The organism is Flavobacterium sp. ZT3R18, assembly GCF_007097385.1.
Classification (GTDB): Bacteria; Bacteroidota; Bacteroidia; order Flavobacteriales; family Flavobacteriaceae; genus Flavobacterium.
The window spans coordinates 288,357-346,027 of sequence record NZ_VJZS01000001.1 but is presented as its reverse complement, the minus strand read 5'-3'; the positions used below and the strand labels follow the sequence as shown (position 1 = coordinate 346,027).

Annotated in this window: 50 protein-coding genes, 2 tRNA genes and 1 pseudogene (2 of these 53 cut by a window edge); 28 read left to right on the top strand and 25 right to left on the bottom strand. The window is 35.0% G+C overall.

What is annotated here, in order from left to right; all coding sequences use genetic code 11:
- Both FNW52_RS01475 and gpmI read left to right on the top strand, forming a co-directional pair.
- Positions 1-453, top strand: partial view of a DUF5916 domain-containing protein gene (locus FNW52_RS01475; protein WP_143375652.1) — the final stretch only. 1,974 nt of this gene lie to the left of the window's left edge; 453 of the gene's 2,427 nt are visible here — the last part of the coding sequence; its start codon lies off the left edge, out of view; it ends in the stop codon at positions 451-453.
- Between the two features lie 117 nt (positions 454-570).
- On the top strand, positions 571-2,088 hold the full coding sequence (gene gpmI / locus FNW52_RS01470) for a 2,3-bisphosphoglycerate-independent phosphoglycerate mutase (RefSeq protein WP_143375651.1): 1,518 nt from the start codon (positions 571-573) through the stop codon (positions 2,086-2,088).
- 68 nt (positions 2,089-2,156) lie between these two features.
- On the opposite strand, the gene FNW52_RS01465 is transcribed toward gpmI, so the two are convergent.
- On the bottom strand, positions 2,157-3,413 hold the full coding sequence (locus FNW52_RS01465; protein ID WP_143375650.1) for a DUF445 domain-containing protein: 1,257 nt from the start codon (positions 3,411-3,413) through the stop codon (positions 2,157-2,159).
- A 179-nt stretch (positions 3,414-3,592) separates the two neighbouring features.
- On the opposite strand from FNW52_RS01465, the gene FNW52_RS01460 reads away from it, so the two are divergent.
- The 9 genes from FNW52_RS01460 (at position 3,593) to pruA (ending at position 13,598) form a co-directional block, all read left to right on the top strand.
- Positions 3,593-3,826, top strand: a complete 234-nt coding sequence (locus tag FNW52_RS01460) for a hypothetical protein (RefSeq protein WP_143375649.1) — start codon at positions 3,593-3,595, stop codon at positions 3,824-3,826.
- Positions 3,816-4,130 carry a type II toxin-antitoxin system RelE/ParE family toxin gene (locus FNW52_RS01455; protein WP_143375648.1) on the top strand — a complete coding sequence of 105 codons (315 nt, stop codon included), beginning with the start codon at positions 3,816-3,818 and terminating at the stop codon, positions 4,128-4,130. The genes FNW52_RS01460 and FNW52_RS01455 overlap by 11 nt, the downstream gene beginning before the upstream one ends.
- A gap of 80 nt (positions 4,131-4,210) precedes the next feature.
- Positions 4,211-5,029, top strand: coding sequence for a type I methionyl aminopeptidase (map, locus tag FNW52_RS01450; protein ID WP_143375647.1), 819 nt, complete (start codon positions 4,211-4,213; stop codon positions 5,027-5,029).
- Between the two features lie 132 nt (positions 5,030-5,161).
- Positions 5,162-5,536 carry a GxxExxY protein gene (locus FNW52_RS01445; protein ID WP_143375646.1) on the top strand — a complete coding sequence of 125 codons (375 nt, stop codon included), beginning with the start codon at positions 5,162-5,164 and terminating at the stop codon, positions 5,534-5,536.
- A gap of 79 nt (positions 5,537-5,615) precedes the next feature.
- Positions 5,616-6,380: a class I SAM-dependent methyltransferase gene (locus FNW52_RS01440; protein ID WP_143375645.1), complete on the top strand. Its 765-nt coding sequence runs from the start codon at positions 5,616-5,618 to the stop codon at positions 6,378-6,380.
- Between the two features lie 240 nt (positions 6,381-6,620).
- Positions 6,621-9,527, top strand: coding sequence for a DEAD/DEAH box helicase (locus tag FNW52_RS01435; RefSeq protein ID WP_143375644.1), 2,907 nt, complete (start codon positions 6,621-6,623; stop codon positions 9,525-9,527).
- Between the two features lie 243 nt (positions 9,528-9,770).
- Positions 9,771-11,018: a DUF5103 domain-containing protein gene (locus tag FNW52_RS01430; RefSeq protein WP_143375643.1), complete on the top strand. Its 1,248-nt coding sequence runs from the start codon at positions 9,771-9,773 to the stop codon at positions 11,016-11,018.
- Between the two features lie 289 nt (positions 11,019-11,307).
- Positions 11,308-11,694 (top strand): Co2+/Mg2+ efflux protein ApaG, encoded by a 387-nt coding sequence (gene apaG, locus FNW52_RS01425; RefSeq protein ID WP_143375642.1) that lies wholly within the window; start codon positions 11,308-11,310, stop codon positions 11,692-11,694.
- Positions 11,695-11,969: 275 nt separating this feature from the next.
- Positions 11,970-13,598 (top strand): L-glutamate gamma-semialdehyde dehydrogenase, encoded by a 1,629-nt coding sequence (pruA, locus tag FNW52_RS01420; protein ID WP_143375641.1) that lies wholly within the window; start codon positions 11,970-11,972, stop codon positions 13,596-13,598.
- Between the two features lie 75 nt (positions 13,599-13,673).
- Here pruA and FNW52_RS01415 read toward each other — a convergent pair whose 3' ends face one another.
- The 7 genes from FNW52_RS01415 to FNW52_RS01385 all read right to left on the bottom strand — a co-directional run bounded on the left by FNW52_RS01415 (position 13,674) and on the right by FNW52_RS01385 (position 22,863).
- A complete protein-coding gene (locus FNW52_RS01415; RefSeq protein ID WP_143375640.1) occupies positions 13,674-15,416 on the bottom strand; it encodes a CocE/NonD family hydrolase in 1,743 nt (580 codons plus the stop codon).
- 603 nt (positions 15,417-16,019) lie between these two features.
- The gene (locus tag FNW52_RS01410; protein ID WP_143375639.1) at positions 16,020-16,739 is read right to left on the bottom strand and encodes a LytTR family DNA-binding domain-containing protein; all 720 of its coding nucleotides are present in this window, start codon (positions 16,737-16,739) and stop codon (positions 16,020-16,022) included.
- A complete protein-coding gene (locus FNW52_RS01405) occupies positions 16,736-17,791 on the bottom strand; it encodes a sensor histidine kinase (protein ID WP_143375638.1) in 1,056 nt (351 codons plus the stop codon). Before FNW52_RS01405 ends, FNW52_RS01410 begins: the two co-directional genes overlap by 4 nt.
- A gap of 403 nt (positions 17,792-18,194) precedes the next feature.
- A complete protein-coding gene (locus FNW52_RS01400) occupies positions 18,195-18,647 on the bottom strand; it encodes a nuclear transport factor 2 family protein (protein ID WP_143375637.1) in 453 nt (150 codons plus the stop codon).
- Between the two features lie 161 nt (positions 18,648-18,808).
- Positions 18,809-19,252 carry a nuclear transport factor 2 family protein gene (locus tag FNW52_RS01395; RefSeq protein WP_143375636.1) on the bottom strand — a complete coding sequence of 148 codons (444 nt, stop codon included), beginning with the start codon at positions 19,250-19,252 and terminating at the stop codon, positions 18,809-18,811.
- A gap of 100 nt (positions 19,253-19,352) precedes the next feature.
- Positions 19,353-20,435 carry a hypothetical protein gene (locus FNW52_RS01390; RefSeq protein ID WP_143375635.1) on the bottom strand — a complete coding sequence of 361 codons (1,083 nt, stop codon included), beginning with the start codon at positions 20,433-20,435 and terminating at the stop codon, positions 19,353-19,355.
- A gap of 34 nt (positions 20,436-20,469) precedes the next feature.
- Positions 20,470-22,863, bottom strand: a complete 2,394-nt coding sequence (locus FNW52_RS01385) for a TonB-dependent receptor (protein ID WP_143375634.1) — start codon at positions 22,861-22,863, stop codon at positions 20,470-20,472.
- 214 nt (positions 22,864-23,077) lie between these two features.
- On the opposite strand from FNW52_RS01385, the gene FNW52_RS01380 reads away from it, so the two are divergent.
- The 3 genes from FNW52_RS01380 to FNW52_RS01370 are packed head-to-tail and all read left to right on the top strand — an operon-like array spanning position 23,078 to position 26,095.
- On the top strand, positions 23,078-24,133 hold the full coding sequence (locus tag FNW52_RS01380) for a sensor histidine kinase (protein WP_143375633.1): 1,056 nt from the start codon (positions 23,078-23,080) through the stop codon (positions 24,131-24,133).
- A gap of 49 nt (positions 24,134-24,182) precedes the next feature.
- On the top strand, positions 24,183-25,358 hold the full coding sequence (locus FNW52_RS01375) for an alpha/beta fold hydrolase (protein ID WP_143375632.1): 1,176 nt from the start codon (positions 24,183-24,185) through the stop codon (positions 25,356-25,358).
- 38 nt (positions 25,359-25,396) lie between these two features.
- Complete coding sequence (locus tag FNW52_RS01370; protein ID WP_143375631.1) at positions 25,397-26,095, top strand: LytTR family DNA-binding domain-containing protein; 699 nt, start codon at positions 25,397-25,399, stop codon at positions 26,093-26,095.
- A gap of 97 nt (positions 26,096-26,192) precedes the next feature.
- On the opposite strand, the gene FNW52_RS20625 is transcribed toward FNW52_RS01370, so the two are convergent.
- Together FNW52_RS20625 and rsmG are read right to left on the bottom strand one after the other, a co-directional pair.
- Positions 26,193-26,333, bottom strand: a complete 141-nt coding sequence (locus FNW52_RS20625) for a hypothetical protein (RefSeq protein WP_185965890.1) — start codon at positions 26,331-26,333, stop codon at positions 26,193-26,195.
- Positions 26,334-26,410: 77 nt separating this feature from the next.
- Positions 26,411-27,040 (bottom strand): 16S rRNA (guanine(527)-N(7))-methyltransferase RsmG, encoded by a 630-nt coding sequence (gene rsmG, locus FNW52_RS01365; RefSeq protein WP_143375630.1) that lies wholly within the window; start codon positions 27,038-27,040, stop codon positions 26,411-26,413.
- Between the two features lie 106 nt (positions 27,041-27,146).
- Here rsmG and FNW52_RS01360 point away from each other — a divergent pair, with 106 nt between their 5' ends.
- The 3 genes and pseudogenes from FNW52_RS01360 to purT all read left to right on the top strand — a co-directional run.
- Complete coding sequence (locus FNW52_RS01360) at positions 27,147-28,238, top strand: acyl-CoA desaturase (protein ID WP_143375628.1); 1,092 nt, start codon at positions 27,147-27,149, stop codon at positions 28,236-28,238.
- A 37-nt stretch (positions 28,239-28,275) separates the two neighbouring features.
- The gene (locus tag FNW52_RS01355) at positions 28,276-29,481 is read left to right on the top strand and encodes a pyridoxal phosphate-dependent aminotransferase (RefSeq protein ID WP_143375626.1); all 1,206 of its coding nucleotides are present in this window, start codon (positions 28,276-28,278) and stop codon (positions 29,479-29,481) included.
- A 386-nt stretch (positions 29,482-29,867) separates the two neighbouring features.
- Positions 29,868-31,052, top strand: a pseudogene (gene purT, locus FNW52_RS01350) (formate-dependent phosphoribosylglycinamide formyltransferase); the annotation flags it as partial.
- 3 nt (positions 31,053-31,055) lie between these two features.
- Here purT and FNW52_RS01345 read toward each other — a convergent pair.
- Positions 31,056-31,916 carry an AraC family transcriptional regulator gene (locus FNW52_RS01345; protein ID WP_143375623.1) on the bottom strand — a complete coding sequence of 287 codons (861 nt, stop codon included), beginning with the start codon at positions 31,914-31,916 and terminating at the stop codon, positions 31,056-31,058.
- Positions 31,917-32,007: 91 nt separating this feature from the next.
- Here FNW52_RS01345 and FNW52_RS01340 point away from each other — a divergent pair, with 91 nt between their 5' ends.
- From FNW52_RS01340 to FNW52_RS01325, 4 genes are all read left to right on the top strand, one after another.
- A complete protein-coding gene (locus tag FNW52_RS01340) occupies positions 32,008-32,370 on the top strand; it encodes a DUF983 domain-containing protein (RefSeq protein WP_143375621.1) in 363 nt (120 codons plus the stop codon).
- 50 nt (positions 32,371-32,420) lie between these two features.
- A complete protein-coding gene (locus FNW52_RS01335) occupies positions 32,421-32,741 on the top strand; it encodes a DUF6370 family protein (protein ID WP_143375619.1) in 321 nt (106 codons plus the stop codon).
- Positions 32,742-33,317, top strand: coding sequence for a Crp/Fnr family transcriptional regulator (locus FNW52_RS01330; protein WP_143375617.1), 576 nt, complete (start codon positions 32,742-32,744; stop codon positions 33,315-33,317).
- A gap of 329 nt (positions 33,318-33,646) precedes the next feature.
- On the top strand, positions 33,647-34,363 hold the full coding sequence (locus tag FNW52_RS01325) for a pirin family protein (protein WP_143375615.1): 717 nt from the start codon (positions 33,647-33,649) through the stop codon (positions 34,361-34,363).
- A 172-nt stretch (positions 34,364-34,535) separates the two neighbouring features.
- On the opposite strand, the gene FNW52_RS01320 is transcribed toward FNW52_RS01325, so the two are convergent.
- Together FNW52_RS01320 and FNW52_RS01315 are read right to left on the bottom strand one after the other, a co-directional pair.
- Positions 34,536-35,555: a YhcG family protein gene (locus FNW52_RS01320; protein WP_143375613.1), complete on the bottom strand. Its 1,020-nt coding sequence runs from the start codon at positions 35,553-35,555 to the stop codon at positions 34,536-34,538.
- Between the two features lie 155 nt (positions 35,556-35,710).
- The gene (locus FNW52_RS01315; protein WP_143375611.1) at positions 35,711-36,271 is read right to left on the bottom strand and encodes a sugar O-acetyltransferase; all 561 of its coding nucleotides are present in this window, start codon (positions 36,269-36,271) and stop codon (positions 35,711-35,713) included.
- A 179-nt stretch (positions 36,272-36,450) separates the two neighbouring features.
- On the opposite strand from FNW52_RS01315, the gene fabD reads away from it, so the two are divergent.
- Positions 36,451-37,323, top strand: coding sequence for an ACP S-malonyltransferase (gene fabD / locus FNW52_RS01310; RefSeq protein ID WP_143375609.1), 873 nt, complete (start codon positions 36,451-36,453; stop codon positions 37,321-37,323).
- Positions 37,324-37,454: 131 nt separating this feature from the next.
- On the opposite strand, the gene FNW52_RS01305 is transcribed toward fabD, so the two are convergent.
- The 5 genes from FNW52_RS01305 to FNW52_RS01285 form a co-directional block, all read right to left on the bottom strand.
- Positions 37,455-37,733, bottom strand: a complete 279-nt coding sequence (locus FNW52_RS01305; RefSeq protein ID WP_143375608.1) for a hypothetical protein — start codon at positions 37,731-37,733, stop codon at positions 37,455-37,457.
- Positions 37,721-37,918 (bottom strand): hypothetical protein, encoded by a 198-nt coding sequence (locus FNW52_RS01300; RefSeq protein ID WP_143375606.1) that lies wholly within the window; start codon positions 37,916-37,918, stop codon positions 37,721-37,723. The genes FNW52_RS01305 and FNW52_RS01300 overlap by 13 nt, the downstream gene beginning before the upstream one ends.
- Positions 37,919-38,047: 129 nt before the next feature.
- The gene (locus tag FNW52_RS01295; RefSeq protein WP_255515436.1) at positions 38,048-39,250 is read right to left on the bottom strand and encodes a glycerophosphodiester phosphodiesterase; all 1,203 of its coding nucleotides are present in this window, start codon (positions 39,248-39,250) and stop codon (positions 38,048-38,050) included.
- Positions 39,251-39,408: 158 nt separating this feature from the next.
- Entirely contained in the window at positions 39,409-40,422 is a 1,014-nt protein-coding gene (gene galE, locus FNW52_RS01290) for a UDP-glucose 4-epimerase GalE (RefSeq protein ID WP_143375605.1), read from the bottom strand.
- Positions 40,423-40,546: 124 nt separating this feature from the next.
- Positions 40,547-41,677, bottom strand: a complete 1,131-nt coding sequence (locus FNW52_RS01285; protein ID WP_143375603.1) for a DegT/DnrJ/EryC1/StrS aminotransferase family protein — start codon at positions 41,675-41,677, stop codon at positions 40,547-40,549.
- A gap of 267 nt (positions 41,678-41,944) precedes the next feature.
- Between FNW52_RS01285 and FNW52_RS01280 the strand changes: the two genes are divergently transcribed.
- Positions 41,945-43,183 carry a 3-deoxy-D-manno-octulosonic acid transferase gene (locus FNW52_RS01280; protein WP_143375602.1) on the top strand — a complete coding sequence of 413 codons (1,239 nt, stop codon included), beginning with the start codon at positions 41,945-41,947 and terminating at the stop codon, positions 43,181-43,183.
- 147 nt (positions 43,184-43,330) lie between these two features.
- Positions 43,331-43,546 (top strand): hypothetical protein, encoded by a 216-nt coding sequence (locus FNW52_RS01275; protein WP_143375600.1) that lies wholly within the window; start codon positions 43,331-43,333, stop codon positions 43,544-43,546.
- A gap of 159 nt (positions 43,547-43,705) precedes the next feature.
- Here FNW52_RS01275 and FNW52_RS01270 read toward each other — a convergent pair whose 3' ends face one another.
- From FNW52_RS01270 to mutS, 5 genes are all read right to left on the bottom strand, one after another.
- Positions 43,706-44,053: a DUF1508 domain-containing protein gene (locus FNW52_RS01270; protein WP_143375598.1), complete on the bottom strand. Its 348-nt coding sequence runs from the start codon at positions 44,051-44,053 to the stop codon at positions 43,706-43,708.
- 116 nt (positions 44,054-44,169) lie between these two features.
- Positions 44,170-45,891: a hypothetical protein gene (locus tag FNW52_RS01265; RefSeq protein ID WP_143375596.1), complete on the bottom strand. Its 1,722-nt coding sequence runs from the start codon at positions 45,889-45,891 to the stop codon at positions 44,170-44,172.
- Positions 45,892-46,033: 142 nt separating this feature from the next.
- A tRNA-Leu gene (locus FNW52_RS01260) sits at positions 46,034-46,119 on the bottom strand.
- A gap of 12 nt (positions 46,120-46,131) precedes the next feature.
- Positions 46,132-46,207, bottom strand: a tRNA-Gly gene (locus FNW52_RS01255).
- Between the two features lie 487 nt (positions 46,208-46,694).
- Positions 46,695-49,301 (bottom strand): DNA mismatch repair protein MutS, encoded by a 2,607-nt coding sequence (gene mutS, locus FNW52_RS01250; RefSeq protein ID WP_185965889.1) that lies wholly within the window; start codon positions 49,299-49,301, stop codon positions 46,695-46,697.
- Positions 49,302-49,560: 259 nt separating this feature from the next.
- Between mutS and FNW52_RS01245 the strand changes: the two genes are divergently transcribed.
- On the top strand, positions 49,561-50,025 hold the full coding sequence (locus FNW52_RS01245; RefSeq protein WP_143375594.1) for a DUF1573 domain-containing protein: 465 nt from the start codon (positions 49,561-49,563) through the stop codon (positions 50,023-50,025).
- A gap of 78 nt (positions 50,026-50,103) precedes the next feature.
- Entirely contained in the window at positions 50,104-50,634 is a 531-nt protein-coding gene (locus FNW52_RS01240; RefSeq protein ID WP_143375593.1) for an RNA methyltransferase, read from the top strand.
- 151 nt (positions 50,635-50,785) lie between these two features.
- On the opposite strand, the gene folK is transcribed toward FNW52_RS01240, so the two are convergent.
- On the bottom strand, positions 50,786-51,922 hold the full coding sequence (gene folK / locus FNW52_RS01235) for a 2-amino-4-hydroxy-6-hydroxymethyldihydropteridine diphosphokinase (RefSeq protein WP_143375591.1): 1,137 nt from the start codon (positions 51,920-51,922) through the stop codon (positions 50,786-50,788).
- A 127-nt stretch (positions 51,923-52,049) separates the two neighbouring features.
- Here folK and sppA point away from each other — a divergent pair, with 127 nt between their 5' ends.
- Both sppA and FNW52_RS01225 read left to right on the top strand, forming a co-directional pair.
- Positions 52,050-53,807 (top strand): signal peptide peptidase SppA, encoded by a 1,758-nt coding sequence (sppA, locus tag FNW52_RS01230; RefSeq protein ID WP_143375589.1) that lies wholly within the window; start codon positions 52,050-52,052, stop codon positions 53,805-53,807.
- A 131-nt stretch (positions 53,808-53,938) separates the two neighbouring features.
- On the top strand, positions 53,939-56,521 hold the full coding sequence (locus tag FNW52_RS01225) for an AsmA-like C-terminal region-containing protein (RefSeq protein ID WP_143375588.1): 2,583 nt from the start codon (positions 53,939-53,941) through the stop codon (positions 56,519-56,521).
- A 72-nt stretch (positions 56,522-56,593) separates the two neighbouring features.
- On the opposite strand, the gene FNW52_RS01220 is transcribed toward FNW52_RS01225, so the two are convergent.
- Positions 56,594-57,671: the 3' portion of an alpha,alpha-trehalase gene (locus tag FNW52_RS01220; protein ID WP_143375587.1), read on the bottom strand. 791 nt of this gene lie beyond the right edge of the window; 1,078 of the gene's 1,869 nt are visible here — the last part of the coding sequence; its start codon lies beyond the right edge, outside the window; its stop codon occupies positions 56,594-56,596.

Below are 57,671 nucleotides of genomic sequence, written 5' to 3'. Positions count from 1 at the left end.
AAAAACAAAACGTTGCCCGATAACACTATAATCTATGCCAACAGAAATGCGATCAACTACACTAACAGCCTCAACGGAAAATACTCCTTGAACAGCAAAATGAATTTTGATCTTTCTGCCCGCTATTATTGGTCCTACACCGAAAATAAAAACTTCTATAAACTAGAAAACAACGGAAGACTTACTCCTTATGAAGGCTATACCGAAAACAAAAATCAAAATCTAATAACATGGAATCTGGACATGTCCTACAATTGGTGGTTTGCACCAGGGAGTCAATTGACCCTTTTATACAGAAGCAATGCCTCTAAATATGACAATTTAATCAACAAAGACTTTGGAAATAACTACACGAACCTACTTAACAATCACGATTTAAGTCATGTTTTATCCCTAAGTGTGAAGTATTTTATAGACTACAATCAGGTTAAAAATGTATTTTTAAAATCATAAACTTATAAACAATAACGTTTTCATTTGACCAAACCTCACTTTTTGAATCCATAATTATCATATTGAAAGGAGTATACATTTTTTGAAATACTTTATCTTTGCGAAAAATAAAATGCCATGAACAAAAAAGTAATTCTAATGATATTAGACGGTTGGGGGAAATCTCCTGACCCAAAAGTTTCTGCAATTGACAATGCCAATGTTCCGTTTATAAATAGTCTTTACACAAAATACCCTAGCGCACAACTTAGAACTGATGGTTTACATGTTGGTCTTCCTGAAGGGCAAATGGGAAATAGCGAAGTAGGACACATGAACCTAGGAGCTGGAAGAATTGTTTACCAAGATTTGGCCAAAATCAATCTTGCTGTTGAACACAAAACCTTGGTAAAAGAACAAGTGCTTATCGACGCTTTTGAGTATGCCAAACAAAACAACAAAAAAGTACACTTTTTAGGATTACTTTCTGATGGAGGTGTACACTCCCATACCTCACACTTACGTGGATTAATTGATGCTACTCAAGATTACGGCTTGCAAAATGTATTTGTACACGCTTTTACGGATGGTCGTGACGTAGATCCTAAATCGGGTAAAAAATACGTACACGATCTAGAAAACTACATTGCAAACACTACCGTAAAACTAGCTTCTGTTGTAGGTCGTTATTATGCAATGGATAGAGATAAACGTTGGGAAAGAGTAAAACTGGCTTACGATTTATTGGTAAACGGAACCGGAGTACATTCTAAAAACGCCTACGAAACCATAAAAGAAAGCTACAAAAACCACGTGACCGATGAATTCATCGCTCCTATGGTTATGGTTGATGAAAACGACAAACCACTTGCTACCATTGAAGAAGACGATGTTGTTATCTTCTTCAATTTCAGAACAGACAGAGGACGTGAGTTGACCGAAGCGCTTTCGCAAAAAGATTTTCACGAGCAAAACATGCACAAATTACAGTTGTATTATGTTACGCTAACCAATTATGACGAAACCTACGAAAATGTAAAAGTGGTGTACAACAAAGACAACATCACAGAAACACTGGGAGAAGTTCTGGAAAAAGCCAACAAAAAACAAATTCGTATTGCCGAAACAGAGAAATATCCTCACGTAACATTCTTCTTTTCTGGCGGAAGAGAATTGCCTTTTGAAGGAGAAACTAGACTTTTAAGAAACTCTCCAAAAGTAGCCACTTACGATTTACAGCCCGAGATGAGTGCTTTCGAATTAAAAGATGCTTTGATTCCAGAATTGAATAAAGGCGAAGTTGATTTTGTATGTCTAAATTTTGCCAATGGCGATATGGTTGGACACACTGGTGTTATGAGTGCCGCCATAAAAGCTTGCGAAGCAGTTGATGCTTGCGTAAAAGAAGTTATTGAAGCGGCTCTAGCCAATGATTATACCACCATCGTAATTGCCGATCACGGGAACTGCGAAACAATGATTAATCCTGATGGTTCTCCAAATACAGCGCACACAACAAATCCTGTGCCTATTATTTTGGTAGACAAAGACTTAAAAAATATACAAGATGGAGTTTTAGGAGACATCGCCCCTACTATTCTTGAATTGATGGGAATCGAACAACCAGCGGCAATGACTTGTCATTCGTTGTTATAAAAGCATCAAATTATAAAACCACAAAAAGAGACCGATTTTCGAAATCGGTCTCTTTTTTTTATTAAAAATCACGACACAAAACTATGCAATAGAATCTCGACAGCATAAATCAAAAGCCCTACCAAACCACCCACTAATGTCCCATTGATACGTATGTATTGAAGATCACTTCCTATTTCTAGTTCTAATTTTTCGGCAACCTCATCCGTATCCCAGCTTTTGACCGTTGAAGAAATCAAATCGCCAATCATTTTTTTATTATTGATAAGCACCGACAACACATCATTTTTGATAAAATTATTAATCTTATCCATCATCAACTGATCTGCCTGAATCCCTTTACCAAAACTCTGAATCAAATTAGTAATACTTTTTTTGATAGTCGATTCCTCTTTAAGTCCTAAATCATTAGCAATTGCCGTTTTGATTTCTAGCCAAATGCCGCTGATGTAATCTTGCACCTCTTTTTTATTGGCAAAGCCAAGAACCAAATCATTGACTTTTTGTTGCATTTCGGGAGAATCTCTCAACTCTATTATAAAATGCACTACATAGTCATTTACTTTTTTGCGAATAGCGCTATTTTGATGACTTGCTTGTTCCAGAAAATCGTACAACCCATTAAAAACACCCTCGGCTATTTTTTTATCGGCCAAACCAAAAGAAAGAAATGGAGTCGAACTTTTCACTTTTTCTTCAATCACGTGCTTATTGTTTTGCAATTCAACGATAAGCGTTTTCAGAACATTGGTTACCAATTCTTCTTGTTTTTCGCTTTTGGCTAATGATTCTAAACCAACAGCCATCCATTCTCCAAAGTTTACTTTACTTAATTTATCGGTAAATTGTGCTTGTATAAAATACTGTACTTCGGTATCATCTATGGTTTTCAAAACTCCCGGAATTACATTTTCTACTATTAGATTGGCTACTGTATCTGCATTTTTTCTATCGATCAACCAATTCGAAGCTTTTGTAGCAACATTAAACTGCTCAATTTTCACTTCTAATTTTTCGCGAGTCAAAAACTCATCCGAAACAAAATTCCCCAGATTCACTCCAATTTTGTCTTTATTGTTTGGAATTAAAGCCGTGTGCGGAATAGGAATTCCCAGCGGATGTCTGAATAAAGCTACTACCGCAAACCAATCGGCAATACCCCCCACCATCGCTGCTTCGCTAAAAGCCTTTAACCAATCAATATCATAAAAAACAGCAACCACAAAAAGCATCACCGCAAATCCCAGAAGAATTAAGGCATTCCTTTTCATTTTACTCAAATCCTGTTCTTTTTGGCTGTTTTCTTGGTCTGCTATTGCGTTCATAATGTAACGAATTGATTTCTTAGCTAATTTAAGCTTTTAATACCGTTTTAGAGTAAATAATCGCACTGTAATCCCTGAAAATTGAGGATTATAGAAACTAAAACAACATTCAAAAATAACTGTAAAAAATATTTTTTTCAAGTTATAAATGGTAAATTTGATTTATAAAATGATTTGTTATGACAACGACAACGCTTCAAAAAAAATTGATTCAAAAAATTTCTGAAACGAATAATCTTTCGATTTTAAAATCGATTGAAAATTTACTTAAGGACGATACTACGATTGTGCCTGTGAAATTGTCTAAAGTTCAAAAGAAAATAATAGCACTATCTGAAATAGACATCCAAAATGGAGATGTCGTAGAGCATACTGTTGCCATGAAGCAAATAGCCAGCAAATATGGTTGGTAAAACCGTAAATTGGACTAGAGTTGCACTGCTGACATTATTCGAAACACTTGATTATTTTATCCAAAGAAACGGCAATGACCGTTACAGCAAAAAGCTTTATGCCGAAATTGCCAAAAACGAAACTCGATTGATAAACAATCCGTTTTTAGGAATAGAGGTTGAAGAGACCAATTACAGAAAATTAATTTTTGACGATTATTCGCTTTACTACAAAATTATAAAATCCAAAATTACAATAGTCCTTTTTTGGGACAATCGCAGAGATTCCAAATTATTAGAAAGTGAACTTTTAAAAATCAAATAATTAAAAGCGGTCTTGTTTTAAAAAACGAGACCGCTTTTTTTTATAAATAAAATTGTATTTTTGCCACTTATTTTACAAAAATGATTATCCAAAAAACAAGAGAAGAAATAGAATTGATGCGCGAAAGTGCATTGATCGTATCAAAAACATTAGGAATGATTGCTTCTGAAATCAAAGAAGGAGTTACTACTTTATATCTAGACAAAAGAGCCGAAGAATTCATTCGGGATCATGGTGCAGTCCCTAGTTTTCTAGGACTTTATGGTTTTCCAAATTCATTATGTATGAGTCCGAACTCCCAAGTGGTACACGGAATCCCGAACGACAAACCCTTAGAAAGTGGCGATGTGATTTCGGTAGATTGTGGTGCTTATAAAAATGGTTACCACGGAGACCACGCCTACTCTTTTGAAATTGGAGAAGTAGCCGAAGAAACTAAAAAATTACTGCGCATAACCAAAGAATCTTTGTACGTAGGAATCCGTGAGTTACGAGTTGGAAACCGTGTTGAAGATGTTGGAAATGCCATTCAAAAATATACCGAAGCACACGGTTATGGTGTGGTTCGAGAATTGGTAGGTCACGGTGTAGGACAAAAAATGCACGAAGACCCCGAAATGCCCAACTACGGAAAAAGAGGTCGCGGAAAACTTTTTATAGAAGGAATGGTGGTAGCTATTGAGCCGATGATTAACATGGGAACCAAAAACATCAAACAGCACAAAGACGGTTGGACAATTACCACCGCCGACGGGAAACCAAGCGCCCATTTCGAACACGATGTGGCTATCATAGACGGAAAACCTGAGATTTTATCGACGTTTGCTTATGTGTATAAAGCCTTAGGAATTGTGAGCAATGAAGAAGATGAGTTCAGGAAAGTGCCTTTTGTGATTTAAACACGAATTTCACGAATTGGCACGAATTCTAAATCCATAAAAATTGCACTAAATAAATAGGCAAAATAGACACGAATTACACGAATTAACACGAATTCTAGCCCCTCAAAATTTCACGAATAATAGATTAATATGGATGATATTTATTTAAAAGAAGAGTCATATAAAATTATTGGTCTTTGTATGGAGGTACATAAAATTCTTGGCAAAGGTCATAGCGAAGTTGTTTACAAAGATGCTTTAGAATATGAACTCAAAATCAATTCAATCCCTTTTGAAAGAGAGAAAATTTATGAGATTGAATACAAAGACATTGTTTTACCTCGAAAATACGTAGCCGCCTTTGTGGTTTATAATGAAATAATATTTGAAGTAAAAGCAATTTCACAATTAACAAATAGTGACATCAAACAAACATTAAATTATTTAGCATCATCCAAAAACAAATTAGGCTTATTAGCCAATTTTGGAGAAGACAGTCTAAAATACAAAAGAATAATTTTATAATCCCAAATTAGTGAAATTCTAATTTTCACACAATACAATTCGTGTGAATTAGTGAAATTCGTGTTTAAATTTTTATCCCATGAAATCCGTGTTTAAACTTATACTCAATACAATCCCACGTCCCATTCTTATTCGTTTGAGTTATGTGGCACGCCCAATTATCGCTTTTACTTTAAAAGGAACTAATTTCACCGATCCTATCGACGGGAAAAGTTTCAGGTCAATGTTGCCTTATGGGTACGAAACACAACGCAACAATGTGCTTTCGCCAAGTACACTTTCGTTAGAGAGACACCGTTTGCTTTGGCTATACCTAAACGAGCAAACCGATTTTTTTACCGCTCCAAAGAAAGTATTGCATTTTGCTCCAGAACAGGCTTTTTATAAATTGTTTCGCAAGCAAAAAAATCTAGAATACACTACAACCGATTTATTTTCGCCATTGGCAGATGTAAAAGCAGATATTTGTGATTTGCCTTTTGAGGACAATCAATACGATGTCATTCTTTGCAATCACGTATTGGAACACATACCAGATGACACCAAAGCCATGCAGGAATTGTATCGCGTTTTGAAACCTGGCGGAATGGCGATTCTTCAAATCCCTCAAGATTTGAATAGAGCCGTAACTTTTGCTGACGATACGATTACCGACCAAAAAGAGCGTGCCAAAATATTTGGACAATACGACCACGTACGTATTTATGGGCGTGATTATTTTGACAAACTAAGAAGCATCGGCTTTACCGTTGTCGAAGAAGATTACACCAATAAAATAGCTCCTGAATTGGTAGAAAAATATTGTTTGGCAAAAGGTGAAATCATTCCTGTTTGTTTTAAATAAATAGCATTTCTTATAGTTTTATTACCTTCAGCTATAGCTAAATGTCATAAAGTTTTAAAAAAAAACGAAAAGAAATTAACACCTAACAGGTTAAAAAAAACCTGTTAGGATTAGCGTTTCCTAACAGGTTTATTTTAACCTGTTAGGCATTACAAATCTTAACCTAATGGCATTGAGCTATAGGTGAAAGCAATTAAAAAAATTGGCCATTTACGATTTACAATCCTAATAGAAATCACTTTGAAAACCGAGAATTCCTTTCAGTTCTGCTTTGATATTAGTTTTGAAAAAAAGCTAAACACCTATATTCCGACTGCTTATATTCTAGAACATTCCGAGGCTATAACTTATTTAGACAAGAAAGCGAGTTCCGAGGTACTTCAAAGTTTCGGGGTTATTTTTGAAAATTTAGATACAACCACCAAAAAAATATTGACCATTTGTGAGGATTTAAAACCCGAAAAAGTTTTTAGAAAATTCAGCAAAAACAGCAAGTCTGCCAAAACTATTGATGATTTACTCAAAGACTCTAAACTAGCCTTTGGCATTCGCCAATTTACAAAAACCAACCTAGATCAGTTTTACAGTTTAGTCAAGCAAGAGGGTTTTCCGTTGTCTATGAATTTAGACCTTGAGAAAGATTTTAGAAACAGTCGGGTTACTACGAATCATTCCCCCCTTGAAACGCAACTCCATTTTGACAAACACCAAAATGGAATTACCTATACCCTAGCTTTAAAAGACAACGAAACTGTTTTTTATCCATTTGATGCTACAATCGAATTACTTTTGGACGATCCGAGTTGGCTCATTGTTGACAGAAAACTTTTCTATTTGCAACACATCAATTCTAAAAAAATCACTCCTTTTTTGACGAAAAAATCCATTGAGATTCCGTCCAAATTGGTGCCTGACTATTTTGAGAAGTTTATCAAGGATATTGCAAAAAAGGCAAACATCACAGCAACTGGTTTTGAAATTGAAACCAGAAACAATATCGTTTCTTGTGCCGTTCAACCCGTACTTGATTTTTTCAAAAACAGCTATTACCTCAACCTTATATTCGATTATAACGGATATGCATTTGATGCCAATTCGACAAAAAAAACTAATTCGGCCATTGATTTAAGTGATTTAGACAACATTAAACTTATACAGTACAAACGCTCTGAAGCAGAATCTTCATTTGCAGATCAATTACTGGAAATAGGTCTGTCAAAAACCGAAAATGGTTTGTTTGGGCTTTCGCCAAAGGAAGAAAAGCAAAACCCTTACGCCACCATACAATGGGCTATAGAAAACCAAGAAATTCTTAAGTCTTTGAACTTTTCTATTCAAAATCTGAAAATCGACAGCAAGAAAATTGATACTCACAAAGTGGAAATCCAATTTTCGAATGAAATAAAGAGCGATTGGTTTGACATCAAAATGACGGTGGTTTGCGAGGCATTTGAATTTAGTTTCAGTGAAATAGTTTCGAATATAAAAAACCGAAACCGACTTTTTCTTTTGCCTAATGGCAATTACTTTTTGATTCCGATTGAATGGATGACGCTTTACGCCCCTATGGTGAAATTGGCAAGAATTCAAAACGGTAATTTTATGTTGCCTAAAAGTAATTTTGCTATTCTAGAAGGTATTACAGAGCTGAAAAATTCAACAAATTTACAAACAGTCATAGAATACCAGCCTTCACCTTTGGTAAAAGCGACACTGAGACCCTACCAAATAGAAGGAGTTAAATGGTTATTGGAACATTACAACAATGGTTTAGGCGCATGCTTGGCCGACGATATGGGATTGGGAAAAACATTGCAAACCTTGACCACACTGGTTGCCATACAAGAACAATTGGAATTTAAAAAAGCCGAAGACGTTCAACTGGATTTATTTGGAAACGAAATTCCAATACCAAAAGAATACTTAAAAGCTCTGATTGTCTTACCATCCTCATTGGTTTTTAACTGGTATAACGAAGCTCGAAAATTCACACCGCATTTTCGAAGAGTGCAATATATTGGCAACGACCGAAAACTGCTTTCTAAAAAATTAGAAAAATACGATTTGATTTTTACCAGTTATGCAGTCGTTTCCAGAGATATTTCAATTTTGGAAAAATACAATTTCAGGTATTTGATTTTGGACGAAAGTCAATACATCAAAAACAAGAATTCCAAAATTTTCAAGGCTATCAATCAGATAAAAGCCAGCCATAAAATATCATTGAGCGGAACTCCAATAGAAAACTCCCTCGATGATTTATGGTCACAAATGCAATTTATCAATCCAAATATCTTGGGGAGTTATTCGTTTTTTGCCGAAAATTACAAACTCCCAATAGAGAAAAAGCAAGACGAGAATAGCTTATTGGAACTAAAAAACATCATTAGTCCATTTATTTTAAGGCGTACCAAAGAGCAAGTTTTAAAAGATTTACCAGAACTGTCTGAACAGATTTTCTATTGCGAAATGGAACCCGAACAAGAAAAGTTATACGAAGAAGAAAAATCGAAGGCCAGAAACTTCCTTTTGAAAGCTGAAGGCCCGAGTACAGACAAAATTAGTATTATCAACACGTTAATGCGTTTGAGACAATTGAGTAATCACCCCAAAATGATTGACTCCAAATCGGAAATGGATTCGGGGAAATACATTGCTGCGACTCGCTATTTAGAGACTTTGGTACAATCCAACCAAAAAACAATTGTTTTCAGTTCGTTTGTATCCAATTTGAATTTTTATAAAACTTGGTGCCAAGAAAATAAAATAGATTTTTGCGAACTTACAGGAGAAACGCCTTTGAAAGAAAGAGAATTTCAAGTCAATCGTTTTCAAGAGCAGGAAAAACCATTGTTATTTTTCATCTCTTTGAAAGCGGGTGGAGTTGGACTCAATATTACCAAAGCTTCTTATGTTATTTTTCTGGATCCTTGGTGGAATCCCTTTTCTGAAAAACAAGGAATTGGTCGTGCGCATCGAATTGGGCAGATGAATAAAGTAAATGTGATTCGGTTTATCTCCAAAAACACTGTTGAAGAAAAAATCATTCGTTTGCAGGAAAGTAAAAAACTCTTGGCCGATTCGCTTTTGGATGAAAATTATATGAGTGCTGAAATTGAGGAGAATTTGGATTTTATATTGGAGTAAACCATTGAGTCTATAGTCTCTCATTATAGGACAACCCAAATATTCATCAATAACAATCCAATGTCATTTAGTCAAGGCTTATTTGTCATTTCGACCAAAGGGAGAAATCACATAAAGAAAATAACTAATGTGATTTCTCCTTCGTCGAAATGACACAACAGAAGTGTATTTTCCTACACTAAACAACATTGAATAACAATGGTATAATTCGTATATTTACCACTCATGAACGACAAGTGACCAATGAAAATAATTACTGTTTTACTACTTTCTTTATTTTGCCTAACTCTTACTGCACAAGTAGAGACTGAGGTACCGCCACCTTTTAATATCAAAACGGCTTCTTTTATTCAGAACAGTAAAAACACCATTCCAATATTTAAACTTGGGGACGGATTTGATTTTCAATTTGACGACTTATTTGGTAATGAAGCTGACTATTATTATGAAATCACCCATTGTGATTACAATTGGATTCCTTCGGACATTCCAAAAAGTGATTATTTACAAGGTTTTGACAGTCAAAAAATTCTAGACTATGCCAACTCCTTTAATACGCTACAAACCTATTCCCATTACAACCTCACGATTCCAAATCAGTACACTCGATTGCTTCTCAGTGGCAATTACGTTCTTACGATTTTAAATTCGGACAAAGAAGTGGTTTTAAAAAGGCATTTTATTCTGTATGAAGATCTTGTAAAAGTACCATTAAAAATAAAAAAGGCTCGAACAGTAAGCAATCTCTACACTAAACACAACTTAGAATTTGAAATAATAGGCGAAAATTTTCTTTTTCAAAATCCGACACAAAACTTGAAAGTGGTATTACTTCAAAATGGAAAATTCAATAGTGCTCTAAAAAACATTCCGTCACAATATGTTATTGGAAACACTTTTGTCTATAAATACGATAAAGAAACCCAGTTTTGGGCGGGAAACGAATTTTTAAACTTTGATTCCAAAGACATTCGATACGCCAATAATTACATCAGTTACGTGAATTCCGACAATGATATTTACAATACGCATTTGTACACAAACGAAGATCGAACCAACTTACCTTATACCAACTTGACCGATATTAACGGTAACTTTAAGGAACAAATTGTAAATGGTCAAAATCCCAAAATTGAAGCCGATTATTCTTGGGTTTACTTTACACTTTCGGCCCCTTCTTTTATGCTAAATAAAAATGTTTATGTTGGTGGAATGTTTAATAATTATAGTACCTCCCCCGAATACAAAATGGATTATAATGCAAAAACTGCTCTTTATGAAAAAGCCATTTTAATTAAACAGGGATTCGTAAACTACCAATACCATATTGCAGACAATAAAGGCATCATGGATCAGGAAAACGGTATTGATGGAAACTTTTATCAAACCGTAAATGACTATTCCGTTTTGGTTTATTACAAAGGAAACGGAGACCGATACGAAAAAGTCATCGGCTATGGAACGGCAAATTCATTACAGCTAACAAATTAAAAAACGTAACTTCTCAGTGATTAGCGAATAGCCTTTAGTGATTAGCTTGGAATAGTAGATTCTAGCCTAAATACATTCAAAATTTATGCAAAAGGAATAAGCCAAATAGCTTTTTAATGATCTATACTCCTTTTTTTGTGTACCCAAAAGCTAATCACTCTTCACTCCCGATAGCTATCGGGACTCAGGGCTAAAGAGCTACAAAAAAACATTCCAAAAAAAATTTTAGATTCACTATATTTTTTTTGTAATTTTGTCAAAATGAAGTAACTATTTATAGCTCTTTACCATGGTTTCACAAATAACAAGAGGCATTAAAATATCAGTATTGACTAGTTTTGAAGGAACGTACTTCAAAAACTACAAGATTCATTTTGCCTTTAGTTATGAGATTACAATAGAAAACCACAGTAAAGATTCTGTTCAATTGACTTCACGTCATTGGGAAATCTACGATTCCTTAAACGACTTAGAATTTGTGGACGGTGAAGGTGTTATTGGTAAAAAACCAGTTTTAAAACCAGGCGAACAGCACACGTATAGTTCAGGTTGTTTACTATCCTCCCCATACGGAGCTATGAAAGGTCATTTTGATATGATTAATTTTACTTCTACAAAATCCTTCAAAGTTATTGTACCTACCTTTAGAATGTGTGCCCCTTTTGCTTTAAATTAAAACCGTTAGATTTTTGATTAACGATTTTTGATTTAAGAATTATCAGTCAACTTGAGTATTTTTAAGATTTTTTAGATTACGTACAAAATTTCGATTATACAGAAATCTGCAATCAAAAATCGTTAATCAAAAATCTTAAATCTTAATTTCCTAATTTTATAACCTCCCAATTGACATATTAATCAATTAACCTTTGTACTTTTGCGTGAAATTATCTAATTCATAAAATTTGAATTGTTTAATTATCTAATTGTCTAATATTAAATTTAAGGAATATGCTAAAAGGTTTTTTTAATGTACCGAAAGCGGTTAACGAACCCGTAAAAGGATACGCTCCAAACTCACCAGAAAAAGCAGCCGTTCAAGCAGCTTATACAAAAATGTGGAATTCTACAATCGATGTACCTTTATATATTGGTAGCGAAGAAATTAGAACCGGAAACACTAAAAACATGACTGCTCCACACGACCACCAACATGTCGTAGGAACCTATCATCTTGCCGAAAAAACACATATAGAAAAAGCTATTGCCAATGCTCTAGAATCTAGAACAGCTTGGGCAAATATGGCATGGGAACAACGCGCCGCTATTTTCCTTAAAGCAGCTGAACTTATTGCAGGGCCATACAGAGCAAGAATCAATGCTGCAACAATGATTGCGCAATCTAAAAATATACACCAAGCAGAAATTGATGCTTCTTGTGAATTGATCGACTTTTTACGTTTCAACGTAGAATTTATGACTCAAATTTACGCAGATCAACCAGCATCTACTTCAGATATGTGGAATCGTTTAGAATACAGACCTCTAGAAGGTTTTGTATATGCGATTACACCTTTTAACTTTACTGCCATTGCTGCAAACCTTCCAGCAAGTGCTGCTATGATGGGGAATGTGGTTATCTGGAAACCAAGTGATAGTCAAGTATTTTCGGCTCAAATCATTATTGAAATATTCAAAGAAGCGGGAGTTCCTGATGGAGTTATCAACGTAGTTTTTGGAGATGCATTGATGATTACCGATACTGTTTTGGCAAGTCGTGATTTTGCTGGAATTCACTTTACAGGTTCAACTCATGTATTCAAAGATATTTGGTCAAAAATTGGAACTAACATCCACCACTACAAAACCTACCCAAGAATTGTAGGTGAAACTGGAGGTAAAGATTTTATCATCGCTCATCCAAGTGCCAATGCAAAACAAGTAGCAACAGGAATTGTTCGTGGTGCTTTTGAATTTCAAGGTCAAAAATGTTCAGCTGCTTCAAGAGCTTATGTTCCGCAAAGCTTATGGCCAGCCATAAAAGAACAATTGATTACCGATACCAAATCAATGAAAATGGGTTCTCCAGAAGATTTTGGTAACTTTATCACTGCAGTAATTCACGAAGGATCTTTTGATAAATTAGCTAGTTTTATTGACCAAGCTAAAAAAGATGCCGATGCCGAAATTATCGTTGGTGGAAACTACGATAAATCAGTAGGTTATTTTATTGAACCAACTATCATCGTAACAACAAACCCTCATTACACCACTATGGAAACCGAATTATTCGGACCTGTAATGACGATTTTTGTTTATGAAGACGCTAAATGGTCTGAAACATTGAAATTGGTAGATTCTACATCTGAGTACGCTTTAACAGGAGCTGTTTTCAGTCAAGACCGTTATGCAATCGAAGAAGCTACAACCGCTTTACAAAATGCTGCCGGAAACTTCTACATCAATGATAAACCAACAGGAGCTGTTGTAGGAATGCAACCTTTTGGTGGTGCAAGAGCATCAGGAACTAACGACAAAGCGGGTTCAGCATTGAACTTATTGCGTTGGGCTTCGCCAAGAACGATCAAAGAAACATTTGTTACTCCAGTAGATTATAGATACCCGTTTTTAGGAGAATAGTCTAATTTTAGATTTATAAAAAAGCCGCAAATTTCAAATGAAATTTGCGGCTTTTATTTTTGTTGATTCGACCCTTTATTTCCAAACTGGAATTTTTATAAAACTGTCATTATACCATTTTATTTTTAAAGGTTCTTTCGCATCTTCAATGGTTTCATCGCTAACCTCTTTGCCTGTTCCATAATTTAATTGAGAAAATGGATTTTTATTTACATTGATAGCCACAAGCAAACGACTGCCTTTACTCAATTGCTTACTGACCAAATGTGTATTCGAAAAAGGGATAGATTCTATTTCATTAGGTTTCAGTAAATTTCTTTTTGTAGTGTCTTTGGCGTAACTGGCACGACCTAAAAAATAAGACAAATGAAAATAGTCTCCATTTGGCATTACTTCATATAAAGTAACCCCTATATCCATATCTTTTTTGTTGATACTCGCTTTTATCTCCCCAAAAAAAGAACCATTAATTAACATCGATTCTTTCAAGGGTTCACTTATAAAAATAAATCCATTGCTAGTATCTATCTCTTTTCTAATAATTGGATCTGGGTAGTAATCATTATTTTCCGTTTGTCTGTCAGCAAAATTAACTTCTTGGTACAGATACTTTTTTTGAATTGGTTTTTTGTCATTTAAAGCATAAAACTTTCCTGATTTGCTATCTGTCAAATACATTTTGAGAAAACCATTGGCCATTTTATCAATAGAAGAGGTACTTCGCCACTCATTTGCTCCCATTACCTGATAGTTAATTTTGTCTTTCAGTATTTCTGGTTTAGTGCTGTTTCTTAGAATATAATCAAACCATTGGTACGTTATTTTTTTTATATTGATTATGGCTATTGAATCAACCTTGTAGTCATACAAATTAAGTTCGCCTCCAATTTGAGTACCAAAGTGACCGTACGGCCCAATAATTACATAAACCGGAGTTTGTGGATTATATTTCTGAAGTTCTCTTACATAATACAAACTTGAATTTTGAGAATCGTTGTAATATCCGTCAAAAGCCAGCACAGGAATATTTATTTGTGCAAATTCTTTTCCGTACGGCGCCATTTTCTGCCAATATTCGTCAAATGAAGAATGGCTTATCCATCGTTGAAACAGCCTATTGGGACTGCCGTCAATACTGTCCATTTTTTTATAGGCCACGCCTGTTTTCCACCATTTGTCCTGCATTGTTCTAAATCGCTGTCTGTCATTGCCTGCAATAGTATCTAGGTACTTGTTATTGCCAACATAAAACGACCATTCGTAATTGGGGTTTACAGAAATGTTATTTTCCATTGGAAGTCCCATTCCTGGTCTGTTAGCAACATAAGGCACAATTGTTTTAAGTGCAGGATGCATTTTTTTACAAGCTGCCCATTGCGTAAATCCATTATAACTACCGCCATACATCCCTACACCTCCGTTGCACCATTCTTGTTTACTGATCCAATCAATAACATCATAAGCATCATTGCCATCATTCTCATAAGGGAATATTTCACTTGGACTAAACCGCTTACCTCTTGTATAGGCAATAACGCCTACGTAACCGTTGTCCGCAGCTTCTTTTAATGTTTTAATATCTCTTCCTTTGTCCCTAACATAAATAGTATATTGAAAGATGACAGGTTTTGGAGTAGTGATTCCTTTTTTTCGCACCACCATTGCTGATATAAATGCGCCATCACGTGTTTTAATCATCACACTGTCTTGAATATCATAAGCACTTTTTAAATCTTCTGATTTTGTTACACTTGTCTGCTGTGAGAACGCATTTGACAGTATTAAAATAAGAAATACAAAATTTAAAATTGGTTTCATTTATTAGTTTTATTTAGGTAGTTTTATTTAAATCTAAAATTTTGAAATGGCTTGAAAACAATCAATAACGGCGCATTTAGCATTAGACTTCATGCAGAAGACAAATTATAATCAGTATCCTTACAATCCTGAAACTTTTGGGATTATTAGATTAGCGAATACAATTGGTATAACTCATCCAAACCCCGAAAGGGGTGTAATGATTATAGAAAATATATAACGCGTCGGTGAGCAAACCCTGAAGGGGGGTGAAATTATTTAACCTTTTTTATTAAAAAACCTCCATCTTAATAATCAATACATTCAGATGTAAAAAAGCCACCCCTTTGGGGTTTTCGTACGATGGAATTACTTATTTCTATAATCATTTCACCCTTTCAGGGTTTTCAACAGGTATCGAAGATTGCATTTGGCACGTAACAATCAAAAAGACCAATTATTTCTAATGTGGAATCTGGGTTTCAGTTTTACTTTTTTTCGTTTTTTCTCCAAATCTATGCCGTCTGTAGCACTATAGATTTCACGAAATCTGAAAACAGTGTAGGTTTTTCTAGTTTATACGTTTCTATATAAACATTTTAAAAAAAAATTACCATTCATTTATTAAATCCCATTTAGATTTTTGAATTTAACCGATTGGCGGTTTGAGACTTCTAATAGTTCTCCAGTTTTTAGTTTCACTTCCAACCTGCCGCCGATTGTCCTATTTACTTCTTGGATATATTTAATATTTACAATTTCGGTTCTGTTAATTCTGAAAAAAATATTTTCATCCAGTATCTCTTCCCATTGGCGGAGAGAACGCCTTTGCAGCGCTTTTTTTTCTTGAAAAAAAAGTCTGGTGTAATTTTCAAGCGATTCAATTAAATAAATTTCATTCAATTGGATAAAGAATCGTTTCTCCCCATCCTTAATGAAAATTTTTCGGTCTTTTGTTTCAGCATTATTAAAAGAGGATTTCATGCTTATAGTATTCCTTATTTTTTCAATTGCTTTTGCAAAACGTTCCTCTCGTATGGGTTTCATTAGATAGTCTAAGGCATTTACTTCAAATGCTTGAACAGCATATTGGTTATACGCTGTAGTAAATAGTACTGCTGGCACACTATCTAAGGACTCCAATAAATCGAAGCCGGATTTCTCAGGCATTTGAATATCCAAAAAAATTAAATCAGGCATTTTCGTTTCAATCAAATCCTTAGCTACATCGGCATTTTCGGCCTCGCCTATAAGAACAAAGTCTTCATACACCTTTAATGCTCTTTTCAGTTCTTCGCGTGACAAACGTTCATCATCAACTATTATAACTTTTATTTTTTTCATTCGGATGGAAGTAAAATAGTTGCCAAAACCGTTTCGTCTTTCATCTCTTTAATTTCAAAAGAGGAATTTCCGTTATATTGTAATAATAGCCTCTCTCTCAGGTTATTTAACCCAATACCTGAATCTTTACTCTCTTTACTTAACTTGCCCGAGTTTTGAACGCTGATTTTTATAAAATTGTTCTCCATTTCAACTTTTACAGTAATAAATCCACCACTTTTCCTTTTTTCAATTCCATGCTTTATGGCATTCTCAACCAGCGACTGAATACTCAAAGGCAGAATAAAATGTTTTGACAAGTCTACACTTGCTTCAATTTTCGTTTGCAAACGTTCCTCAAATCGTATTTTTTCTAATTCCAGATAATCTTTGACAAGGTTAATTTCGTCATTTAAGGATACTAATCTCCCAATATTACTGTTTAAGGAATTCCTTAGCAACTCTGATAAAAGATCAATTGCTCTCCTAGCCGAATAGGGGTTTTCTAATACCAAAAATTTTATATTATTCAGCGAGTTAAAAAAGAAATGCGGGTTAAGCTGTGCGCTCAGGTTATTGAGTTGTGCCTCTTTTATTACAATCGACAATCGGGCATTTTCCTTTACAGTTTCTATTTCAAGTCTTGAATAATGATAAAGATGGTACGCCAATACCCAAATAGACATTAATCTAGTTCCTGTGATAAAAACCTGTAATTGTGTAGATTTGAAAAATTCAAAAAATGAAACGGGTGCACTTTTTAAAATAAACAAACGTACCAGATAAAGTTTACCAACAATCAAAAACATATACAATACCGAAAGTGCCAAAACACCAAGTGCAATTTTTGGGATTAACATTTTCAGATTTAATTTATTCCATCCCTTTTTTAAAGCAAAATTTCTGTAAATATGTGTCAGTGTAATACCAATCGACACATCCAGTATTAGATCTGCTATGCCCATTTCCCAGATAAAATCACCGTTAAAAAAAGCCAAAAATCCCCAATACAAAGAAGTAGTAATCCATCCGATGAGCTGAATTTTCCAATAGGACGATATTCTTGTAATCATTTTCAATGCAAAAGTTTTTAGTGCCGTAGTAAAGGTATTCCTCTAATACAGATTGAGCAAATAAAAGTACATGAACGGAAAATAATAGAGGATGAATGGAGTCCGTTCGTTAATTATACTACTCCAACACATAAAGATTTATGATTATAGATTAACGATTTGCGATTTATGATTTAAACCCCACAAGAATTCAGATTGTTTTGAAATCTTGTGGGGTTTGTTTATAATGGTATAATGGCTTTAACAAATCTAGAACTGTAGTTTTACGAAATTGCCTGTTGTTCTTTTCTTTTTTGACAGTAGTTTGCCAAGGCAATACTTATTACATTTAATTTTTGAACCAAAGAATAAAGAAAAACAAATTCTAAATTGTTGAATCCATACTGAGGTTAGAGTTTTAATCCTATTGGTGTTCTGACACATTATTATACTGCCAAAGGACGTTAATAATTTTCCACTCTCCATTAATCTTCACTATGTGCATGTAGTCAAACCATTCGTCAGCAATTAGTTTAACCGATGCAGTCAATGGAGACACATCGAGTAATTTAAGTTCTTTCTTGGGATTTTTCGGAAACTTATCCCCACTGGCATTATAGGTTTCTGCAAGAATAATCAAGTTTTCCGCTGAAAATTCAGAGATAAAATCTTTTTTCGCCTTTTTACTTTTGAAGACTGACCTTTTTACCACTCGAGGATGCAAAGCATCTTGCATTTGCTTGGGATTTGGATTATGTTGTGACTCAATGTAAGCAAGTGCCACTCTCTTCACATCAAGCGTGTCCTTAGCTGTCTGACCTTGCACTTTAAAAGTGGTAATAACTAGGAATAGAATAAAAAAAGAAATTAATTTCATAATATAGATTTTAATTAGGATTTATCTGGTGATTAGTAATTTATCAATTCTTTTTATATTTATCAATAACTATCTTTTTACGCTACTACGTCCTAGCCTATTTATAAATGACGGGACAGAAAAAACTAAATCGATTGTTATGCGTTGTTTTTTATTCTTTGTTATCGAGGTATTCTATAATATGCTTTTGAAACAATCCTCCAACCTTCGGAAAATTTGTAAAGCATCATATGATCCGTAAAAATTTTCTTTTTATTTTTAAATAAGTTCAAAACCACTGTCGCAGCATTTCCTGACGTAGTTATGCTTAAATACTCACATTCTGCCTTTATTGTTGGGTTTCCTGCATTTTGTTTTCGTCCGTTTTCAATTCTTATTATCCAATCCTCTAATGAAAGTGAAGAAATATCATTATTCTCTAGACTTAGCATTTTAAATGTAGGATGAAAACCTTTTCTTATTTCTTCAATTGATCCACCATTATGTATTCCGCTTACATAAGCGCTTTCAATAACAGCTTTAATTGCATCATCTTCCGTTTTAGTTTGTCCAAAAGTTAGCGTATTGATTAGAAGTAAAAGAAGCATTAGTGTTGTCTTTATCATAATTGATTTGTTTTTATTGTTATCTGATTTACTTAATATTATTCAAAATTAAACTATTACTCAACGAGATGTAAGGTATTTTATTACATTATTATACAATTTAAAGCTGAAATGCTGAAATTGTATGAAAATTATCTATTTCTGTATTCTTCGATCCTTTAAAAGTATCGTAGTTTACCACAAGTAATTTACCCTTATAAATGATGGTTTCACAAGGATTATCCAATTGCCCGTCGGCACCATCATTGTTGCCGTTTTCCCAAATTAATGAGATCGTATTGGTATTTAAATCCAGTTGATGAACACTATTGTTGTCATAATTGGCTATGAAAATAGAATTCCTTTTCTCATCGTAAAAAAAGCCGTCACAGCATTTTAATTTATCGGAATCGAAAACTACTTTTTTAGATTTTACTTTGCCTTCTTTGGTGAATTCAAATTTTGTAATCACGCCATCGCCAAAGTTTCCGGCATACAAATTTCCTTTTTTGTCGAATGCAATCCCATCAATTCCAATTGAATTCCCTTTAATTTCGGGTTTCAAAGTAAATAGACTTACTAAATATTTTTCCTTTGTTGATGCATCTAGAATTATTTTACCACTATTTAATTCTTCTAATGAAAAGCTATAAATACTGCTTTCTCTTTTCTTATCTCCCAAAGCATCCGTTATATAAACTCTATTTTTAGACCATCTAATGGCTTCTCCAAAGTTGAAACCTTCTGCCAGAATTTCTGCGTATTTAGGATTCCCTTTTTCGACAATAATTCTAATCAATCTGGAGAAATTTTCTTTCCCAGCGAAACATTGGTTATCCATCAAATACAAGTTTCCGTCAGGGCCAAATTCCATTCCCATTGGATGCACTCGTTTTGTGATCGGATGAAGTGGCAATTGATCAAACCAAGTTACAGGATTGTCATTTTTATCGAAAGTTAAAATTTTAGACCCATTTTTTTCAAACGAAGTAGGGTTTAATACAGATAAATAGAGATTCCCTTTTTTATCCAAAGCCATTCCATCTGGCGTTGTACAGGTCTCCCCTAAATCGGCAAACAAAGTTGGCTTTATTGATCTGGAAGTTTCATTAATAGTGATCTCTTGTTTTGCTTCCTGCGAAAATAAGTTTAGAGAGCAAACTACCATTGTGATCGTGATTGTGTTTTTTAAAATTGGTTTCATATTGATTGTGATTTTAAATTGCTATTGAAATTTATTAACTCCCCGTCCTGCTTCGTTCCTCTTCATTACCTGTTACTCTTTGTGTTGGGGCACTCTTTTTATTTCCAAATTTATAAGAAACTGAAAGCTGAAAGGATTGATTATCATAGTAATTCTTACCTTCGTGATAAACACCATTAACGATAGAGCTTCTATTTATTTTTTCAGTTTTAAATATATCAGTCCCTCTTAAGGAAATTTTCAAATCTTTATTCCACAAAAGATATTGAAACGCCAGAGAAAAGGAACTCATTTCCTTATTAGTAAAAATACCGTCTATGCCTGGAAAACTATACCAATAACCCACATTAAAAAGTAATGTTTTATCGATATTCAAATTAAAATCATTATTGGTTGATATCCTGGAATTGAATCCTTTTTGTTCACTTCGTGCAACGGTTAAACTAGATTTAGATATGGCATAATTGAAATCGACCGCATTATTGCTTGTCCACCATTTAAGTCTATCGAAAACATAATTCTCCGAAATTCCGTAACGTTGTGTATCTATATAATTTTCGCTTGTATGTAGAATTTCATTTGAATTAGGGTCGGCGATTGTAACCTCCGAAATTAAATTGTTCTCATAACTAAAATAAAACTTACTCTCCATTTTTTTATAAGTATAGGTTAGCTCTGTATTATCAATAAATGCAGGTTGTAAAAACGGATTACCATTAAAAGATTGAAAAGGGTTCCAAAAATGTGTATTAGGATTCAAATCCCTAAATTGAGGTCTTTCAATTCTTTTGCTATAACTAAAGCTAAAAGTCGAATTAGCATTTGCAATATAAGTCAAATAGGCTGTTGGGAAAAATTTAATGTAATCCTTATTAATCGGTTGGCTTAAGCTTCCAGCAAAAATCTTGGTTTGGGTAGTTTCCATTCTTAATCCAAATTGAGAGTCCCAGTGCTCATTTATTTTTTTGCTTCCCGAAAAATAAACCGCTTGTATGTTCTCGGTATAGTCAAACTCGCTTTGTTTCAAAGGCAATTCTAAAACTGGTTTATCTACTAAGCCACTATTGAAGGCTGAAATGTGATTATTTGATTTTGAATTCGAAACTTTACCGCCAAAACTCAAAGTCGCCCATTTTGTGGGGTAATCAAAATCTAATTTCCCCGATAAGTTCGTTATGCCTTGTATATTGCTATTTATTCCCGCAAAATATTTTTGTGAGTACGGATTTTCGACAACCGAAATACCATTATAAGTTCTACTATCTTTTGTTTTATAGTTAAAATAATCCAGATTTAAAGTGATTTTTTTTCCTAAAGAATCAATTTTATATTCATTGTAAAAGTTTAATGAACTAATAGCTACTTTTAGTGTCGCTACTCCTCCATTTGACTTTAAATAACTCGTGATTTTACCATTGGCATTATCATAAATACCTGTAAAAGGACTATCCGTGAATAAAGGTTGGGAATTGTTAAATAAAGTTTGACCTCCCAGAGTCCATTTTGCAGTTATTTGATAATCAACACCTAATTTACCATATATTCTGGTATTCACACTTTTATACGAGGAATTAGTATGCCATGTCTCCGTTGGGAAATAAGTATAATCATCCTGAATATTGTATCTTCTGCCAGACAAATAATTTAAAGACGATGTAATACCCAATCTGTTTTTATTATAATTAAAATTACCCATTACAGCACCCTGACTATAAAACCTTTGAAGATAAGTAGATCCTACCAAGGCATTCCAAGAATCTTTTTTTGCTTTTTTTAATTTGATATTGACCAAACCACTTTTACCTTCAGCCTCATATTTAGCTGGTGGTGTTGTAATTACTTCTATACTTTTAATATTATCGGATGGAATTGATTTTAGATAATTAGCCAAATCTTCCTCAGAAAGTTGGATAATTTTATCATCAATCATAACCGATAAATTGCTTTTCCCAATAATAGTTATATTGTCATTCTGCACTTTTATCCCCGGAGTGACTCTAAGTGCTTCCAAAGCATCTCCTCCTGTGGCAATAATCGAATTTTCGACATTAAAAACCAAACGATCTACTTTTCTTTCGATCAGTTGCTTTTTCCCTCCAACTACAACCCACTCTAACTGAATTGCGTTATCAATTGTTATAACCCCCAAATCTAAAGCGGCCGTTAATGATATGTTTTTTGTTAACAAAAGCTCGTTTACTTGTCGAATTTCCAATGTGTATTTTCCTTGTTTTACCTCTAAGACAAAGTCCCCTTTATCGTTTGTAAGTTCGATTTTTCTATTATTTGCGTCTTCGCCTATTAGAATAACTTCGGCAAAAGAGACAGGATTGTTATCTTTAGTAGTTGCTTTCCCAGTAATTTTAAACTGGGCAGACATTGATGTACAAGAGAATACCAAAAAGACAATAATGTATTTTAATTTCATAGTTTACTTTTTTTGGGCTAAAGTAATCCTGTAATTTTAATCTTAATTTAGGTGCAAATAAAAAGACAGCTTTAGCATACAAAGAATACATTTTCCAATAATAACGCATTCATGGGCTGGAATACCGTTTTCATAAGCTAAAGACCATTATTTGTCTCATGCAATAAACCAAGCATAGATAATTTAGTAACTTGGCTGCTTATAAAAGCATAGTATGAATTTTCTAAAAAACATAAACCTAAAAAGAATGCTAAGCCACAGTTTGTTTTGGTTTGGTTTTTTGATAATACATTTTGTCACAAAAAGTTTTGACTATAAAAAATACGATGACCTAGTTTATATCTTTCTTTCTGAAACAATCATTCAAGCTATTGGAGCGTATATCTTGATTTACGTTTTGATCCCGAATCTTCTCATTCCAAAGAAATACTTTCTTTTTATTGTCCTTTTTGCTATTTGGTTATACCTTGTTTTTGCAATGCTTACTGCCCTCAAATATTTCTATCTTGAACCCAAGTTTCCTCAGTATTATTCAGAATGGGATAAATGTCCCAACACATTAATTCAAAGATTAACTAGTTTTAGACTGTTCTTTGGAAAAATCATCTGGTTGTTTTTCCCTGCTTCAGTTATTGGATTGATTCGTTTTTACAAAAATCAACAACACCTTTCCAAAATAGAAGAAGAGAAAAAATCAATGGAACTCAAAGCTCTAAAAAATCAACTGAATCCTCATTTTTTATTCAACACCCTAAATAACCTCTATGCTTTGACACTCAAAAAAGACGACAAAGCACCCGAGATTATTGCTAAATTATCCGAAATATTAGATTTTGTCCTGTACCGTTGCAATGATGATTTTGTATGCATAAAAAAGGAAATCAACTTATTGGAAAACTACATTTCATTAGAAAAATTACGGTATAATGAAAACAGATTAGACATTTCGTTTACCAAAGACATTCACGAAGACAGCAAAATTTCACCGCTAATTCTGTTGACTTTTGTCGAGAATGCTTTTAAACACGGCGTAATCAATGAAACCGAGAAAGCAGTAATTCACATGAATTTAGAAACTAAAAGAAAGCAAATTATTTTTAGCATCGAAAATACAAAACCCCAAAACGAAACGGCAAGAAGATCGGACAAATCACAAATCGGGCTCGAAAACGTTCGGAAACAATTGGATTTATTATATCAAAAAAACCATCAGTTGGATATAGACGAAACGCAGACAAAATTTACCGTTAAACTTTGCCTTAATCTTTAGCATTTTACACCCATTTACTTTCAAAAAAAATCAATTATCAAACGAACATATGAAACACAAATTTTTAATTAGCATTTTATTTTTCAGCACTTTCATCACGGCGAATAGCCAATCTAAAGCCATTGACACTTTAGTAGATGTTGGAAACCACAAAATCCATTTCAAGATTGTAAAAGGAAAAGGGATACCGATACTTTTTGATGCAGGTGGAGGAAATAGTGGTGCCGTTTGGAATTCATTATTAGACCAAACTTCTAAAATAACAAATGCCACTCTGATTACGTATGACCGAGCAGGCTTTGGCACAAGTACGATTGACACATTACAAACTGATGATTCAAAACACGGCATTATCAGTAGTATCGAAGATTTAGAAATTGGATTAAAAAAATTGGGTTACGACAAAGAAATCATGCTCGTTTCACATTCTTACGGTGGATATCTCTCGACTCTTTACGCTGCAAGACATCCTAAATTGGTTAAATCGGTTGTGTTAATTGACGTTAATCATAACTATTATGAAGATGGCTACATTGAAAAAATAGTTGCTACACAAGATAAATTGATCCCTGAATGGAAGAAAAACAACAAAGGCGTTTATTATATGTCGGCTACAATTCTTGAAACCGTGAAAATAATGAGCAAAATTTCTATTCCGCAAAACATTCCTGTTGTGGATTTTGTCAACGGAATTCCTTACTTAAAAATACCTGAAGAAATAGAACGTTGGAAAGAATGTCATAGAAAATATGTAGCCAATAATCCGAATGTTACCGGCATTACAGCAAATGGTTGTGGTCATGGTATTTGGATCGACAATCCACCTTTAGTAATTAATTCAATTGCAAAATTGTATGCAAGCAGTTCTAAACAAAAAGCTGAAATTCAAGAGCGTGCGTTACAATATTCTATAACGGCTTGCAATGAAGAAAAAGCTCAGGATTTGGCTTTTTATCATTCTGATGATGATTTAAATACTTGGGGTTATGAATTATTAAGTAAAAATGAGAACCAAAAGGCAGCAGAAATTTTCAGACTTAATATGATACTTAATCCATCAAATGCCAATACATACGACAGCTATGGTGAAGCTCTCTTAAAAACAGACCAGAAAGAAGAAGCCATTAAAATGTATAAAAAATCTATTGAGCTAAACCCTGAAAATAAAAATGGTAAAGAAGTTTTGGAAAAAATAACAAAAGACAACTCAAAACCGCTAAATTAGATTTTTAGAAATTTAGAAAATCCTTATTCTTTTTTTGAATGAAATACAAATGTATCATCGTTGACGACGAACCCTTGGCAAGAGAATTAATTGCTTCTCATTTAGCCCATTTCGATAATTTTGAATTGGTGGCTTCTTTTGAAAATGCACTAAAAGCTTATGCCTTTTTAGAATCAAACACAATAGATTTGATGTTTTTGGATATTGAAATGCCACTCCTTAAAGGAAATGATTTTCTGAAAAAACTAAAGAATCCGCCTAAAGTAATTTTCACAACTGCATACAGAGAATATGCCATAGAAGGCTACGAACTCAATGTGATTGATTACCTCTTGAAACCCATTACATTTGATCGTTTTTTTGTTTCTATAGAAAAATTCAAACAATTACAAATTCCGAAAGCAACTGAAAATTCAACTAACGAGGATCACATTTTTGTGTCTTCCGGCAGTAAAAACATCAAGATCGTTTTCGACTCCATTTTATTCATCGAAAGTCTCAAAGATTACATTACCATTCATCTCGAAAACGGGAAATCACACCATCTTAAGCAGAACATTTCCGCTTTCGAGAAAGTATTGGATTCAAATTTTGTCCGAATCCATCGTTCCTATATTATTCAAACAAAAAAACTAACTGCCTACTCCAAAAACGAAGTGGAAATAAACGCAATAGAAATCCCAATTGGAAGTAGTTATAAACAAACCTGGCTGGATTATTTGAGAGATCAGAAATAAAAAACCCCACAAGAATCAAATTATTTTGAGTTCTTGTGGGGTTTGCTTTTTTGTCAAGTCACTAATTTCCTTTTAAGCACGAGGCGAAACGACAATCTTATATACCATACTTTCTTTTTAGCTGACTAATCGATTCTTCTACAGTAATATAATCGCTTTCATCCTCCATTAATCTCTCATCCAAGATATCCTTTATTTCTTGGGTAAGTTCAGAATCCAAATGATAAGTAGTGTACATAGCTTCTTAATTTAAAACGAATATTTCGTTATAATACTTTTACAAAATTACAAAAAAAGTCTTCAAAATCGTATTTCCTAAACCACAAACTTCAATGGCAAATGCACCACTTTCTTGGTTTCAAAAAACTCGTCCTCAAAGAAATCGGAAATATTATATTCGGTGGCTTTCGGAAAATCTTTCAACTCCTCGGTTAAGTCTCCACCCTTTAGATAAAGAATACCATTTTTCAGTTCGTGTTTACTTTGCTTCTTGATTTTGGTTTTTACCCAAGAAACAAAATCAGGCATGTTGGTTACCGCACGACTAACAATAAAATCAAAATCTCCTTTTACGTTTTCGGCACGGAGTTGCTCGGCTTTTACGTTTTTTAGTTCTAAAGCTTCGGCAACAGCTTGAACCACTTTTATTTTTTTGGCAATAATATCAATCAAATAAAAACGGGTTTCCGGAAAAAGAATCGCCAATGGAATCCCAGGAAATCCACCTCCAGTTCCCACATCCAAGACATAAGTTCCGGGTTCGAACTTATTTACTTTGGCTATAGCCAGAGAATGCAATATATGTTTAGTGTACAAAGAATCAATGTCTTTACGGGAAATTACATTGATTTTTTCATTCCAATCGTGGTATAAAAAATCCAATTTTTGAAACTGTTCTATCTGATTATCAGATAGGTTAGGAAAATACTTTAGAATCTCGTCCATCTTAAAAATTTTTAACAAAAGTACTGCTTTTAGCTTATAAATATTTAACTCAATATTGTATGTTGAAAATTTATATTAGTTACCTTTGCAAATATTCAAAAAACATATGAACAATACCGCACCTACATTTGCAAAACAAGACAACCTAAAGTTTTTTAGAACGCTTAACTCTCGAGTAAACAGCTATTTCAAAGAAAACAATATAGAAAAAACCGGAAACTGGAAAATCCATTTAAAGACTATAATTCTTTTTACCGTTTTTCTTGTTCCTTACTTCTTAATATTAACTTTAGACATGCCTTTTTGGGCTCACCTTCTATTGACCATTGTCATGGGAATTGGGATGGCCGGAATTGGGATGAATGTTATGCACGACGCCAATCACGGATCTTATTCTACCAAAAGTTGGGTTAATAAATTCATGGGAGGCACCATTTACGTTTTGGCCGGAAACGTACACAACTGGCAAGTGCAACACAATGTATTACACCATACTTATACCAACATTATTGGTCATGATGAAGATCTGGAAGCTGGAAGAATCATGCGTTTCTCCAAAGAAGCCGAATGGCATAAGTTCCATAAATTTCAACAATATTATGCGTTTTTTCTATATGGTTTATTGACTTTCAACTGGGCCATTACAACCGATTTTAAGCAAATGAGCAGTTATCTAAAAAGAAAATTATCCTATGGCGAACCAAAAAGCCCAAAAACGCTTTGGACCACATTAATTATCACAAAAGTCATTTATTTATCTATTTGGATCGTATTGCCAATGGTTATCGGAATCACTTGGTGGAAAGTACTTCTTGGATTTTTTATCATGCACTACACTGCCGGATTAATCTTAAGTATTGTATTTCAATTGGCACACGTAGTAGATGAAGCTGCCAATCCACAACCAAATGAAGCTGGTGAAATGGAAAACACCTGGGCAATTCATCAATTGTTTACCACTGTTAATTTTGCTCCAAAAAACAAAATTGTAAACTGGTACACCGGAGGATTAAACCACCAAATTGAGCACCATATTTTTCCACATATTAGCCATGTTCATTATGGTAAAATCGCAAAAATCGTAAAAGAAACGGCAAAGGAATGTCAATTGCCTTACCATGAATACAAAACAATGACCAGTGCCGTAATTGCACATTTCAAGCACTTAAAAACCTTAGGATTAAATCCTGCATTATAATTATCTAAAAAAGAATAAACCAAAAAATTACATTTTAATGAGCAATCCACTTTCAGACAGAATTAACAATCTAGCTACATCACAAACATTAGCGATGGCTGCATTGGCAAGAGAATTAAAAGCACAAGGAAAAGACATTATCAGTTTAAGTTTAGGAGAACCCGACTTTAATACTCCAGATTTCATCAAAGAAGCCGCAAAAAAAGCGATTGACGAAAACTACAGTACCTATTCTCCAGTAGAAGGTTATGTAGAATTGAAAGAAGCAATTTGCAGAAAATTCAAAAGAGACAACAATTTAGAGTACAAGCCATCACAAATCGTGGTTTCAACAGGAGCCAAACAATCTTTATACAACATTGCACAAGTAATGCTTAATGACGGTGACGAGGTAATTTTGCCAGCACCTTACTGGGTAAGTTATTTTGAAATTGTAAAATTATCAGGAGGAGTTCCTGTAGAAGTTCCAACTTCTGTAGACACTGATTTCAAAATCACACCAGAACAATTAGAAGCAGCCATCACACCAAAAACAAAAATGATGTGGTTCAGCTCTCCTTGTAACCCAAGTGGATCGGTTTACAACAGAGAAGAATTAACTGCTCTTGCTAAAGTTTTAGAAAAATACCCACACGTATATGTAGTATCCGATGAAATTTATGAGCACATCAATTTCTCAGGAACTTTCTGCAGCATCGCTTCTATTCCGGGAATGCTAGAAAGAACAATTACTGTAAATGGAGTTGCCAAAGCATTTGCTATGACAGGATGGAGAATTGGATACATTGGTGCACCAGAATTCATCGCAAAAGCCTGTATCAAAATTCAAGGTCAAGTAACCAGCGGAGCCAACAGTATTGCACAACGCGCGACTATTACTGCCGTAGATGCTGACCCATCTGTATTGAAACACATGGTTGACGCTTTCCAAAGCCGTAGAGATTTGGTTGTTGGTCTGTTAAAAGAAATTCCAGGAGTAAAAATCAACGTTCCTGAAGGAGCTTTTTATGTATTCCCAGACGTTTCTTCTTTCTTCGGAAAAACATTGAGAGGAACTTTCATCAAAGACGCCAATGATTTCTCCATGTATCTTTTGGGCGAAGCCAATGTAGCAACCGTAACAGGAGACGCTTTTGGCAACCCAGATTGCATCCGTTTCTCTTACGCAACCAGCGAAGATTTATTAAAAGAAGCTTTACGCAGAATCAAAGAAGCAGTTTCGCTTACTGAAGTTCTAGCATAACATAAAAGCTTATTTAAAGTTTAAAATAGTTTAAGGTTTAAAGTTTTATCACTTTATACTTTAAACTATTTTTGTTTTAGAGAACATTTGGACGTGCAATGTCATTAAGTTAATCGTTATTGTTTCTCGCAAAGACGCGAAGGCGCAAAGTTTAGAACTGTTTTCTTTGCGTCTTCGCGTCTTTGCGAGAACTAGATTTAGAAAAATCATAGCAAAAAATTCTTAACCTTAATGACATTACCCTCACGCGGGCAAACGACTAAATAAGCAATTAAATATTTCCAAAAGAATCAACCATCCATAAAAGAATTACACACAAAAATGTATTTTTGTTATAATTATAAAAAACAAACTAAACTCATAAATCTCATAACCCTTCTAAACTTCTTTCAATGAAAATACTACTTCTAGGCTCAGGCGAATTAGGAAAAGAATTTGTAATCGCAGCACAACGTATCGGACAAACCGTAATCGCTGTTGACAGTTATGAAAATGCTCCCGCGATGCAAGTAGCACATGGTTTTGAAGTCATCAATATGCTCGATGGAGACGCTTTAGACAAAATCGTAGCCAAACACCAACCCGATTTCATCGTTCCCGAAATAGAAGCCATTAGAACCGAACGTTTTTATGATTACGAAAAACAAGGCATTACCGTAGTCCCTTCTGCAAAAGCGGCCAACTTTACCATGAACAGAAAAGCCATTCGGGATTTGGCTGCCAAAGAACTTGGATTACGCACCGCCAATTATCGCTACGCCACTTCAGCCGAAGAACTACACAAAGGTGTTGAAGCCGTTGGAATGCCCTGCGTGGTAAAACCCTTAATGTCTTCTTCCGGAAAAGGGCAATCCACCATAAAAGGCGACACTTCGGCAGAGCTCAGTGCAAGCATTGACAAAGCGTGGCAATACGCTGTTGAAGGTTCCCGCGGTGATGTTGTGGAAGTCATAGTTGAAGCTTTTGTAAAATTCAATTCGGAGATCACTTTATTGACCGTGGTTCAAAACGACAACCCTACTTTATTTTGTGCTCCAATCGGACACAGACAGGAACGCGGCGATTATCAAGAAAGCTGGCAACCCGCAAAAGTATCCGACAAAGACCTATACGAAGCTCAAGACATGGCCGAAAAAGTAACCGAAGCTTTAGGCGGAGCAGGACTATTCGGAGTTGAATTTTTCCTTGCCGATGACGGTGTTTATTTCTCAGAATTATCTCCTAGACCTCACGATACTGGTATGATAACTTTGGCGGGAACACAAAACTTCAATGAATTCGAATTGCATCTACGTGCCATTTTAAGCTTACCTATTTTCGAAATTACTTTAGAAAAAGCAGGAGCGAGTGCCGTAATTTTAGCTTCAGAAAATTCTACAAACCCTACTTACACAGGAATAGAAAAGATCGCTGCTTTACCGAAAACTGATTTCAGGATTTTTGGAAAACCTACCTCAAGACCGTATCGCAGAATGGGAGTAGCCCTGGTCAATGATACTTTAGACACTTCAATTGAGGAAGTAGTAGAAAAAGCAAAAGCTGCCGCCCAATTAGTCAAAGTACATTCTTAATTACTATTTAGAAACCCGAAAAGCTGTCGGCGTCATTGCAGTATGCTTTTTAAATAATCGCACAAAATAAGAATAGTCATCGAAACCCAATGCTGTGGCAATTTCGTTGACTGTTCTTTTTTTATCCATTAGCATTCTTTTGGCTTCCAGAATAATTCTGTCGGTAATTACCTGAGTGGTGGTCTTTTTTAAAATATCATTGCATATCCTATTCAAATGTTTTAGCGTAATATGGAGTTGAGACGCATAAAAGGAAGGCGCTTTTTCCGTCAAAAAAAATCTTTCCAAAAGAGCGTCAAGTTCTTTTATTTTCACATTATAGGAATGCGTCTCCAGAACAGAGTCCTCATTATATTTCCTGGCAATTTCAATATGAATACTATCCAACAAGTTCATAATTTTATCATGCTTCATGATTTTACCCCCTTGATATTCCTCAAGCATATTATAAAAATAAGGCTTAATTGCTTTTGACTCTTTAGCGTCAAAAACCATTTCAGGAGAATTCCCCAATGAATAATAGAACGGATAAGCTTCGATTGTTTTTTGCCTAAAATACAGATTGTACATCTCCTGAGAATAAAAAACAACAAAACCATCAATATCATCAGACAAACTCCAATGATGTATTTGTCCGGGTTGTATAAAAAACATACTTCCGGGCTGAATCTTAAAAGTATCAAAATCGATGTCATGCGTTCCCGATCCATTGGTAAAAAAAACCAACACATACGAATTATGTCTATGCGGCTCTTCTATAAAACTATGATTGACTAAATGATTTTTGAAAGTATTAATATAGAAATCACTATTGACATCATTACAATTGAATCGCTGAATCGAATAAATGGGATATTTTTTCATACTTCCTCAATGTCTTTATTGTGCTATAATTGGCGAATATAGAAAATAGCTGTGACACGAATAAAAAATACCTTTGAAAAAAAATTAAAAAATGTCACACACTCTTGTTCACATCCTAAATAATGATTGCCCTCATTGTCTTAAAGGAAAAGTTTTTAACGAAAAAAACATCTTCTTAAATATTGGATTCCCCAAAATGAATCAATACTGTCCTCATTGCCAATTTAAATTCGAAAAAGAACCTGGCTATTTCTTTGGCGCCATGTATGTAAACTATGGCTTGACCGTAGCACAAGGAATAGCTACATATTTAATTGCTCAACAATTTTTTACAGAACGATTTGATTTAAGAATTATTGCCATTATTGCGGTAGTCATTGTATCAATGGCCTCTTTTAACATTCGCCTTTCCAGATTATTGTGGATTTATATGTTTAAAAACTATTCCATTTAGAATTAGAGCTAAAGTAAAATCATTATCTTAGGGCTTTAAATTTAGTCTAAATGAAAAATCTATTCTCAATCGTATTATTATTTACAGCATTACTATCTAGTGCCCAAGAAAAAAAAGAAATTCCAAAATCCCAAATTGTAGAAGTCTCCTGTGGCGAGTGCAATTTTGGATTAAAGGGAAAAAGCTGTGACTTAGCCGTTCGCATCGATGGAAAAGCCTATTTTGTAGATGGAACAAACATAGACGATCACGGGGATTCGCATGCCAAAGATGGCTTTTGCGAAACCATTAGAAAAGCCGAAGTTACAGGAGAGATAATTGACAATCGTTTCCAGGTTACTTCCTTTACTTTACTTCCTGAGAAGAAATAAATGGCTTTAATACTCGAAAACATTGCGCAACATGTAGCTCTCACCGTTCAAGAACAAGAACTTTTCTTGTCCAAAACAGAAATACATCATTACAAAGCCAAAACAATCATATTGAATAGTGGTGCAATTTGCAAACATTCTTATTTTGTTAATTCGGGTATTTTACGCAGTTTCAACATTAATGATAATATTGTTGAACACGTAATGAGTTTTGCATGTCAAGGTTGGTGGATTGGCGACATGTACAGTTTGCTTTCGCAAAAACCGGGCAACCTGTTCATAGAGGTTTTAGAAGATGCCGAACTGGTTTTGTTATCCAAAGAGAACCAAGAATTACTGTATCGTGAAATCCCGAAGTTAGAACGTTTCTTTAGAATACTTACCGAAAACTCCTTGGTAGCCAACCAAGAACGTTTAATGGACAACCTTAGCCTCACCGCCGAAGAACGTTTCGAGAAATTCTGCAAAAAATACCCAAGTCTCATTCAGAAAATTACTCAAAAACAAATTGCATCATATATAGGAGTAACTCCTGAGTTTTACAGCAAAATGAAATCCCGATTACTGAGGAAGTAGTTTTCAGTCTCAGTTTTCAGTTTTCAGTCCTATCGACCGTAAACAGAAGAAGTAGTTTTCAGTCTCGGTTTTCAGTCCTGCAGTCCGAAAGACAAAACTTACAAAGCGATTTTAATTAGTAGTTTCCAACAATACGACTGAGACTGAGACTGAAAACTGAGACTGAAAACTGAGACTGAAAACTGAGACTGAAAACTGAGATTGAAAACTGAGACTGAGACTGAAAACTGAGACTGAAAACTAAAAACCTTCCTTCTTAATCTACATTAAGTGTCAAGGCTCAAAACGATTGTAAATTTGTATAACAAAAATCACTAAATTTATACATCATGCAAAATACAGTTTTACACAAAGCAGATACTAGAGGGCACGCAGATCACGGATGGTTAAACGCTTATCATAGTTTTAGCTTCGCCAGTTGGTACAATCCGGATAGAGTTCAATTTGGCACTTTACGCGTTTTGAACGACGATACAATTGCAGCCGGAATGGGTTTTGGCACCCATCCACATGACAATATGGAGATCATTACCATTCCTCTTGAAGGAGATTTGGCCCACAAAGACAGCATGGGAAATACCGAAGTGATAAAAAACGGAGACGTTCAGGTGATGAGTGCCGGAACCGGAATCCAACACAGTGAGTTTAACCCCAATGCAGATCAAAGAACCAAACTCTTGCAAATTTGGGTTTTTCCAAAAGTGAGAAATGTAGGGCCCCGTTACCAACAAATCACATTAAATCCTGAAGACAGAAACAATAAGCTACAACAAATTCTTTCTCCAAATGCAGAAGATGCCGGAGTATGGATTCATCAGGATGCCTGGTTTCATTTGGGTAAATTTGACAAAGACACCGAGACAACTTATGAATTAAAAAAAGAAAGCAATGGTGTTTATGCTTTTATCCTTTCTGGCACTGTGACCATCAATGGACAGGAATTGGAAACCCGTGATGGCTTTGGAATTTGGGATGCTGCTACTTTGGATATCAAAGCCAATACAGATGCCGAATTCTTATTGATGGAAATTCCAATGGCGCAGTAATTAAAATAAAAGAGACTAAGCTTCTAATTTTCTATGTTCTGAGTCTTTTAAAATCATACACCATTAATAATTACAATATTGTCGAAAGCTTCTAGTATAATGCCGTTGTATCCTTTATTTAATCCTTCCTAAGCTTCGGGATTATTTGACTAATTTGAAATATACAACGGTATTACAACAACTTTTTTCTTTCTATTCTTTCTTTGGCTTCTGCCAAAAGTAAGTGGATTTTTTCTTCAAACTGTTTTTTCGGCGGTAAGTCTGTCCAATATTCGGCAACCACTATTCCGTCTCTGTGCATTTCCAGCAATTCTATTTGTTCCCTACTACTTTCGGCACAAAGTATTAACCCGATGGGTGTATTTTCCCCTTCTTGCTTTTCGTATTTATCTAACCATTTGAGGTACAACTCCATTTGCCCTTTGTGTTTGGCTTGAAATCTTCCCAATTTCAATTCAACAGCTACTAATCTTTTCAACTTTCGATGGTAAAAAAGCAGATCCAAATAGAAATCTTCACCGTCAATAATCATTCGTTTTTGACGTTCTACAAATGCAAAACCTTTGCCGAGTTCAAGTATAAAAGTTTCTAACTCGCGAAGTATGGCATCTTCTAAATCCTTTTCCAAATAGGTGTTTTGCAAACCCAATAAATCTAAAATATAAGGATCTTTGAAGGTATTGAATGGAATTTGTGTTGATTCAACAATTTGCGCATCAGCAATACTGGCTCTTTTATACCCTTTCAAAGCAATTTGCCGTCTTAATTCTCTGATTCCAAATAAATTATTTGACGCATTTTGTGCATAAAACAGTTTTGATTCAATCGTTTTTAATGGCAATAATTCCACAAAATGTGACCAAGACAATTGTCGTGACAAGGTAACGACGATTTGAAAATCGGCAAATTGTTCGGCAAAACGGAGCATCCGCCTCACATTTTTCTCCGTGAAATTTCTACCATATTTCTTTTCCAATTGTGCCGACACTGTCGGCACAATTTGTTTTCCGTATTCAGCACGCTTGTTTTGTAGGATATTTTGATTGATGCGATTACCAACTTGCCAAAACAAAACAGTAACTGCACTATTCGCTTGAACAGCTACTTGATTTTTGCTTTGCTCAATCAGTTGTGACAACTCATGGAGTAAATCAGTTTCTGTAATTGTCAAACTATTTGTTTTATCCCCCATAATCACTAATTATTCTTTTGTTCTAAAATATATTCCTTTAGTTGGCAACTCTTTTGCGAAAGCAAAGCATTCCCAATTGAGAAGTTCTACACAGACAACAACCTACAGTATAGACAAGTAAAAACACTAACCTTCCACAAACTTACTAAAAAAGATTAGCCCACATTTAATTTCCGAATCACTTTAGCAGGATTCCCAACTGCTAAAGAGTTTTCGGGAATATCTTTGGTTACGACAGATCCGGCACCAATTACACAACCGGCACCAATAGCGACTCCGGGACAAATTACAGAATTCCCTCCTATCCAACAATCATCGCCAATAAATACGGGCTTTGAACTTTCAACAGTTCTTCTTTCTATAGCATCGAGCGGGTGGGTTGCTGTGTAAATATGTACACCGGGCGCAAAGAAAACATTGTTTCCAATAGTCACTTTCATCGTGTCTAAAACCACACAATTGACATTGAAATACACATTCTCCCCCGAATGGATATTGTACCCATAATCACAATGAAACGGCGGTTCGATATACAATCGTTTATGAGAATTAGGCATTAACTCCCGCAGAATTGCTCGCGATTTCCCGTTCATCAAATATTCGGTAACATTCAATTTATGCAATAGTTTTTTTGCTCTGGTACGTTCTTCTGTAAGCTGTTTGTCATTGCTAAAATAGATTTCGCCCAACAGCATTTTTTCTTTTTCGGTCTTCATTTTTTTTAATTTTATTAGTAACAACCCTTGAGTAAAAATAGTAAAACCGCATCGTATTCAGATATCATATTCGAAGAAAACAAAGTTTAAAACACCATTATCTCAAAAAACACTATTTTTGCACTTTATTAAACTTCGCTCATTTTAGAGCAACTTTAAACTTTAAACAAAAAAAGAACATGAAGGCATACGTATTTCCAGGTCAAGGCGCACAATTCACAGGAATGGGCAAAGACTTATATGAAAACTCTCCATTAGCAAAGGAATTATTCGAAAAAGCGAATGAAATTCTAGGTTTCCGCATTACCGATATCATGTTTGAAGGTACCGCAGAGGAATTGAAAGAAACTAAAGTTACCCAACCAGCCGTTTTTTTACATTCGGTTATTTTGGCTAAAACGTTGGAAGATTTCAAACCAGAAATGGTGGCAGGTCACTCTTTAGGAGAATTTTCGGCATTGGTAGCCAATGGCGCTTTATCTTTTGAAGACGGATTAAAATTAGTTTCTCAACGTGCCTTGGCGATGCAAAAAGCCTGTGAAATCAAGCCTTCAACAATGGCTGCCGTTTTAGGATTGGCAGACAATATCGTAGAAGACGTTTGTGCCTCTATTGACGGAGTTGTGGTGGCTGCCAATTATAACTGCCCAGGACAATTGGTAATCTCCGGAGAAACCACAGCAGTAGAAAAAGCCTGCGAAGCGATGAAAGCCGCTGGTGCAAAACGTGCATTATTATTACCTGTTGGTGGAGCTTTTCACTCGCCAATGATGGAACCTGCAAGAGAAGAACTAGCAGCTGCTATTGAAGCAACTACGTTCTCTACTCCTATTTGCCCAGTGTATCAAAATGTAACGGCTTCGGCGGTTTCGGATGCCAATGAAATCAAGAAAAACTTAATTATACAATTGACCGCTCCGGTACGTTGGACACAATCGGTTCAACAAATGATTGCCGATGGAGCTACTTTATTTACGGAAGTGGGTCCTGGAAAAGTATTAGCTGGTTTGATTGGAAAAATCGACAAAGAAGCAGTGACGGCGAACGCTTAAAAATTAGTTTTCAGTTTTCAGTCGCAGTTTTCAGTTTGAAACCGACTATCAGCATAATCCTCACGAACAACTGATGTTTGTGGGGATTTTTTTTTAAGTTCATTTGCTTCCTCGCAATGATTATTTAGAATTCATGTTATCAAAAAATTATCATCTTGCTTTTCGAAGAAAACATACCAAGTGCTTCGTGTATTGCCTTTATAAAAAACATAAAATGAACCAAAGTGTTGAAGCGATTTCGGAGTCGTTTTATGCGAAAAAGAAAAGATTTCGAAAAAAATAAAATCCACTATCTTATCAACATAAAACTGCGCACTTTCTCGATAGCTGAAGTAATCATCCACAAAAAGAGAATAGACCAATTGGTCAAGATACTCAATAACAGCATCATTTAAAATTACTTTTTCCAAGGGTACGCATTTATTCTTTTACGCATTTCCGCTTTTGCTTCCTCAACAGTGTAACCTTTTTTAAATTCATCGTCAAAATTAAAAGTAGCTCTGTCTATCCCTTTAAATTTAATTTTCGAAACTTCATAATTAACAGAAGATCCTTCTACTTTGGTTATTTTCGGGTTGTCTTTTTTAGGCTTCATGACGTTTATTTTTCATAACAAATTTACAATTAATTACTTAAAACAAAAAATCCCAAACTATCATCGCGATAATTTGGGATTCCTGATAACTGAAAACTGCGACTGAAAACTAAAAACTTCTACCTAAAATTATCTTGCCTGAACAGCCATATCAGTAAAATCAGAAAACAAACCATCCAGTCCTAATTTATAAAAAGCTTGGTATTCTAAAATCGGGTTGTTATAATAGTTGTGCAATAAGCGTCGCCCTTCATTTCTAAATGTATAAGCATGTACTTGCAATCCTTTTTTATGCGCATCAGAAATTAACGTGCTCGGTGGCAGTGCCTCTTTATCAGAATCATCAACTTTGCCGTCTGCATTTATATCATCGGCTTTACCATCCTTATTTGCATCAGTCCCTTTATACGAAATAATAAAAGGCTTCCACGGACCAATTCCATTAGCATAGGTTTTAACAAAATCCAAACCTGCTTGCGTTCTAAAAAAACCATAATCTCTTGTATCTCCTTTTAGATACCAATCATAAGGCTTCCCGTCAGAAATAATTTCCCCAGCCGGAACACTGAAAATTAAATCTCCTGTTAGAGTCACATCATAACAGCTTAACAATTGAATGATTTTTACGGTCGATTTGCTTCTGAGGTATTGCAAATTAGAAACTTCAAACGATTGAACATAAACTGGAGACGAAGCATTGTTCCAACCTTCGGCAGTCAAAACCTCCAACAGTTTATCCGTGATTTTTAAGTTTAGTGCCTCATGAAAAGAAGGATGCTTAGTTTCTGGATAAATTCCGATGATTCGCCCTGTTTGCGCCGATTTTTGTTTAGCCAAAGCAATCACTTCCGCAAATGTTGGAATCGCATACAGATTATTATATTGTTGTGAGCGTTCCGCCAAAGCTTGTTTCGCTTTTAACTGTTTAATTTCCGCCAAAGTAAAATCGCAAACAAACCAATCGGTTACCATTGCTCCATCAATATTTTTGGTGCTTTTTTTGGATGCGAAAGCAGGAACATCAGCCACATTAGTCGTTCCGGACAACATCGGTTCATGACGTACCACCAATTGGCCGTCTTTTGTCATTACCAAATCGGGCTCGATAAAGTCGGCTCCCATTTCAATGGCTTTGGTATATCCTTCAATGGTATGTTCCGGCAAATAACCCGGTGCGCCACGATGGGCAACCACAATAGGGTTTGCTCCTGTCAAAGTAGGATACTTAGCGGTTTCTTGTGCTGGATCATTTTGGTCATCTTTATTGCAGGATAATAACAGTAACGCACCGCTCAAAAAAATGGCGCTTCTTAAAACATGAATTGAGGTCATAATTTATATTTTTGACAAATAAATTAAATTCCCCCACAATTGGCGTTAGCGCAGAGTTAAGTAACTGTTATAAAATTTTACGAAAAAAAAATCCCAAACTATCAACTCGATAGTTTGCGTTTTTTTTAAAACTGAAAACTGCGACTGAAAACTTAATACTACGAACGAATCTTCTGTTCCCATTTCCAAGCGCTTGCCATAGCTTCATCCAAGGTTGATTGTGCTTTCCAACCCAATACATCATTTGCTTTATCAGTATTGGCATACGCCTCTGTAATATCGCCTTCTCTGCGAGGAACAATTTTATAAGCAAGTTTTTTACCGCTTACTTTTTCGAAACTACCAATCACTTCCAAAACTGAACTTCCAGTCCCTGTACCTAGATTGAATGTTTCTATTTTATCCAGGTTTTTTCCATTTAATAAACGCTGCAATGCAATCACGTGGGCTTTCGCCAAATCGACTACGTGTATGTAATCGCGGATACAGGTCCCGTCAGGCGTAGGATAGTCATCTCCAAATACCGATAATTCTTGACGTACACCAGAACCAGTTTGAGTAATAAACGGCACTAAATTCTGAGGAACACCTATTGGCAATTCTCCAATTTCAGCCGATGGATGCGAACCAATCGGATTGAAATAACGCAACAAAATCGCATTAACACTACTTACTTTTGCCACATCAGTAATGATTTCTTCACCTATTTTTTTGGTATTTCCATAAGGCGACATCGGCTGTTGCACAGGAGCATCTTCGGTAATTGGCATTTTTTCCGCCTGCCCGTAAACGGTACAGGAAGAACTAAAAATAAAATGGGCTTTATCTTGTTTTGAAAGCTCTTGCAAAAGATAGATCAAAGAAGCAATGTTGTTTTCATAATACAACAACGGGTTCCCTACACTTTCTCCAACCGCTTTGGATGCCGCGAAGTGAATAACTCCAGAAACATCATTGTGTTTTTTGAAGAAATTACGAACCGCTTCCTTTTCTCTTAAATCTAATTTTTCGAAAATTGGCATTTTGCCGGTAATCGCAACAATACCTTTCAAAACGGCCTCGTCAGCATTGGAAAGATCATCAATAATAACCACTTCAAAACCTTCATTTTGCAATTCAACCACGGTATGGGAACCAATAAAACCTAAACCTCCTGTAACTAATATTTTCATATTTATTTTTTTGGTACAGACGCGATTCATCGCGTCTCTATAATTAATATGTGAATTTCTATTTCATAAAAAAGACTGAATCACATTCCAAAAAAAGACGCGATAAATCGCGTCTCTACTGGGATTATTTTAAATATTCTAAAACGCTATCCGTTATAAATTTAATTTGCTCATCGTCTAATTCGGTGTGCATTGGTAAAGAAAGCACTTCTTGAACCAACTGATTCGTAACTGGAAAATCTTCCTCTTTGTAACGAACATCCAGATAAGCTTTTTGCAAATGCAACGGAATCGGGTAATAAATGGCACAAGGAATTCCTTTATCCAACAAATGTTGCATCAAACCATTTCTGTCTACATTGATAATTCTCAAAGTATATTGATGAAAAACGTGATCGTCTCCATTCAAATCAAATTCTGGAATAATTATATTGGAATGACCCGATAAAGCAGCATTATACTTCGCCGCTGCTGAGCGACGAGCATTATTATACGCATCCAACAAAGGTAATTTGGCATTCAAAACTGCTGCTTGAACACTATCCAAACGGGAGTTCACACCTACTACATCATGATGGTACCGTTCGTACATACCGTGATTAACGATACCACGAATAATATGAGCCAAAGCATCATCATTGGTAAAGATCGCACCACCATCACCATAACATCCCAAATTTTTTGACGGGAAGAAAGAAGTTGACGATACATGACCTATAGTACCCGCTTTCTTTTTGGTTCCATCCGAAAATTCACAATTCGCTCCAATAGCTTGCGCATTATCCTCAATCACATAAAGATTGTGTTCTTTAGCAATAGCCATAATAGCTTCCATATTGGCCGCGCGACCAAACAAATGTACAGGAACAATCGCTTTTGTTTTTGGAGTAATCGCTTTTTTGATGGCATCGATAGAGATGTTCATATTTACCATATCAACATCAACTAAAACGGGTGTTAACTGCAATAAAGCAATTACCTCAACCGTGGCTGCAAAAGTAAAGTCGGCTGTGATTACCTCATCTCCGGGTTTTAGTCCAAGTCCCATCATGGCAATCTGCAAAGCATCAGTCCCGTTTGCACAAGGGATCACGTGTTTTACATCCAGATATTCTTCTAATGATTTTTGAAACGCATGAACCTGAGGCCCATTAATGTATGTATTGGTATCCAAAACTTCTTGTATCGAAGCGTTTACGGTATCAGCAATTTTATCGTATTGACTTTTTAGGTCAACCATTTGTATTTTTTTCATTTATTCATTTTTTAAATTTGCCCTTACATTTCTCAGGGTCTGTTAATTGAAGTTTTAAGTCTTCAAGTCACTATTCTAGAAATAACAAGTTATTCTGAAAAAGCAGAACAAAAATAGTTATTAATGAATTTAAAACAATGAAACCCACACTAAAAAAGTGTTATCTACCCATGAAATAAAAAAGTGGGTTCCTGACAACCAAAATTTAAATATTTTTTCGGAAGAAAATAATACAAAGAAAATGTATTTTAGCACAAAAAAATACTGATGCACTTCCTATATAATTTAACCCTACAATTTGCTCAATTTTTATTGAAAATTGTAGCCCTTTTTAGCCTAAAAATCAAACTTTTTGTAGAAGGCCGAAAAAATGTCTTTTTGACTTTGGAACAAAAAATAAAACCAACAGACAAGACCATTTGGTTTCACGCAGCATCATTAGGGGAATACGAACAAGGACTACCCGTAATTGAAGAAATCAAAAGCAAGTATCCCAATCATAAAATTGTGGTTACCTTTTTTTCTCCATCAGGTTATGAGGTTCGAAAAAACAATACCGTTGCCGATGCGACTGTCTATTTGCCTTTGGACACACCAAAAAACGCCAAGCAATTTTTAAAACTAGTTCATCCAGATCTTGTTTTCTTTATTAAATACGAATTTTGGATTAATTATTTGGATCAGCTCAAAAAACAAAACATCCCTACTTATTTAATTTCGGGTATTTTTAGAGAGAAGCAATTATTCTTTAAATGGTATGGCGGATTTTACCGAAAAGCATTAAACTCTTTTACTCATTTCTTTGTTCAAAATGAAAACTCAAAAAAACTAATTACCCAGTTAGGCAAAACCAATGTTACCGTTTCTGGCGATACCCGATTTGACAGAGTGGTTGCCATTTTAGAAAAAGACAATACATTAGATTTCATCTCGGAGTTTAAAGACAATACCTTAACCCTAGTCATTGGCAGTTCTTGGCCAAAAGACGAAACCATACTTGTCGAATACATCAATTCATGCACACTCGATGTAAAATTCATCATTGCGCCTCATAATATAAAACCCGAACAAATTGAACATTTAAAGAATAGCATTACCAAAAAAGCAGTTTTATTTTCAGAAAAAGAAAACAAAGATTTATCCCAATTCAACGTATTTATCATTGACACCATAGGCATCCTTACCAAAATTTATAGTTATGCCGACATCTCTTATGTAGGTGGTGGTTTTGGAAACCCAGGTGTTCACAATATATTAGAACCTGCTACTTTTGGAGTACCCATACTTATAGGTCCAAACTACTCCCATTTTGAAGAAGCAACTCGTTTGGTGCTGTTAGGCGGTTGCATTTCAATAAGCAATCAAAAGGAGTTAGAGCAATCATTATCAGACCTTATTCAAAATAATGAGACAAGACATGACAAAGGACAAATTTGCAACGCATTTGTACAAAAGAACAAAGGAGCCACCAATAACATTATGACAAAAATAAAACCAATTATATAAAATACAATTTAGATTTTTGCAGTTACCCCAAACCCCTAAAGCACTGAGAGAAAATTATTTTAAAAAAATAAATGAAAAAATATTTTACATATTAAAAATTTTATATCTTTGCCCCGAATTAATAATTAACCTTTATATTAAATTAAGATGAAAAAAGTATTTTTAAGTTTAGCTGTTGTTGCTGTATTAACTGTTGTATCATGTAAAAAAGCTGACGCTGCTGCTGAAGAAACTGTAGCTGTAGATTCTACTGCTGTTGTTGCTGACACTGCTGCTGTTGTTGCTGATACTGCTGCTGTAGCTGTTGATTCTGCTGCTGCTACTACAACTCCTGCTGCTACTGAAGCTCCAGCTGCTAAGTAATTTCAAATTACGCAAGAAAAAAATAAGCTGCATTTTATGCAGCTTTTTTTATGCCTTTATTTCTCAGAATCAATGTTTTTTTTAATCAGAGAAGAAATCATAAAAAAAATACCATCCCGAAATCGAGATGGTATTTTTTTATCTTTTAAAATTTTAAATTTAATCTATAAAAATCAAATCATTTTCCGAAAAATCTAATATTTCAGAAACCGATGCGTATTTTACAATTTCATCAATTCCCTTTTGAACCCTAAGCTCCGTAGTATATTTTCTACTCGTTGCGACGTGTTCTTCTCCTAAAAACAGCTTAAAAAAATACCTACCCTTAGACGTTTTAAATTTAAGAAAAGAAGCCGACTCAACGCTTACCTTAAACCGCTCCACCCCTTCTTCACACTCAAACCTAAGCTCATAACTCAAACTTGTAAAAATCACTTTCCCCTTTCTGGAAGTAAACACAAATTTATATTGATCATCAAATCTTTTACTTATCACGAAAGCGCCCATTTAATTTTAGATTTAAGAATTTAGATTACAGATTTTAGATTTAAGCCACTTATATTCAAACTGATTTACCATCATAACTTTGCAAATAACTAAAACCCGTTCATTGAGCGGGTTTTTTATTTTATCCTTGAAGTCGTAATTTTAACATCAGCCGTCGCCCAACTTCTGGAAATCAACTGTTCGATTTCCTGAACTTTAGCTTTGTTATTCCGTTTTTCATAAGCTAATTTCAATCCATGATATGCCCAACCGTTTTTGGGAAATCGTTTCAAATCCTCTTCATAGGTTTTGATAGCATCGTTATATCTTCCCGCCTCAATTTGTATTGCTCCCAAATGATGTCTTACAGAGAAAAACCAATCCGGTGGTTCATTGTAATTCAAACCATCTTCTAAAACAACAGCTTTTTGTAACAAAAGAATACTTTGCGTATAATTTCTTTCAGAAGCTAAAATTTCCGATTTCAAAACTTTGGTCGCTATTTCAACAATGGTATGCATTGAGTTAATTTCCCAAATAGTCATTTTTTCGAGTGATTTGTCATAGGATAGAACTTCCAGTCTCACAAATTCGCCTTTAGCTTTTGCGAAATCTTTTTTTCCTAAATATGCCATTCCTTTTGCATAATGTGCAACGGCAACAGGATATTTTAAAGTATCGGATACCAATTTCATTTTCAGGATTTCATCCCATTTTCCAAATTTCACAGCTACAAAATACGGAATTACATAGTAGTGCTGAAGTGTTGCCCAACCCGGTTCAATCATCGTTTTCGGGTGCACATGATTTGAAGTTTCATTTGCTCCGATCATGGCCCATTTTGAGTTGCCTTCCAAAGTTGCTGTTCCTGCCATAAAGTGATAATTGTGAGGATAGTAGGCTAGAGGATAAGCACCCTGGGCATGACACACGGTTACATAATTACTATCAACTTTTACCGCATTAATATTAGCGAGAGTTCCTTTGTGATATTCTCCGGTTCGGATATAAATATGGGAAGGCATATGGACCAAATGCCCGAAAGAAGCTGCATTTCCATCATCAAAAAATTTAGCAGCTGCATTCCCTCTTTCTGGAGTATTTGACGCCTCTACTGCGTGGATATAAAAATGATTGGCACCAATATGTTTAGGATCTTTTTTTAAAATCTTCTCCATAAGGGATACAATTTCCGGCGTCCATTTCTTCGGAGTTCCGTTTTTTTCATACAAATCCCATGGGTGTAAATCCATAACCGATTCGGCATACAAAGCAGTGATATTGATGTCATCCGAAAATTTCTGATTGACTTCCTTCATCGCGTTCGCATAGGCAATATCCAGAGTACTTCTGTCATCTAAAGGTTTTGCTACATATCTTTTTGCCAACGCATTGATTAAAGCTTTTTCCTTTTCAGTTACTTTTTCTTGTAATTTTAACGCTTGTTGGATTGCCTTATAAGCTCGTTCGTAATTATCAGGTTCCATTCCTGCGTTATAATTTGGCCCCAGTACATAGGCAAATCCCCAAAAGCACATGGCGCATTCAGGATCCAGCTTGGCAGCATAATAAAACGAACGGGCGGCTTCGGCATGATTAAATCCGTATGCTAATGCCAATCCCTGATTGAAATATTTTTGAGCTTCAGGATTTTTGGTAGTTATCGGATAATCAACAACATCCATCCCTTTAAATAACGGTGCCTTATTATCAGATGTATACCATTTCGCATCAACAGTTTGTGGAGCACAGCTTAAACTGTTTTTTCCAATTACTGTTTCCTCTTTTTCGGGAGTATTTTTTTTGCAAGAAAAAAACAAGGTAACAGCAATCACTAGAAGGAATATAACTTTTTTCATGATTCTAATTTAGTTGGTTGAAAATCAATATAAAGTTACTTAAAATCAGCAATTTGTATCGCAGTTTCTTAGCTGAAATAAAGATTATTTGCCGTTAATGTTTAAATAAAAAAAGCTTCAAACATAGTTTGAAGCTTTCTAGTACTCAGAGCGGGACTTGAACCCGCACGAACATTGCTGTTCACTGGATTTTAAGTCCAGCGTGTCTACCAATTTCACCATCCGAGCATTATGTGGTGTTGGAGCGAAAAACGGGGCTCGAACCCGCGACCTCGACCTTGGCAAGGTCGCGCTCTACCAACTGAGCTATTTTCGCATTTTCAATTCTAAAAAGAACCGCAATACTTATTTCGTATTGCGGTTGCAAATTTAAGACATTTATTGAATTACACAAGCCTTTTTTAGAAAAAAAATCAAGATAAAATTCAACCTTCTGACAACGTTTTGTTTAAAGAATAAAAAAAGCTGAAAAACTGTATTCAAGTCTCAGTTTTCAGTCGCAGTCTCAGTTTTCAGAGTTGTCTGCAAAAATTGTAATTCACTTTCGTAACAATATTTTAAAAAAGCAAGTCTATTCTTAGTACCGCTTGTAAAATCAACGCCTTTTTTGAACCAAAAACTGCATTCAAGTCACAGTTTTCAGTCGCAGTGGCAGTTTTCAGTGCTGTCTGCAAAAATTGTCATTCACTTTCTTAACAATATTAAAAAAAAGCAAGCCTATTTTAGTGCCGTTTGTAAAATCAGCACCCTTTTGAACTGAAGACTGAGACTAAAAACTGAGACTGCGACTGAAAACTAAAAACTTACTTCCTAGACAGCATCCTCTTAATCTCATTGAGTTTCATCAATGCTTCAACGGGTGTTATGGCATTTATATCCAAATTAACGATCTCCTCTTTGATTTCTTCCAACAAAGGATCATCCAGATTAAAGAAACTCATTTGCATTTCTTCTTTTGCAGATTTTACACCATTCAATACATCGCTCGAATGATTTCTTTCTAATTTCTTCAGCATCTTTTGTGCTTTCGAGATTACCAGTTGAGGCATACCCGCCATTTTGGCCACATGAATACCAAAACTATGGGCGCTTCCTCCTTTTACCAATTTCCGAATAAAAAGCACCGTATCCTTCAACTCTTTCACAGAGACATTGTAATTCTGAATTCGAGGCATCGACTCACTCATCTCATTCAATTCATGATAATGCGTCGCAAATAATGTTTTGGGTTGTGAAGGATGTTCGTGCAAAAATTCAGCGATAGCCCAAGCTATAGAAATCCCGTCATAGGTACTCGTTCCCCTTCCTATTTCATCCAATAATACCAAGCTTCGATCGGATATATTATTCAAAATAGAAGCTGTTTCATTCATTTCGACCATAAAAGTAGATTCTCCCATCGAAATATTATCCGAAGCTCCCACTCTGGTGAATATCTTATCTACAATTCCCATTCTTACGCTTTCGGCAGGCACAAAACTTCCCATTTGAGCCAGCAACACAATCAAAGCCGTTTGACGCAATATTGCCGACTTACCCGACATATTGGGCCCCGTAATCATAATCAATTGTTGTGTCTCTCTATCTAAGAAAACGTCATTGGCTATATACGGAACGCCTACCGGCAATTGCTTTTCAATTACAGGATGTCTTCCCTCTTTAATTTCGAGTTCGAATGTTTCATCGATATCTGGGCAAACGTATTTATTTTCGATAGCCAATTGCGTAAAAGAGCACAAACAATCCAACTGCGCCACCAAATTAGCATTCATCTGGACCGGTTTGATATAGGTAGCAATCCAACTCACTAATTGTTCGAATAATTCGTTTTCAATTTTTTGGATTTTCTCTTCAGCTCCTAGAATTTTAGTTTCGTATTCTTTCAGCTCTTCGGTAATATAACGTTCGGCACTGACCAATGTTTGCTTTCTAATCCATTCCGTCGGCACTTTATCTTTATGCGTATTTCTGACTTCAATATAATACCCAAAAACGTTATTGAACGATATTTTTAAGGAAGAAATCCCGGTACGTTCCGACTCCCTTTTCTCAATCCCTGCCAAAAACTGTTTCCCCGATGTAGATATGTCGCGCAAATCATCCAATTCGGCATTTATTCCTCTGGCAATCGCGTTCCCTTTGGCCACAGCCACAGGAGCATCTTGATTCAAGGTTGTTTTTATTTTTTCACGCAACAAATCACAGCTGTGCAAACTGTCCCCAATTACTTTTACAGCTTCTTGCGGACTTTCTAACGCCAATGTTTTAATTGGAATAATAGCATCCAGAGATTCTTTCAAATAAACCACTTCACGAGGAGAAACTTTACCCGTAGCAATTTTAGAAATCAAGCGCTCTAGATCCGAAATCTGTTTGATTTGATTTTGAATACTTTTTAAAATATCCTGATTTTCTTTTAAATAAGAAACCACTTGATGACGGCTTTTTATCTTATTACTATCCTTTAATGGTAAAGCCAACCAACGTTTCAACAGACGCCCACCCATTGGCGAAAGCGTTTTATCAATTACATCTAGTAATGTAACCGCATTCGGATTGTAACTGTGATACAATTCGAGGTTGCGAATCGTAAATCGATCCATCCAAACATAAGCATCCTCGGCAATTCGCTGTATTGAAGTAATATGCTGTACTCTGTTGTGCTGTGTTTCGGATAAATAATAAAGAATTGCACCCGAAGCGATAATCCCTTCTCTCAACTCCTCTACTCCAAACCCTTTTAGCGAAACGGTTTGAAAATGTTTCGTCAATGTTTCGAGAGCATAATCTTCTTTAAAAATCCAATCTTCCAAATAGAAATTATGAAAATCCTCTCCAAAAGTTTCACGGAATTCAGTTTTATTATTTTTTGGAACCAAAACTTCACTCGGATTGAAATTCTGAAGTAATTTGTCTATATATTCCGCATTTCCCTGAGCGGTAAGGAATTCTCCGGTAGAAACATCCAAAAAAGAAACTCCAATCGTTTTATTGGCAAAATAAATAGCCGCTAGAAAGTTATTGGTTTTAGATTGTAAAACCTCGTCATTCATGGAAACCCCAGGCGTAACCAGTTCTGTAACCCCACGTTTTACGATGGTTTTGGTCATTTTTGGATCTTCTAATTGATCGCAAATAGCCACTCTAAGTCCCGCTTTGACTAATTTAGGCAAATAGGTATTGATAGAATGATGCGGAAAACCAGCCAAAGCGGTCTCTGTTTCGGAACCCGCACCTCTTTTGGTTAACGTAATTCCTAGAATTCTTGAAGCCCGTACGGCATCTTCTCCAAAAGTTTCGTAAAAATCCCCAACTCGAAACAACAAGCAAGCATCCGGATACTTCCTTTTGATTTCGTTGTATTGCTTCATTAATGGAGTCTCCTTAACTATCTTATCTTTTGCTGCCAAAATTGTTGTATTTGAATGAATAAAAAACTAGTAAAGGTTTTGAAATAAACTGTCCGAAATTTGGCGAAGTTATTTTGATCTTTTCAAGGCAAAAGAACGAGAGAAATTGTATAATTTATTTTAAAACATTTACTCAGCGAATTTATAATTTTATACCGCAAAAAACTAAGACGAAAAAAATTAATTTAGTTTTAAGAAAACATATCAATACATTTTTGTTTATTTGTATAAATTTGTAAAACAATTCAAAAAAAATACTATGAAAAAAATTTTTCTAATAGCAATGCTTACCGTTTTAGGAATAACCATTTCTAACGCTCAAGAAACTTCAAAAAAGAGTAAAAAAGCAAAAACTACAGCTACTGCATCTTTACCAAAAGTAGATGGTGCTGGAATGGTTTTTGAAAACGAAACTATTGATTACGGAACTGTAGCTCACAATGCAGATGGTAACCGTCAGTTTGTATTTACCAATAATGGAAACAAACCATTAATCATAACAAACACTCAAGGATCTTGTGGATGTACTGTACCTACTACACCAAAAGAGCCTATTGCTCCAGGAGCAAAAGGAGTTATTGGAGTAAAATATGCTACTGACAGAGTTGGCCCATTCACAAAAACAGTTACTGTAACTTCAAATGCTGAAGGACAAGCTTCAAAAGTCCTTACTATAAAAGGAACTGTTTTACCAGATGCTGCACCTGCTGCTACAAAAAGCTAACATTCCCTTTTTATACTATACAAAGAACGGCTTCCTAAATTTTAGGAAGCCTTTTTTATAAACTACATTACCCAAAAGATGAGAAAACTAGAAAACAGCGAACTAGAAAGAAAATCAGTTGAAGATTTTAAGAAATCCGAAAAAACACCCTTGATTTTGGTTTTGGATGATATTCGCAGTTTACACAACATAGGATCAGTATTTAGAACAGCCGATGCTTTTTTGATAGAAAAAATAATCTTATGCGGCATCACTGCCACTCCGCCAAATAAGGAAATTCACAAAACCGCACTTGGCGCAACCGAAACGGTAACTTGGGAACACCACGAAAACGTATTGGCCGTTATTGCGGATTTAAAGAAAGAAAACATCACAACTCTTGCCATCGAACAAGTGGAAAGTTCGATTTTTCTTCAAGATTTTAAAGTAGATAAAACCCAAAAATACGCTTTAATCTTCGGAAATGAAGTATATGGCGTAGCTCAGGAAGCTGTGGCTTTGTGCGATGGTTGCATTGAAATACCACAATTGGGAACCAAACATTCCTTAAACATTTCAGTAAGCGCGGGGATTGTAGTTTGGGATTTGTTTAAACAATTTAATCATTAACAACGACACGTCCGTAACTTATATTCATAAAAGATTTTTTAACCATATAAGTAATGTAAGTTCATTTAAGTTTGCTTTCTTGAACTTGCATTACTTATATGGTTATTTTTTTTTAGAGATGAAGGTAAGTTTATCATTTAAAAAGAGACTATTATAAACCACTCTTTTCCTGGATTTTATTCAAAACATAAAGATAATCCTCCTGCTTATTTACAAAATCACGATTGGAAACATCTATAACCAAAACATTCAAATTGGTTTGGGTTTTGATATAGTCCAAATACCCTTTGTTTATTTTTTCTAAATACTCCGCTGTAATATCTTGTTCATAGCTTCTTCCTCGATTCTTTATATTTTGCAGCAATCGTTCTGTATTTTGATACAAATAAATATACAAATCGGGTTTGGGCATTTCTTTATAAATGATATCAAACAAAGTACGATACAATCGAAACTCGTCAACCTCTAAGGTGATTTTGGAAAACAATAATGATTTAAAAATATGATAATCGGCTATAATAAAATCTTTAAACAAGTCAAACTGGGACAAATCATCCGATAATTGTTGGTACCGATCCGCCAGAAAAGACATTTCCAGAGAAAAAGCATATCGGTTTTGATCCTCATAAAATTTAGGCAAAAAAGGATTGTCTGCAAAACGCTCCAATACCGTTTTCGCATTAAAATCTTGAGCCATTTTTAATGCCAAAGTCGATTTTCCTGCACCAATATTCCCTTCAATGGCTATGTAATTGTATTGATTTAATACTATTTTATCTAAAGGACTTTGCAATTCTTGTACTACCGCACAAACACTATCGTCTGGAGTAATTTGAAGTAATTCTGAAATTGATTTTTTCAAAACGGGGTGTTCCCAATCTAAATTCAAATCCTGAAAAGGCAACAAAACAAATTTTCTGTTTTGCATTAACGGGTGTGGAACTTGAAGATGCTCAAAATGAATGATTTCATCGTCAAAAGCAACTACATCTATATCTATAATTCTAGATTGATAACCCGCATTTTCGTTGCGAATACGTCCCAGTTTTTTTTCGACAAAAAAAACGGCTTCAAGGATTTGCTGAGGAGTTTGAGAAGTATGTAAAACTAATGCACAATTATAAAACGCCTCACTTTCAAAACCCCAAGAAGGCGTTTCGTATAGTTTGGAAACTTTTATAATGGTACCTATTTCCTGATGGATCAGTTCAAGGCATTGCTCGATGTTTTCCAATCGATTGCCTTGATTACTCCCTAGAGATAAAACGACTTGGTGTTGTAAATTCATATTGGGTACAAATTAACTAAAAGAATTTCAGAATAGCAGTATATTTGCGCAGGGTGTTGTTATTTATTTTCATTGTTAAATGTAACAAATCAACACTTTTTACTACTTATTAGAAAAATAGATTTATATGAGATTTTTAGGAAATGTAATGGCAACCATTATTGGTATTTTTGTTTTTTTTATGTTGTTTTTCTTTGGAATTGTTCTCATTGGGGCAATTTTCGGCGGAGAATCTGAAGGAGTTACCGTTAAAAGCAATTCGGTTATCGAATTAAACTTGGACAACATCTGTAATGACTATGCCGGAAAATACAAAGATCCTTGGATGGAAGTTTTTTCAAAAAAAAAAGGTATTGGTTTTATAGATGTAATTAATGCTATCGAAGCGGCTAAAACAGACAATGACATCAAAGGAATATCGATCTTGAATCAAGATTCTTCTTTAGGATTGGCGCAAAGCAAAGAACTAAGAGAAGCTTTAATTAGTTTTAAAAAATCAGGAAAGTTTGTTATGGCCTACGCCAATAATTATACGCAAAGAGATTATTATTTAAACTCTGTTGCTAACACCATTTACTTGAATCCAGCGGGAGATCTTGATTTTAAAGGATTATCGACCGAAGTAATGTTCTTTAAAGATTTACAGGAAAAATCAGGAATAAAAATGGAAGTCATTCGACACGGAAAATACAAAAGTGCCGTTGAACCTTTCCTGGAGAACAAAATGAGTGATGCCAATAGAGAGCAAACAACTGCATTGTTAAACTCAGTTTGGAGTTCAGTTCTAGCCGATATTTCTGAAAGCCGAAATATATCGATAGCCCGATTAAACGAAATTGCAACCGGTTTATTGGCTCGCACTCCAGAAATGGCCAAAGCGAATAAACTTATCGATAATATTGCTTATGAAGATGTGTACCATGATGCCATCAAAAAAGAATTAAAAGTAGCAACAGATGAAGATTACAACAAAGTATCACTATCCGATTATGCCCAAAAAGTAACGACTACTTCAGTAAGTGCCGATACTGACAACCAAATTGCAGTAATTTATGCTCAAGGCGAAATTGCAAGTGGAGAAGGCGATGTCAATACCATTGGCGAAGGTTCTATGCGTCGTTCTTTGCAGGAAGCCAGAAAAAATAAAGACATTAAAGCAATCGTTCTTCGTATCGATAGTCCAGGAGGAAGTGCCTTAACATCCGATTTGATTTGGAGAGAAATTGAGTTGACCAAGAAAGTAAAACCAGTAGTAGTATCTATGGGTAATTACGCAGCCTCTGGAGGATATTATATTGCTTGCAACGCAAACACCATTTTCGCAGAAAAAAACACAATAACCGGTTCTATAGGTGTTTTTGGGGTATTACCGAACTTTAGTCGATTGTCTACCAAAATAGGAATCAACACCGAGCAAGTGATGACCAATGAAAATGCCAATTACAGTCCGTTTGTTCCTTTGAACGAAAAATTCAAAGCCGTTACCCTTGAAGGCGTAGAGCGTGTTTACAAAACATTTATCACCCATGTTGCCGAAGGACGAAAAATGACAGTTGCACAAGTAGATTCTATTGCACAAGGTCGCGTTTGGACAGGTACTGAAGCTAAAAAAATAGGATTAGTCGACAAAATAGGAAATTTAAATGACGCTTTAAAAGAAGCGGCATCCTTAGTCAAAATTAAAACCTACTCTACCCAAACCTTCCCAGAATACGAAAAAAATTTCAGCGATCTATTGGCCAAACTTCCTTTTGCTAAATCAAAAGAAGCTTTAATCAAAGAAGAATTGGGCGAGGAAAATTATTTTATTTTACAACAAATTAAGAAAGTGCAATTGCAGAAAGGAATTCAGGCCAGAATGCCGTTCGAAATTTCGATTCAATAATTTTTTGACATACAATCTTAAACCCTTTCAGACTAATAAACTGAAAGGGTTTCTTTTTATCATAATTTTACAAAACAACTAATTAATAAACCCTTATTTTTGTAAAAAATAACCCAATTTATTTAACGCATATGCTAAAGAAAATTTTAAAAATCGTTGGAATTGTATTAGTAGTACTCGTAGCTTCTCTATTTGCCATTCCGTATTTCTTTAAAGATCAAATAAAAGCCAAAATCACTGAGGCCATCAACGAAAAAGTAGATGCTAAAGTTTCCTTTGCGGATGCCGACTTGAGTTTATTCAAAAATTTCCCAAAGGCAACTGTGACCTTGGACAAATTGTTAATTATCAATAAAGCCCCTTTTGAAGGAGACACTTTGATTTCTTTGGGCGAATTGAATTTAAACATGTCCATCAAAGAATTGTTTAAAGACAAGGGAGAAGCCATGCAAATTGAAGGAATTACTTCAAAAAATGGTTTTATCAATATCATATTCAACAAAGACGGAATCGGGAATTTTGATATTGCCTTAAAAGACAACAAACCCAAAGAGGATGGTAAAAGCGACCCAATGCTTTTGAAAATTCAGAAATATCAAGTTGAGAATTTCAAGTTTCAATATTTTGACGAAGGATCACAGGTACGAATGGTCATTGATAGTTTGAATCATGAAGGCACAGGAGATTTTAATGCTTCAAAATTGGATTTAGATACCAAATCTACTGCTAAAATATCACTTGATATGGGCAAAATCAATTACATGAAGAATGTCGCCTTGTCACTGGATGCCGTTTTAGGAATTGATTTGGATAAGAGCAAATACACTTTTAAAGAAAACAAAGCATTAATTAATCAATTGCCGCTGGAATTTGATGGTTTTATACAAATGACAGAAGCGGGACAGCTCTATGATTTGAAATTCAAAACACCAACTTCCTCCTTCAAGAACTTTTTGGGATTGATTCCTGCTGTTTACGCATCGAGCTTAGAAGGCGTAAAAACAACCGGAGATTTTACGGTTAAAGGTTTTGCCAAAGGGATGCTAACGGATACCACCATTCCAAAATTTAGCCTTGCCATTGCTTCTAACAACGGTTCTTTTCAATATCCTAATTTACCAAAATCGGTTCAAAGTATTGTGATTGACACTAAAATTGTAAATGAAACGGGTATAATGAACGACACTTATGTCAATCTTAACAAACTATCTTTTAAAATAGACCAAGACGTTTTTAACGCTAAAGCTAACATCAAAAACATCAGCACCAATGCATTGGTCGATGCCGCTTTGAAAGGAACCATCAACTTAGCGAATCTTTCTAAAGCGTATCCTATAAAACTGGACAAACCGCTTACGGGAATTTTAAAAGCTAATGTGACGACCAAATTCGACATGGCTTCTGTAGAGAAAAGTCAGTACCAAAACATCAATAATGCCGGAACTATTGGTTTAACTGGATTTAATTATGCTGACGCAAATGGTAAAAACATGATCATCAGTTCGGCTTTGGTACAATTTAACCCGAGTCAGGTGCATTTGAAACAGTTTAATGCAAAAACCGGAAAAAGTGATCTTAGCGTAACGGGAGTTTTGGATAATTTTTATGGTTTTATGTTTAGAAAACAAGAGCTGAAAGGAAATTTCAACATGACTTCCAATCAATTAGCAGTCAGTGATTTCATGACAACCAGCGCTGCCCCAACTGCTACAGCCACTACACAAACAAAAAAAGCTGAACCATTAAAAATCCCCGCTTTTTTAAATTGTACGCTTACTGCAAAAGCCAACACCGTTTTGTATGACAACTTAACATTGAAAGCGGTTTCTGGAAAAATGATAATCAAAGACGAAAAAGTGACTTTAGAAAATGTAAAAACATCGATTTTTGGAGGAACTATTGGTGCGAGTGGAGCCGTTTCCACAAAAGGTAAAACACCCGTTTTTGACATGAACCTTAATTTAAACCAAGTTGACATTCAACAAAGTTTTACCCAGTTGGATATGTTGAAAAAAATAGCTCCAATAGCAGGAATCGTCAATGGAAAAATAAACACAATAATCAAATTAAACGGAAATCTAGATGCTACCGAAATGACGCCTGATTTAAAAACCCTTTCGGGCGATTTGATTGGACAATTGCTTGCTACTTCCTTAAATGCTAATAGCTCGACGATGCTAAAAGCGTTGAGTTCTAATTTGAAATTTATCGATTTAAACAAAGTAAATCTCAATGATATTAAAACGTCGCTAACTTTTAAAGATGGCAGAGTAAATGTAAAACCATTTGATATAAAATACCAAGACATTAAAGCAGTGGTAGGTGGTACTCATGGTTTTGACCAAAGCATGGATTATAACATCAAATTTAATGTTCCAGCCAAATACCTAGGCAAGGAAGCCAATGCCTATATCTCGAAAATGTCACCGAGTGACGCTGCTAAATTTGATAACATTCCAGTAACAGCATTAATGACCGGAACTTTTAGCAATCCGAAAGTTTCATCGGACATGAAAACGGTATTGACCACCTTGACGATGCAATTGGCCAAACAACAGTCGGATAAATTGGTTAAAAAAGGAACTTCGGAATTGGATAAATTACTGAACAGCGGCAAAAAAACAGATGCCGACACCACTAAAACCAATGCTCAAAAAGAAGATATTAAAAAGAAAGCAGGTGATTTACTGAATGGTTTGTTTAAGAAAAAATAGACTTCATATGCAAAACCCGACAGGTTAAAAAAAACCTGTCGGGTTTATAATCTATCGTCCTAAAAAAGTTGACTACAAAAATAATTCATCCGGATCGGTTAATTTTTCTAATTCTTGTTTTAGGCCTGTTCTTAAAATACTCAATCCAAATTGATAGGATGCATTCATCCAGCCGAAGCCTTCTTCTGTAATATAATCGAATGCTGTGCCTACATTACCATATTCGGCAAAAATTTTGAGAGAACTGGTTTCCAAATTAAATTTTTCAGGAATGGTTCCGTTATAATCTACAGCATTTCGTGTAATAAGCCACAGCCAGCGATAAATCATTTCCTGAGCCTCTTCGGTATAATTATAATTCAGTAATCCTTCCCATAAAAACATTTGATGTGGCGCCCATCCAAAAGGGTAATCCCATTGACGCTGTGGAGAATTGGTATCTATATCCGCAATTGCATCTTTGGTACTTCCTGCAATTCCCCCTTTTAATTTGAATTTTGGCAATGCTGTCTTCACTAAAATTTCAGCTTGCTCCGCACTGCATAATTTTGCCCAAAGCGGATAGAAAGTCGTAGCTGCTTCAAATTGATGTGCTCCTTCTGTTATAAAATTATAGTCAAAATAGATTCCTTTTTTCTTGTCCCAACACAATTCATTGATTTTTTCTTTTCTGAAAGCAGCTTTTTTATTCCAATATTCTCTGGAATAAACTATGTTTTTATCATACTGAAAATGATTATCAAACTCATTTTCAATCAAAAAAGCAATATCGGTTTCGTACTTATAAAGCAAACTATTCAAATCTATCGTATTCAAATCGGCACAAACATTGACCAAGCGATTGGTGGTGTCGTGCCCGCTTTCTCGCATGCTACGATCGTGAACAAAATAAGCATCAAGATTGGTGTCAATAATTTCTCTTTCGAGGTATTTTTTTTCAAAATCACGTAAAGGCAAATTATACAACAAAGCATATTTTTCAAGAACATCATCAAAATGCCCTACCTCAACTTCAAACGGAAGGCCAATTCCTTCTGCTTTGTATCGGTTTAGCCCATTTGGCGTAAGCCTTTCTCCTTCTTCCATCCAAACCTTTTGATATTCTTTGATAGCAGTCTTAAGATGTTTTGCGATCCAAGATACTTCTGGC

Bases quoted from the DNA above. Each gene is read 5' to 3' on its own strand.
- gpmI (WP_143375651.1), top strand. From the start codon at position 571: ATGAACAAAAAAGTAATTCTAATGATATTAGACGGTTGGGGGAAATCT.
- FNW52_RS01465 (WP_143375650.1), bottom strand. From the start codon at position 3,413: ATGAACGCAATAGCAGACCAAGAAAACAGCCAAAAAGAACAGGATTTG.
- FNW52_RS01460 (WP_143375649.1), top strand. From the start codon at position 3,593: ATGACAACGACAACGCTTCAAAAAAAATTGATTCAAAAAATTTCTGAA.
- FNW52_RS01455 (WP_143375648.1), top strand. From the start codon at position 3,816: ATGGTTGGTAAAACCGTAAATTGGACTAGAGTTGCACTGCTGACATTA.
- map (WP_143375647.1), top strand. From the start codon at position 4,211: ATGATTATCCAAAAAACAAGAGAAGAAATAGAATTGATGCGCGAAAGT.
- FNW52_RS01445 (WP_143375646.1), top strand. From the start codon at position 5,162: ATGGATGATATTTATTTAAAAGAAGAGTCATATAAAATTATTGGTCTT.
- FNW52_RS01440 (WP_143375645.1), top strand. From the start codon at position 5,616: ATGAAATCCGTGTTTAAACTTATACTCAATACAATCCCACGTCCCATT.
- FNW52_RS01430 (WP_143375643.1), top strand. From the start codon at position 9,771: ATGAAAATAATTACTGTTTTACTACTTTCTTTATTTTGCCTAACTCTT.
- apaG (WP_143375642.1), top strand. From the start codon at position 11,308: ATGGTTTCACAAATAACAAGAGGCATTAAAATATCAGTATTGACTAGT.
- pruA (WP_143375641.1), top strand. From the start codon at position 11,970: ATGCTAAAAGGTTTTTTTAATGTACCGAAAGCGGTTAACGAACCCGTA.
- FNW52_RS01415 (WP_143375640.1), bottom strand. From the start codon at position 15,416: ATGAAACCAATTTTAAATTTTGTATTTCTTATTTTAATACTGTCAAAT.
- FNW52_RS01410 (WP_143375639.1), bottom strand. From the start codon at position 16,739: ATGAAAAAAATAAAAGTTATAATAGTTGATGATGAACGTTTGTCACGC.
- FNW52_RS01405 (WP_143375638.1), bottom strand. From the start codon at position 17,791: ATGATTACAAGAATATCGTCCTATTGGAAAATTCAGCTCATCGGATGG.
- FNW52_RS01400 (WP_143375637.1), bottom strand. From the start codon at position 18,647: ATGAAATTAATTTCTTTTTTTATTCTATTCCTAGTTATTACCACTTTT.
- FNW52_RS01395 (WP_143375636.1), bottom strand. From the start codon at position 19,252: ATGATAAAGACAACACTAATGCTTCTTTTACTTCTAATCAATACGCTA.
- FNW52_RS01390 (WP_143375635.1), bottom strand. From the start codon at position 20,435: ATGAAACCAATTTTAAAAAACACAATCACGATCACAATGGTAGTTTGC.
- FNW52_RS01385 (WP_143375634.1), bottom strand. From the start codon at position 22,863: ATGAAATTAAAATACATTATTGTCTTTTTGGTATTCTCTTGTACATCA.
- FNW52_RS01380 (WP_143375633.1), top strand. From the start codon at position 23,078: ATGAATTTTCTAAAAAACATAAACCTAAAAAGAATGCTAAGCCACAGT.
- FNW52_RS01375 (WP_143375632.1), top strand. From the start codon at position 24,183: ATGAAACACAAATTTTTAATTAGCATTTTATTTTTCAGCACTTTCATC.
- FNW52_RS01370 (WP_143375631.1), top strand. From the start codon at position 25,397: ATGAAATACAAATGTATCATCGTTGACGACGAACCCTTGGCAAGAGAA.
- FNW52_RS20625 (WP_185965890.1), bottom strand. From the start codon at position 26,333: ATGTACACTACTTATCATTTGGATTCTGAACTTACCCAAGAAATAAAG.
- rsmG (WP_143375630.1), bottom strand. From the start codon at position 27,040: ATGGACGAGATTCTAAAGTATTTTCCTAACCTATCTGATAATCAGATA.
- FNW52_RS01360 (WP_143375628.1), top strand. From the start codon at position 27,147: ATGAACAATACCGCACCTACATTTGCAAAACAAGACAACCTAAAGTTT.
- FNW52_RS01355 (WP_143375626.1), top strand. From the start codon at position 28,276: ATGAGCAATCCACTTTCAGACAGAATTAACAATCTAGCTACATCACAA.
- FNW52_RS01345 (WP_143375623.1), bottom strand. From the start codon at position 31,916: ATGAAAAAATATCCCATTTATTCGATTCAGCGATTCAATTGTAATGAT.
- FNW52_RS01340 (WP_143375621.1), top strand. From the start codon at position 32,008: ATGTCACACACTCTTGTTCACATCCTAAATAATGATTGCCCTCATTGT.
- FNW52_RS01335 (WP_143375619.1), top strand. From the start codon at position 32,421: ATGAAAAATCTATTCTCAATCGTATTATTATTTACAGCATTACTATCT.
- FNW52_RS01330 (WP_143375617.1), top strand. From the start codon at position 32,742: ATGGCTTTAATACTCGAAAACATTGCGCAACATGTAGCTCTCACCGTT.
- FNW52_RS01325 (WP_143375615.1), top strand. From the start codon at position 33,647: ATGCAAAATACAGTTTTACACAAAGCAGATACTAGAGGGCACGCAGAT.
- FNW52_RS01320 (WP_143375613.1), bottom strand. From the start codon at position 35,555: ATGGGGGATAAAACAAATAGTTTGACAATTACAGAAACTGATTTACTC.
- FNW52_RS01315 (WP_143375611.1), bottom strand. From the start codon at position 36,271: ATGAAGACCGAAAAAGAAAAAATGCTGTTGGGCGAAATCTATTTTAGC.
- fabD (WP_143375609.1), top strand. From the start codon at position 36,451: ATGAAGGCATACGTATTTCCAGGTCAAGGCGCACAATTCACAGGAATG.
- FNW52_RS01300 (WP_143375606.1), bottom strand. From the start codon at position 37,918: ATGAAGCCTAAAAAAGACAACCCGAAAATAACCAAAGTAGAAGGATCT.
- FNW52_RS01295 (WP_255515436.1), bottom strand. From the start codon at position 39,250: ATGACCTCAATTCATGTTTTAAGAAGCGCCATTTTTTTGAGCGGTGCG.
- galE (WP_143375605.1), bottom strand. From the start codon at position 40,422: ATGAAAATATTAGTTACAGGAGGTTTAGGTTTTATTGGTTCCCATACC.
- FNW52_RS01285 (WP_143375603.1), bottom strand. From the start codon at position 41,677: ATGAAAAAAATACAAATGGTTGACCTAAAAAGTCAATACGATAAAATT.
- FNW52_RS01280 (WP_143375602.1), top strand. From the start codon at position 41,945: ATGCACTTCCTATATAATTTAACCCTACAATTTGCTCAATTTTTATTG.
- FNW52_RS01275 (WP_143375600.1), top strand. From the start codon at position 43,331: ATGAAAAAAGTATTTTTAAGTTTAGCTGTTGTTGCTGTATTAACTGTT.
- FNW52_RS01270 (WP_143375598.1), bottom strand. From the start codon at position 44,053: ATGGGCGCTTTCGTGATAAGTAAAAGATTTGATGATCAATATAAATTT.
- FNW52_RS01265 (WP_143375596.1), bottom strand. From the start codon at position 45,891: ATGAAAAAAGTTATATTCCTTCTAGTGATTGCTGTTACCTTGTTTTTT.
- FNW52_RS01245 (WP_143375594.1), top strand. From the start codon at position 49,561: ATGAAAAAAATTTTTCTAATAGCAATGCTTACCGTTTTAGGAATAACC.
- FNW52_RS01240 (WP_143375593.1), top strand. From the start codon at position 50,104: ATGAGAAAACTAGAAAACAGCGAACTAGAAAGAAAATCAGTTGAAGAT.
- folK (WP_143375591.1), bottom strand. From the start codon at position 51,922: ATGAATTTACAACACCAAGTCGTTTTATCTCTAGGGAGTAATCAAGGC.
- sppA (WP_143375589.1), top strand. From the start codon at position 52,050: ATGAGATTTTTAGGAAATGTAATGGCAACCATTATTGGTATTTTTGTT.
- FNW52_RS01225 (WP_143375588.1), top strand. From the start codon at position 53,939: ATGCTAAAGAAAATTTTAAAAATCGTTGGAATTGTATTAGTAGTACTC.